This is a genomic window from Caballeronia ptereochthonis (genome assembly GCF_001545075.1).
Lineage (GTDB): Bacteria > Pseudomonadota > Gammaproteobacteria > Burkholderiales > Burkholderiaceae > Caballeronia > Caballeronia ptereochthonis.
On record NZ_FCOB02000024.1, the window covers coordinates 57,672 to 115,342 of the forward strand.

48 protein-coding genes, 2 tRNA genes and 2 pseudogenes (2 of these 52 cut by a window edge) are annotated in these 57,671 nt (G+C 65.4%); 27 read left to right on the plus strand and 25 right to left on the minus strand.

The annotated features are described in order from the left end of the window. The 4 genes from AWB83_RS24100 to AWB83_RS24115 all read left to right on the plus strand — a co-directional run. Positions 1–3,177, plus strand: the 3' portion of a protein-coding gene (locus AWB83_RS24100) for an alpha-2-macroglobulin family protein (RefSeq protein ID WP_087048130.1). The gene continues 2,862 nt to the left of window position 1, outside the view; only the last 3,177 of its 6,039 coding nucleotides appear in the window; the start codon falls outside the window, past its left edge; its stop codon occupies positions 3,175–3,177. A gap of 4 nt (positions 3,178–3,181) precedes the next feature. Beyond that, the gene (gene pbpC, locus AWB83_RS24105; protein WP_087048131.1) at positions 3,182–5,416 is read left to right on the plus strand and encodes a penicillin-binding protein 1C; all 2,235 of its coding nucleotides are present in this window, start codon (positions 3,182–3,184) and stop codon (positions 5,414–5,416) included. 244 nt (positions 5,417–5,660) lie between these two features. Beyond that, positions 5,661–6,242 (plus strand): ComEA family DNA-binding protein, encoded by a 582-nt coding sequence (locus AWB83_RS24110; RefSeq protein ID WP_087048132.1) that lies wholly within the window; start codon positions 5,661–5,663, stop codon positions 6,240–6,242. A gap of 71 nt (positions 6,243–6,313) precedes the next feature. After that, positions 6,314–6,856: a YidB family protein gene (locus tag AWB83_RS24115; RefSeq protein WP_374729135.1), complete on the plus strand. Its 543-nt coding sequence runs from the start codon at positions 6,314–6,316 to the stop codon at positions 6,854–6,856. A gap of 63 nt (positions 6,857–6,919) precedes the next feature. On the opposite strand, the pseudogene AWB83_RS24120 reads toward AWB83_RS24115, so the two are convergent. From AWB83_RS24120 to AWB83_RS24135, 4 genes and pseudogenes are all read right to left on the minus strand, one after another. After that, positions 6,920–8,292 (minus strand): annotated as a pseudogene (locus AWB83_RS24120) (HipA domain-containing protein). Continuing rightward, positions 8,282–8,662 (minus strand): helix-turn-helix domain-containing protein, encoded by a 381-nt coding sequence (locus AWB83_RS24125; RefSeq protein WP_208636801.1) that lies wholly within the window; start codon positions 8,660–8,662, stop codon positions 8,282–8,284. Before AWB83_RS24125 ends, AWB83_RS24120 begins: the two are co-directional and overlap by 11 nt. 156 nt (positions 8,663–8,818) lie before the next feature. Further along, positions 8,819–11,416 (minus strand): ATP-dependent chaperone ClpB, encoded by a 2,598-nt coding sequence (clpB, locus tag AWB83_RS24130; RefSeq protein ID WP_087048135.1) that lies wholly within the window; start codon positions 11,414–11,416, stop codon positions 8,819–8,821. Positions 11,417–11,567: 151 nt separating this feature from the next. Beyond that, positions 11,568–12,071, minus strand: coding sequence for an Rrf2 family transcriptional regulator (locus AWB83_RS24135; protein WP_087048136.1), 504 nt, complete (start codon positions 12,069–12,071; stop codon positions 11,568–11,570). 294 nt (positions 12,072–12,365) lie between these two features. On the opposite strand from AWB83_RS24135, the gene AWB83_RS24140 reads away from it, so the two are divergent. Beyond that, complete coding sequence (locus AWB83_RS24140; protein WP_087048137.1) at positions 12,366–12,908, plus strand: group III truncated hemoglobin; 543 nt, start codon at positions 12,366–12,368, stop codon at positions 12,906–12,908. Positions 12,909–12,914: 6 nt separating this feature from the next. On the opposite strand, the gene moaE is transcribed toward AWB83_RS24140, so the two are convergent. The 3 genes from moaE to AWB83_RS24155 are packed head-to-tail and all read right to left on the minus strand — an operon-like array spanning position 12,915 to position 14,911. Further along, positions 12,915–13,403: a molybdopterin synthase catalytic subunit MoaE gene (gene moaE / locus AWB83_RS24145; RefSeq protein ID WP_087048138.1), complete on the minus strand. Its 489-nt coding sequence runs from the start codon at positions 13,401–13,403 to the stop codon at positions 12,915–12,917. A 1-nt stretch (position 13,404) separates the two neighbouring features. Continuing rightward, a complete protein-coding gene (moaD, locus tag AWB83_RS24150; RefSeq protein ID WP_087048139.1) occupies positions 13,405–13,662 on the minus strand; it encodes a molybdopterin converting factor subunit 1 in 258 nt (85 codons plus the stop codon). 13 nt (positions 13,663–13,675) lie between these two features. Then, positions 13,676–14,911, minus strand: coding sequence for a molybdopterin molybdotransferase MoeA (locus AWB83_RS24155; RefSeq protein WP_341866741.1), 1,236 nt, complete (start codon positions 14,909–14,911; stop codon positions 13,676–13,678). Between the two features lie 206 nt (positions 14,912–15,117). Between AWB83_RS24155 and AWB83_RS24160 the strand changes: the two genes are divergently transcribed. From AWB83_RS24160 to AWB83_RS24185, 6 genes are all read left to right on the plus strand, one after another. Continuing rightward, the gene (locus tag AWB83_RS24160) at positions 15,118–15,663 is read left to right on the plus strand and encodes an NUDIX hydrolase (RefSeq protein WP_087048141.1); all 546 of its coding nucleotides are present in this window, start codon (positions 15,118–15,120) and stop codon (positions 15,661–15,663) included. Positions 15,664–15,681: 18 nt separating this feature from the next. Then, positions 15,682–16,413 carry a leucyl/phenylalanyl-tRNA--protein transferase gene (gene aat / locus AWB83_RS24165; protein WP_087048142.1) on the plus strand — a complete coding sequence of 244 codons (732 nt, stop codon included), beginning with the start codon at positions 15,682–15,684 and terminating at the stop codon, positions 16,411–16,413. Between the two features lie 108 nt (positions 16,414–16,521). Then, the gene (locus tag AWB83_RS24170) at positions 16,522–17,349 is read left to right on the plus strand and encodes an arginyltransferase (RefSeq protein WP_087048184.1); all 828 of its coding nucleotides are present in this window, start codon (positions 16,522–16,524) and stop codon (positions 17,347–17,349) included. 97 nt (positions 17,350–17,446) lie between these two features. After that, positions 17,447–18,478 carry a quinone-dependent dihydroorotate dehydrogenase gene (locus AWB83_RS24175; protein WP_087048143.1) on the plus strand — a complete coding sequence of 344 codons (1,032 nt, stop codon included), beginning with the start codon at positions 17,447–17,449 and terminating at the stop codon, positions 18,476–18,478. A gap of 94 nt (positions 18,479–18,572) precedes the next feature. Then, positions 18,573–19,373 carry a cystine ABC transporter substrate-binding protein gene (locus AWB83_RS24180; protein WP_087048185.1) on the plus strand — a complete coding sequence of 267 codons (801 nt, stop codon included), beginning with the start codon at positions 18,573–18,575 and terminating at the stop codon, positions 19,371–19,373. 149 nt (positions 19,374–19,522) lie between these two features. Continuing rightward, complete coding sequence (locus AWB83_RS24185; protein WP_087048144.1) at positions 19,523–20,182, plus strand: amino acid ABC transporter permease; 660 nt, start codon at positions 19,523–19,525, stop codon at positions 20,180–20,182. A 53-nt stretch (positions 20,183–20,235) separates the two neighbouring features. Here the strand turns inward: AWB83_RS24185 and AWB83_RS24190 are convergent, their stop codons facing one another. The 4 genes from AWB83_RS24190 to AWB83_RS24205 all read right to left on the minus strand — a co-directional run bounded on the left by AWB83_RS24190 (position 20,236) and on the right by AWB83_RS24205 (position 24,477). Next, positions 20,236–21,228, minus strand: coding sequence for a Gfo/Idh/MocA family protein (locus AWB83_RS24190; RefSeq protein WP_087048145.1), 993 nt, complete (start codon positions 21,226–21,228; stop codon positions 20,236–20,238). A gap of 144 nt (positions 21,229–21,372) precedes the next feature. Then, positions 21,373–22,125, minus strand: a complete 753-nt coding sequence (locus AWB83_RS24195; RefSeq protein ID WP_087048146.1) for a FadR/GntR family transcriptional regulator — start codon at positions 22,123–22,125, stop codon at positions 21,373–21,375. A 477-nt stretch (positions 22,126–22,602) separates the two neighbouring features. Further along, positions 22,603–23,754 carry a glycosyltransferase family 4 protein gene (locus tag AWB83_RS24200; RefSeq protein ID WP_087048147.1) on the minus strand — a complete coding sequence of 384 codons (1,152 nt, stop codon included), beginning with the start codon at positions 23,752–23,754 and terminating at the stop codon, positions 22,603–22,605. A 186-nt stretch (positions 23,755–23,940) separates the two neighbouring features. Further along, a complete protein-coding gene (locus AWB83_RS24205) occupies positions 23,941–24,477 on the minus strand; it encodes a GNAT family N-acetyltransferase (protein ID WP_244197863.1) in 537 nt (178 codons plus the stop codon). 374 nt (positions 24,478–24,851) lie between these two features. On the opposite strand from AWB83_RS24205, the gene AWB83_RS24210 reads away from it, so the two are divergent. From AWB83_RS24210 to AWB83_RS24225, 4 genes are all read left to right on the plus strand, one after another. Then, positions 24,852–25,895 carry a DUF1839 family protein gene (locus AWB83_RS24210; protein WP_087048148.1) on the plus strand — a complete coding sequence of 348 codons (1,044 nt, stop codon included), beginning with the start codon at positions 24,852–24,854 and terminating at the stop codon, positions 25,893–25,895. Positions 25,896–26,908: 1,013 nt separating this feature from the next. Continuing rightward, entirely contained in the window at positions 26,909–27,655 is a 747-nt protein-coding gene (locus AWB83_RS24215) for a Crp/Fnr family transcriptional regulator (protein WP_014191659.1), read from the plus strand. A gap of 31 nt (positions 27,656–27,686) precedes the next feature. After that, complete coding sequence (locus AWB83_RS24220; protein ID WP_087048149.1) at positions 27,687–29,108, plus strand: undecaprenyl-phosphate glucose phosphotransferase; 1,422 nt, start codon at positions 27,687–27,689, stop codon at positions 29,106–29,108. A 146-nt stretch (positions 29,109–29,254) separates the two neighbouring features. Continuing rightward, positions 29,255–29,815, plus strand: a complete 561-nt coding sequence (locus tag AWB83_RS24225; RefSeq protein WP_087048150.1) for a PadR family transcriptional regulator — start codon at positions 29,255–29,257, stop codon at positions 29,813–29,815. Between the two features lie 30 nt (positions 29,816–29,845). Here the strand turns inward: AWB83_RS24225 and rpiA are convergent, their stop codons facing one another. From rpiA to rnr, 6 genes are all read right to left on the minus strand, one after another. Further along, positions 29,846–30,535 (minus strand): ribose-5-phosphate isomerase RpiA, encoded by a 690-nt coding sequence (gene rpiA, locus AWB83_RS24230; RefSeq protein ID WP_087048151.1) that lies wholly within the window; start codon positions 30,533–30,535, stop codon positions 29,846–29,848. Positions 30,536–30,600: 65 nt separating this feature from the next. Then, on the minus strand, positions 30,601–30,996 hold the full coding sequence (locus tag AWB83_RS24235) for a SirB2 family protein (protein WP_087048152.1): 396 nt from the start codon (positions 30,994–30,996) through the stop codon (positions 30,601–30,603). A 13-nt stretch (positions 30,997–31,009) separates the two neighbouring features. Further along, complete coding sequence (locus AWB83_RS24240; protein ID WP_087048186.1) at positions 31,010–31,834, minus strand: N-acetylmuramoyl-L-alanine amidase; 825 nt, start codon at positions 31,832–31,834, stop codon at positions 31,010–31,012. Positions 31,835–31,839: 5 nt separating this feature from the next. Further along, the gene (locus AWB83_RS24245) at positions 31,840–32,790 is read right to left on the minus strand and encodes an HNH endonuclease (RefSeq protein ID WP_087048153.1); all 951 of its coding nucleotides are present in this window, start codon (positions 32,788–32,790) and stop codon (positions 31,840–31,842) included. A 39-nt stretch (positions 32,791–32,829) separates the two neighbouring features. Then, positions 32,830–33,573 carry a 23S rRNA (guanosine(2251)-2'-O)-methyltransferase RlmB gene (gene rlmB / locus AWB83_RS24250; protein ID WP_087048154.1) on the minus strand — a complete coding sequence of 248 codons (744 nt, stop codon included), beginning with the start codon at positions 33,571–33,573 and terminating at the stop codon, positions 32,830–32,832. Positions 33,574–33,676: 103 nt separating this feature from the next. Next, on the minus strand, positions 33,677–36,145 hold the full coding sequence (rnr, locus tag AWB83_RS24255) for a ribonuclease R (RefSeq protein WP_208636802.1): 2,469 nt from the start codon (positions 36,143–36,145) through the stop codon (positions 33,677–33,679). A gap of 234 nt (positions 36,146–36,379) precedes the next feature. Here rnr and AWB83_RS24260 point away from each other — a divergent pair. Beyond that, positions 36,380–36,466, plus strand: a tRNA-Leu gene (locus AWB83_RS24260). 137 nt (positions 36,467–36,603) lie between these two features. Then, a tRNA-Leu gene (locus AWB83_RS24265) sits at positions 36,604–36,690 on the plus strand. Positions 36,691–37,237: 547 nt separating this feature from the next. Here AWB83_RS24265 and AWB83_RS24270 read toward each other — a convergent pair. The 3 genes and pseudogenes from AWB83_RS24270 to AWB83_RS36540 all read right to left on the minus strand — a co-directional run. Continuing rightward, positions 37,238–37,553 (minus strand): annotated as a pseudogene (locus AWB83_RS24270) (GTP-binding protein); the annotation flags it as partial. Positions 37,554–37,615: 62 nt separating this feature from the next. Beyond that, positions 37,616–39,739 carry a TonB-dependent receptor gene (locus AWB83_RS24275; RefSeq protein WP_244197864.1) on the minus strand — a complete coding sequence of 708 codons (2,124 nt, stop codon included), beginning with the start codon at positions 39,737–39,739 and terminating at the stop codon, positions 37,616–37,618. Positions 39,740–40,037: 298 nt separating this feature from the next. Beyond that, positions 40,038–40,211: a hypothetical protein gene (locus tag AWB83_RS36540; protein WP_159463077.1), complete on the minus strand. Its 174-nt coding sequence runs from the start codon at positions 40,209–40,211 to the stop codon at positions 40,038–40,040. A 52-nt stretch (positions 40,212–40,263) separates the two neighbouring features. On the opposite strand from AWB83_RS36540, the gene AWB83_RS24280 reads away from it, so the two are divergent. Continuing rightward, positions 40,264–41,490 (plus strand): MFS transporter, encoded by a 1,227-nt coding sequence (locus tag AWB83_RS24280; RefSeq protein ID WP_087048157.1) that lies wholly within the window; start codon positions 40,264–40,266, stop codon positions 41,488–41,490. Between the two features lie 65 nt (positions 41,491–41,555). On the opposite strand, the gene AWB83_RS24285 is transcribed toward AWB83_RS24280, so the two are convergent. Then, positions 41,556–41,849: a hypothetical protein gene (locus AWB83_RS24285; protein ID WP_143750101.1), complete on the minus strand. Its 294-nt coding sequence runs from the start codon at positions 41,847–41,849 to the stop codon at positions 41,556–41,558. A 419-nt stretch (positions 41,850–42,268) separates the two neighbouring features. Here AWB83_RS24285 and AWB83_RS24290 point away from each other — a divergent pair, with 419 nt between their 5' ends. From AWB83_RS24290 to AWB83_RS24330, 9 genes are all read left to right on the plus strand, one after another. Beyond that, a complete protein-coding gene (locus tag AWB83_RS24290) occupies positions 42,269–44,773 on the plus strand; it encodes an acyl-CoA dehydrogenase (protein WP_087048159.1) in 2,505 nt (834 codons plus the stop codon). A 60-nt stretch (positions 44,774–44,833) separates the two neighbouring features. Next, positions 44,834–46,261 (plus strand): 3-oxoacyl-ACP reductase, encoded by a 1,428-nt coding sequence (locus tag AWB83_RS24295; protein WP_087048160.1) that lies wholly within the window; start codon positions 44,834–44,836, stop codon positions 46,259–46,261. 14 nt (positions 46,262–46,275) lie between these two features. Beyond that, positions 46,276–47,166 carry a MaoC family dehydratase gene (locus AWB83_RS24300; protein WP_087048161.1) on the plus strand — a complete coding sequence of 297 codons (891 nt, stop codon included), beginning with the start codon at positions 46,276–46,278 and terminating at the stop codon, positions 47,164–47,166. Next, a complete protein-coding gene (locus AWB83_RS24305; protein ID WP_087048162.1) occupies positions 47,163–48,482 on the plus strand; it encodes an acetyl-CoA C-acetyltransferase in 1,320 nt (439 codons plus the stop codon). Before AWB83_RS24300 ends, AWB83_RS24305 begins: the two co-directional genes overlap by 4 nt. 77 nt (positions 48,483–48,559) lie before the next feature. Beyond that, positions 48,560–50,302, plus strand: a complete 1,743-nt coding sequence (locus AWB83_RS24310; RefSeq protein ID WP_087048163.1) for an AMP-binding protein — start codon at positions 48,560–48,562, stop codon at positions 50,300–50,302. Positions 50,303–50,317: 15 nt separating this feature from the next. Then, the gene (locus tag AWB83_RS24315; protein ID WP_087048164.1) at positions 50,318–51,250 is read left to right on the plus strand and encodes a DUF1571 domain-containing protein; all 933 of its coding nucleotides are present in this window, start codon (positions 50,318–50,320) and stop codon (positions 51,248–51,250) included. A 193-nt stretch (positions 51,251–51,443) separates the two neighbouring features. Then, positions 51,444–51,686: a hypothetical protein gene (locus tag AWB83_RS24320; RefSeq protein WP_087048165.1), complete on the plus strand. Its 243-nt coding sequence runs from the start codon at positions 51,444–51,446 to the stop codon at positions 51,684–51,686. A gap of 85 nt (positions 51,687–51,771) precedes the next feature. After that, the gene (gene surE / locus AWB83_RS24325) at positions 51,772–52,560 is read left to right on the plus strand and encodes a 5'/3'-nucleotidase SurE (protein ID WP_087048166.1); all 789 of its coding nucleotides are present in this window, start codon (positions 51,772–51,774) and stop codon (positions 52,558–52,560) included. Positions 52,561–52,698: 138 nt separating this feature from the next. Then, positions 52,699–53,163, plus strand: a complete 465-nt coding sequence (locus AWB83_RS24330) for a DUF2147 domain-containing protein (RefSeq protein ID WP_087048167.1) — start codon at positions 52,699–52,701, stop codon at positions 53,161–53,163. Positions 53,164–53,263: 100 nt separating this feature from the next. On the opposite strand, the gene AWB83_RS24335 is transcribed toward AWB83_RS24330, so the two are convergent. The 4 genes from AWB83_RS24335 to odhB form a co-directional block, all read right to left on the minus strand. After that, positions 53,264–53,659, minus strand: a complete 396-nt coding sequence (locus AWB83_RS24335; protein ID WP_087048168.1) for a transposase — start codon at positions 53,657–53,659, stop codon at positions 53,264–53,266. Between the two features lie 144 nt (positions 53,660–53,803). After that, positions 53,804–54,901: a cell division protein ZapE gene (zapE, locus tag AWB83_RS24340; RefSeq protein WP_087048169.1), complete on the minus strand. Its 1,098-nt coding sequence runs from the start codon at positions 54,899–54,901 to the stop codon at positions 53,804–53,806. A gap of 91 nt (positions 54,902–54,992) precedes the next feature. Then, entirely contained in the window at positions 54,993–56,423 is a 1,431-nt protein-coding gene (gene lpdA, locus AWB83_RS24345) for a dihydrolipoyl dehydrogenase (RefSeq protein WP_087048170.1), read from the minus strand. A gap of 87 nt (positions 56,424–56,510) precedes the next feature. After that, positions 56,511–57,671: the 3' portion of a 2-oxoglutarate dehydrogenase complex dihydrolipoyllysine-residue succinyltransferase gene (gene odhB, locus AWB83_RS24350; protein ID WP_087048171.1), read on the minus strand. The gene runs 138 nt beyond the window's last position; 1,161 of the gene's 1,299 nt are visible here — the last part of the coding sequence; the start codon falls outside the window, past its right edge; its stop codon occupies positions 56,511–56,513.

The window sequence follows — 57,671 nt, forward strand, 5'->3', positions numbered from 1 at the left end:
CAGGCGCTCGCGCTCGATCTGCAAGGCAAGCCGCGCGCGGGTGTATCGGTGGAGATCAAGGCCGTCGCGCGCGTGATGTCGAGTTCGAGAAAGCGCATGGTCGGCGGCTTCTATGCGTACGACAACCACACCGAGGTCAAGGAGCTCGGCACGCTGTGCAGCGGCACGAGCGACGATCACGGCCTGCTGTCGTGCGACGCGAAAGTGAAGGAGCCGGGCAACGTCGATCTGATCGCGGTCGCCCGGGACGGCGACGGCCATGCGGCCAACGCGAGCACGTCCGTCTGGGTCACGCGCGAGGACGAACTGTGGTTCGGCGGCGAGAACACGGACCGTATCGACGTGCTCCCCGAAAAAACCAGTTACGAGCCCGGCGAGACCGCGCGCTTTCAGGTGCGCATGCCGTTCCGTTCGGCGACGGCGCTCGTCGCGGTCGAGCGCGAAGGCATCGTCGAGACGCGTGTCGTCGAACTGAACGGCAAGGACCCGACCGTCGAGCTGAAAGTCGAGGATGCGTGGGGGCCGAACGTCTACGTATCCGTGCTCGCGCTGCGCGGACGCATCCGCGAGGTGCCGTGGTACTCGTTCTTCACATGGGGATGGAAAGCGCCGGGCGAATGGGCGCGCGCGTTCTGGTATGAAGGCCGTCAGTATCAGGCGCCGACTCCGCTCGTCGACCTGTCGAAGCCCGCGTTCCGTTACGGGCTCGCTTCGATCAAGGTCGGCACGGCCTCGCACCGGCTCGCGGTGAGCGTGAGTCCGGACGCGAAATCGTACACGGTGCGAAGCCGCGCCCACGTGAAGGTGAAAGTCGCGCTGCCCGACGGCAAGCCCGCGCCCGTGGGAACGCAGATCGCTGTCGCGGCCGTCGATGAAGCCCTGCTCGAACTCAAGCCCAATCAGAGCTGGGACGTGCTCGACGCGATGCTGCAGCAGCGCGCCTACGGCGTCGAAACGGCGACCGCGCAGATGGAGATCATCGGGCGGCGCCACTTCGGGCGCAAGGCGGTGCCCGCGGGCGGCGGCGGCGGACACAGCGCGACGCGCGAACTGTTCGACACGCTTCTGCTGTGGAACCCGCGCGTCACGCTCGATGCGAAGGGCGAAGCCACGGTCGACGTGCCGTTGAACGACGCCCTCACGCGCTTCAGGATCGTCGCGGTCGCGGCGGTCGGCGCGGGGCAGTTCGGCGCCGGCAGCGCATCGATCCAGAGCACGCAGGACTTGCAGCTGATCTCGGGGTTGCCGCCGCTCGTGCGCGTCGGCGACGCGTTCCGCGCACAGTTCACGCTGCGCAACACGACTGCGCGGACGATGCGTGTCGTCGTCACGCCGCGCGCCGGATCGCTCGCGCTCGATGCGCGCACGGTGGCGCTCGCGCCGGAATCGTCGCAGGAAGTGGCGTGGGACGTGACGACGCCCGATGTGCTCGGCGCGGAATCTTCCGCGAGTCTCGCGTGGGAAGTCAGCGCGGCTGAACAGGCCGGACCTTCGGTTGCCAAGCCCGCCAGCGACGCTGTGAAGATCACGCAGCGCGTCGTCGCGGCGATTCCCGTCACGGTGCAGCAGGCGACCATCGCACAGGTCGACGGCATGCTCACGCTGCCCGTCGCGCCGCCCGCCGATGCGAGCAAGTCGAGCGACGGCGCCGTGCGCGGCGGCATCGCGGTGTCCTTGCAGCCGAAGCTCGCGGACGGCCTGCCCGGCGTGCGCCGCTGGTTCGAGCGTTATCCGTACGGTTGCCTCGAGCAGCAGACATCGCGCGCGCTCGGCCTGATGGACGCGGCGCGCTGGCAAGGCATGCTGGCGCGCATGCCGTCGTATCTCGACCGCGACGGCCTCGCCAGCTATTTCCCGCCCGCCGACGACGAGCGCCCGAGCGGCAGCCCCGCCCTCACCGCGTACCTGCTCGCCGTCACCGACGAAGCCGCGAAGCAGGACGGCCGCTTCGCCCTGCCCGACGATCTGCGCAATCAGATGGCCGCGGGCCTCGCGAATTTCGTCGACGGCAAGATCGAGCGCAAGTTCTGGGCGCCGCGCAACGATCTCGATTTCGAGAAGCTCGCCGCGATCGAAGCGCTGTCGCGCCATGGTCTCGCGCAGGCGCGCATGCTCGGCTCGATCACGATCGCGCCGGATCAGTGGCCGACGTCGGCGGTGCTCGACTATTACGCGATCCTGTCGCGCATCGACGGCATTCCGGATCGCGACGAGAAGCGCGCGCAGGCGGAGCAGATCATCCGTGCGCGCCTCACCTATCAGGGCACGCGTCTCACGTTCTCGACCGAGCGCGACGACGACCTTTGGTGGCTCATGACGGGCGCCGAGACCAACGCCGCGCGCACCGCGCTCGTCTTCGCCGATGCGCCCGGCTGGAAGGACGAGATGCCGCGCATCGTCGCGGGGCTGCTCGCGCTGCAGAAGAACGGCGCATGGCAGACCACGACCGCCAATCTGTGGGGCGCGCTCGCGGTCGGCCGTTTTTCGCGGCTCTTCGAGAGCATGCCGGTCACGGGTCATATGGCGATTCAATTGGACGCGTTCACGCACAGCGTGAACTGGAGCGCGGCCGCGACCGCTGCGCCCGCCTCGGCCACGCCCGCGACGAAGACCGCGAGCGCGCGCAGCGTCATGCTGCCGTGGACGACGGGCCCGCTCACGCTCACGCAGGACGGCACCGGCAAGCCGTGGGCGACGATCGAGAGCCTCGCGGCCGTCGCGCTGAAGGCGCCGTTCGCGGCGGGTTATCGCATCGCGAAGACCGTCACGCCGGTCGATCCGGCCGTGAAAGGCGTGCTCTCGCGCGGCGACATCGTGCGCGTGCATCTCGACATCGACGCGCAAAGCGACATGACCTGGGTCGTCGTGAACGATCCGATTCCCGCGGGCGCGACGATTCTCGGCTCCGGCCTCGGCCGCGATTCCGAAGCGGCGACCTCGGGCGAGAAGCAGGAGCGCGGCGCGTGGCCCGCGTTCGTCGAGCGCGGCTTCGATGGCTATCGTGCGTATTACGACTATCTGCCCAAAGGCAAGCTGCAGGTCGAATACACGATGCGGCTGAACAATCCGGGTACCTTCGGCCTGCCGCCGACGCGCGTCGAAGCGCTCTACGCGCCTGCGTCGTTCGGCGCGCTGCCGAACGCGCCGGTGATCGTCAAGCCGCTTGCCGCGAAGTGATGCCATGAAGCGCGCCGCCTGCCTCGTCATCGCGTGCGTGCTGCCGGCGGCGGCGCACGCGTTGCCGAGCTTCGACGAAGTTCGCACGAAGTGGCGCAGCTCCGACTGGGTGCTGCTTTCCCGCGACGGCGAACCGCTCGCCCGCACGCGCATCGACACGAGCGCGCGGCGCGGCGACTGGGTCGCGCTCGCGGACGTGTCGCCGGCGTTGCGCGAGGCGATCGTCGTGTCGGAGGACAAGCGCTTCCACGAGCACGCGGGCGTCGACTGGCGCGGCGCGGCCGCCGCCGCGTGGGGCAATCTGTGGAACACGCGCACGCGCGGCGCGTCCACGGTGACCATGCAGCTCACCGGTCTCATCGAGGAAGATGGCAAGCCAACCGGACGCCGTTCCATCGGGGAAAAAGCCCGGCAGACGGTCGGCGCGCTATGGCTCGAACGCAGCTGGCGCAAGGATCAGATTCTCGAGGCGTATCTGAATCTCGTGCCGTTTCGCGGCGAGATCGTCGGCTTGTCCGCGCTTTCGCAGACGCTGTTCGGCAAAGCCCCCTCCGGTCTCGATGAACGCGAGGCCGCGCTCGCCGCCGCGCTCGTGCGTGCGCCGAACGCGCCGTACGCAAAAGTCGCCGCGCGCACGTGCACGATCCTGCGCGACATGCAGGCGCTGCATGGTGCGCGCGACGTCGATCCGTGCGTCAACCTGACGAGCTACGTCCAGTTGATGCTCACGCGCACCGCTTCGGCGCCCGCCTTCGCTCAAGGCGACGACGCGCTCGCGCCGCACCTCGCGCGGCGCATTGCAAGCGAAGTACATCCGGCCGCGGGCGCGCGCGTGCGCGCAACGCTCGACGCGCGCCTGCAACGCTTCGCCCGCGATACGCTCGCGCGCACGCTCGCGGAGCTGAACGCGCCCGCGCATCCGCGCAACGTGCACGACGCGGCGGCCATTGTGATCGACAACCGCTCGGGCGACGTGCTCGCGTGGGTCGGCTCGGCGGGCGGGCTGTCGAACGCGCCGGAAGTCGATGCCGTGCTCGCCGCGCGTCAGGCCGGCTCGACGCTGAAGCCCTTTCTCTACGCGCAGGCGATCGACGAGAAGCGCGTGACTGCCGCCACGCTGCTCGACGACGCGCCGCTCGATCTCGCGACCGGCGGCGGCCTCTACATTCCGCAGAACTACGATCACGATTTCAAGGGGTGGGTGAGCGTGCGCACGGCGCTCGGCTCGTCGCTGAACGTGCCGGCCGTGCGCACGCTCGTGATGGTCACGCCGCACCGTTTCGCGAAAACGCTCGTCGCGCTCGGCCTGCCGCTCTCGCAAGCGGGCGATTACTACGGCTTCAGCCTCGCGCTCGGCAGCGCCGACGTCACGCTGGCGACGCTCGCCAATGCCTACCGGGCGCTCGCGAACGCCGGCATCGCGCGGCCCTTCTTCGATCTCGCCGACGCCCCGAAGGAAGTCCTGGTAGATCGTCGCCCGGCGCCGGCCGGCACGCGCGTGTTCAGCCCGGAGGCGAGCTTCATCGTCACCGACATCCTCGCGGACAACAACGCGCGCACCCGCACCTTCGGCTTCGACAACGTGCTCGCCACGCGCACCTTCGCCGCGGTGAAGACGGGCACCAGCAAGGACATGCGCGATAACTGGGCGGTCGGTTTCACCTCGCGATACACCGTGGGCGTGTGGGTCGGCAATGCCGACGGCGCACCGATGTGGGACGTTTCAGGCGTGACGGGCGCCGCGCCGGCATGGAACGCGCTCGTCAACTATCTGAATCGACGCTCGGACAGCCGTGCGCCGCAAGCGCCGGCGGGCGTCGTGCGCGCGAGCGTCACGTATCAGGACGACATCGAGCCGGCTCGCCACGAATGGTTCGTACGCGGCACGCAGATGAGCGCCATCGGACTCACGGCGAATGCGGCGCGGACCGTTCGGGGCGCCAGCTCCGATGCGCAGGCGGCCCGCATCGGCGCGCCGACGGACGGCACCATTTTCGCGCTCGACCCGGACATCCCACCCGCGCGCCAGCGCGTGTGGTTCGAGCGCGCGGACAGCGGCGCGCGCCTCGCGTGGCGGCTCGACGGCAAGCCGTACAGCCGCGATGCCCGCGCGGCCTGGCTTCCGTGGCCGGGGCGCCACGTGCTCGAACTCGTGGATGCACGCGGCGAAGTCGTCGACAAGGTCGGCTTCGAGGTGCGCGGCGCCTACGCCAAAGCCGCCTCGCACGGCGCCAGGTGATGGGCCGAAACGGCGCAAAGGCTTGCAGCGCGAAGCAGGGACAGACAAAAAAATGTGCAACGTCATCCGTCCGGCGTTTCACAACGTTAAAGATTGTGCGGAAGCGCGGCGCACGCGGTGGGGTCGTGCACAATGCGAGCCGTCATCGTTCGGGACGGGTTTTTGCCCTATCCTTAACGGCATCTTCCCAATTGGCCCGAACTTATCGATCCGTCATTCTTTCTCTCAAGCCTGGAGTGCCGTCATGCTGAAAAAGCTGCTGATGCTGTGCCTCGCGTTCATGCTGTCCGTCGGTGCGGCCTTCGCCGCGGTCGATGTCAATACCGCAGATCAAGCCGCGCTGGAATCGGTGAAGGGCCTCGGGCCCGTGAAGTCGAAGGCGATCGTCGACGAGCGCACGAAGAACGGCCCGTTCAAGGACGCCGACGATCTCGCGAACCGCGTCAAGGGTTTGGGCACCAAGTCCGTGACGAATCTGGAGCAGAACGGCCTGACGATCGGCGGCTCGTCGCTGCCGCCGACCGGCAAGACCACGAAGCCCGCGACCTCGGCCACGACCACGCAAGGCGGCAGCGCCGCGCCGAACTCGACGGTCAAATCCTCGACGGCCGCCACGGCGGCGACTTCGCCGGCGGTCACCACGGCGCAGCCACCGGCCGCGACGGCCGCATCGGGCACGAAGACTTCCAAGGCCTCGAAGAAGGAAAGCGCCGGGGCGACCACGGCGAGCGCATCGAGCCCGTCCGCGGCGAGCAATGCGAAGCCCGCCAAATCGAAGCGAAGCAAGAAAGACAAGGCCGCCAGCGCCGCGGCTGCCAGTCAGTGATTCTTCGGGCAAGCCGGACGAAGGGAAACTGCCTTCGCGTATGATCATCGCCGAACGGCCGCTCGCGGCCGATGCTCGCGTCACCATTTCCGGCTTCGGGCCGGACTCGGCGGCGCGAGCGAACCCACCCCGCAACCTCTCATAGTGAGACCGCCATGAGCCTACTCGATATCCTCGCCTCCACTCTCGGCAATTCCCCGCAGCAAGGCGGCCAGCCCGCTCAATCCGGCCAGGCCGCGCTGATCGCAGCGGCGCTCGAATTCGTCAACAGTCAGCCGGGCGGCATCATGGGCCTCCTTCAGCGCTTCCAGCAGCACGGCGCCGGCGATATCGTCCAGTCGTGGATCGGCACGGGTGAGAACAAGCCCATCAGCCCCGACACGCTCACCAACGTACTCGGCCAGGACAATGTCGGCGCGCTCGCGCAAAAAGCCGGCGTCTCGGGCGATCAACTCTCGGGCATGCTGGCGGCGGTGCTGCCGCACGTCATCGATCGCGCAACGCCGAATGGCGAAGTGCCGCCCGAAGGCCAGCTCGATCTGACCGGCGTGCTCGGCTCGCTCGGCGGCCTCGCTGGCCTGTTCGGCAAGAGCGAAGAACCGAAGCAGGGCTGAGCCCTCCTCCGCGGCATGACTTCGAAGGCCCCGCAGGCGATGCGCCGCGCGGGGCTTTTGCTTTTACGACGCGCCAAGCCTGCGCGTCATGTCCGCGATGATCGTGTGGCGAATCACGCGCAGACAGGTCATTTCGCCGCCCAGCGTCGCGGCCAGTTGCGGCCGCCCGGCGAGGAGCGCCGCGTTCTCCTGCTCGACGCGTGCATGGAGATCGGCGGCGGCGCGCACGATCGAGCCCGCCAGCGCATCCAGCAGCCGCTGCGCCGTCTTCGTCGCGATGCCGAGCACCTCGCCCGCGCGCAGCATGAGCGCCCGGTCGAAGTCCTCGTAGTATCGCGCGCCGAGAATGTCCCACGCGAACGACGCGCGCCTGGGCCAATCGGTCTTTTGATAGGAAGGCGTAGCGTACGCCGCGACGCTCAGCAGATCGTAGAACGGCGCGAGCTGAATGCCGTCGCGCGAAACGAGGAAGCTCAGGTTCTTCAGATGCGCGTCCGAGTTGCCGACGAGCACGTTGAACACGAGCCACGAAAACAGGCGCGTGCGCGCCGCCGCCTGATTGCGGCAACGCGCGGCGAGCGTCGCGAGCTGCTCGACGCTGCCCCGCTCGTACTTGAAGGTGCGCGCGAGATCGAGCAACTGGCAGGCATCGATGGTATGCAGGCGGCGCCACTGCCCCGCGCGCGCTTCGCGATCGAAGCGATCGACGAGATACACCGGCGACGGCACATAGCGCCGGTGCACATCGGGCACGCCGAGCCGGAGCTTGTCCGCGAGCTTCATCACGAACCATTCGTTGATGACCGAGTTCGGATAGTCATCGGTGTCCTGACGATTCGGCTTCAGGATATGCGTGGACGGCGTGCGGCCGCGGGCTCGTACAGCGCGTCGTCGCGCAACACGACGGCGAGCTTGTGCTGCGCGCCCGCGAGCGACATGCGCTTGATCGCGTCGTGCGTGAGCGGCACGCGTGGCAAGGCATCGATGCGGGCTTGCAGCGCTTCGTCCGGCAAGGGCCGCTCGGCCAGTTCGTGCGTGTCTCTCGCGCCGGGCTGACAGAGCGTGACCGAGCCCGCCGACTCCGCGCCGTAATGCGCGAGCAGCGCAAAGGCATCGGCTTCGTTGCGGATCGCGGCGTCGCGCGCCAGCAGCGTGCGCTGACCTTCTTCTGGCAGCAGATTGTCGAAGTACCATTGGACCGGGCGGCGCGTGCCGCCGTCGCGCAGCACATCGGCTTGCAGCGGGAGCGCGGGACTCAGCGGATAGCCGTCCGCGTTCTCGCGCCACGATGGGAGATAGGTGAACGACCAGATGTCGTCATCGGCGTTGAGCACGCCCACTTCGACATCGTTGATGCTCGCGATCAGGTTGCGCCGGCTTTCGGGCCGCGCGAGCACCTGCGGCGCAGCGTCCTGGTCTTCGCGTTCAGGACTCATCCGTTCCCTCCCGCGCGCGCCGGCGCTTCTCGCCGCGCTCGACACGCGCATAGCGCTTGATTTCCTCTCCGGCGAAAAGCTCGCCTGCTTCGTCCGGGACATCGACGGTCACGCGCACGCCCAGGCCTTCCAGCACCTGGAAGAGCTTGCCCCAGTGCACGCTTTCGGCGCCCTTCTCGACCTTGCCGAGAAAGCTTTCGCTGACGCCGATGCTGCCGGCAGCATCGTCCTGGCGCAGCCGCTGGGCCTTGCGGGCGGCACGCACCGCCACGCCGATATCGTGTGCGTTCCGGATGTCGATTTCCACGATAAAAATCCTTGCGATCGAACCGATTATAGCGAGAGCACGCAGCGTGCGGCGGTTATCCATTCGATCGACTGGATTTTTCAGATCCGGCGAGTTCAGACCTGAAAATCCTTGCAATCACCCGGATTTTTGGTGCTCACAGGCAAGAAAAAAGGCAACGAATCGCTTCGTTGCCTTTGGATCGAGTGGCCGCTCCGTTCGGAACGGCCAGACCGCGCTTCAATGCACCACGCGATCGAACACGAACTTCCCTTCGCGCACGTCGACCGGAATGACGTCCTTCGGCCCGAACCGTCCGCCGAGAATCAGCTTGGCGACCGGGTTCTCGATCTCCTGCTGGATCGCGCGCTTCAGCGGCCGCGCGCCGAAGACCGGATCGTAGCCGACCTTGGCGATCTGCTCGAGCGCCGCATCCGACACGTCGAGCTGCATGTCGAGCTTCGTCAGACGCTCCTGCAGACGCTGCAGTTGAATCTTCGCGATCGACTCGATGTTCGCGCGATCGAGCGCATGGAACACCACGACATCGTCGATACGGTTCAGGAATTCCGGCCGGAAATGCAGCTTCACTTCCTCCCAGACGGCGTCCTTCACCCTCTCCTGCGGCTCGCCGACCATGCCCTGGATGACTTGCGAACCGAGGTTCGAGGTCATCACGATGACCGTGTTCTTGAAGTCGACGGTGCGGCCCTGGCCATCGGTCATGCGGCCGTCGTCGAGCACTTGCAGCAGCACGTTGAACACGTCCGGGTGCGCCTTCTCGATTTCATCGAGCAGGATCACGCTGTAGGGCTTGCGGCGCACGGCTTCGGTCAGATAACCGCCTTCCTCGTAGCCGACGTATCCCGGCGGCGCGCCGATCAGACGCGCGACGCTGTGCTTCTCCATGAACTCGCTCATGTCGATGCGGATGAGGTGATCCTCCGAATCGAACAGGAACGCCGCCAGCGCCTTGCACAGTTCCGTCTTGCCGACGCCCGTAGGCCCCAGGAACAGGAACGAGCCATACGGACGGTTCGGATCCGACAGACCCGCGCGCGAGCGGCGAATCGCGTCCGCCACGGCGCCGATCGCCTCGTCCTGGCCGATCACGCGCTCATGGAGCTTGCTCTCGATCTGCAAGAGCTTCTCGCGCTCGCCCTGCATCATCCGCGACACGGGAATGCCCGTCGAGCGCGACACGACTTCCGCGATTTCCTCCGCGCCGACCTGCGTGCGCAGCAAGCGCGGACGCGTCGGGTTGTTCTGCTCCAGCGATTCGGCCTGCGTCACCTGCTTGAGGCGCGCTTCGAGCTCCGGCAGCTTGCCGTACTGCAACTCGGCGACCTTCTCGAGCTTGCCTTCGCGCTGGAGACGCGTGATGTCCGCGCGCACCTTTTCGATCTCTTCCTTCAGCTGCGCGCTGCCCTGCACCGCGGCCTTCTCGGCGGTCCAGATTTCTTCGAGGTCCGAATATTCGCGATTCAGACGCTCGATCTCTTCCTCGATCAGCTGCAGACGCTTTTGCGAGGCCTCGTCCTTCTCCTTCTTCACGGCTTCGCGCTCGATCTTCAGCTGAATGAGACGGCGATCCAGCTTGTCCATCTCTTCGGGCTTCGAATCGATTTCCATCTTGATGCGCGACGCGGCTTCATCGATCAGGTCGATGGCCTTGTCCGGCAGGAAGCGGTCCGTGATGTAGCGATGCGACAGTTCGGCCGCCGCGACGATCGCCGGATCGGTGATCTCGACGCCGTGGTGCAGCTCATACTTCTCCTGCAGGCCGCGCAGGATCGCGATGGTCGCTTCCACCGACGGCTCGTCGACCAGCACCTTCTGGAAGCGCCGCTCGAGCGCCGCATCCTTTTCGATGTATTTGCGATACTCGTCGAGCGTGGTCGCGCCGATGCAATGCAGCTCGCCGCGCGAAAGCGCCGGCTTCAGCATGTTGCCCGCGTCCATCGCGCCTTCGGCCTTGCCCGCGCCGACCATCGTGTGAATTTCGTCGATGAAGACGATCGTTTGCCCTTCATCCTTGGCGATGTCGTTGAGCACGGCCTTCAGGCGCTCCTCGAACTCGCCGCGATACTTCGCGCCCGCGAGCAGCGCCGCCATGTCGAGCGACAGCACGCGCTTGCCCTTGAGCGTCTCCGGCACTTCGCCGTTGACGATGCGCTGCGCGAGCCCTTCGACGATCGCCGTCTTGCCCACGCCCGGCTCGCCGATCAGCACCGGATTGTTCTTCGTGCGGCGCTGGAGAATCTGAATCGAGCGGCGGATTTCGTCGTCGCGGCCGATCACCGGATCGAGCTTGCCCGCGCGGGCGCGCTCGGTCAGATCGACGGTGTACTTCTTGAGCGCCTCGCGCTGGCTTTCGGCGTCCTGGCTGTTGATCTGCGCGCCGCCTCGCACGGCGTTGATCGCGGCTTCGAGCGCACGGCGCGTCAGGCCGTGCTGCCTGGCGATGCGGCCCGCCTCGCCACGGTCGTCGGCGACGGCGATCAGGAACATCTCGCTCGCGATGTACGTGTCGTTGAGCTTCTGCGCTTCCTTGTCGGCAGTATTGAGCAGGCCCGCCAGATCGCGGCTCACTTGAACATTGCCGTCCGTGCCCTGCACTTGCGGCAGACGATCGATCGCTTCGTTGAGGGCCGCCTGCAGCGCCTGGACCTGCACGCCCGCGTGCGAAAGCAGCGAGCGCGCGGAACCGTCCTGCTGCGCGAGAAGCGCCGCAAGCAGATGGACCGGCTCGATGTACTGGTTGTCGTGCCCGACCGCCAGGCTCTGCGCGTCGGAGAGCGCCTCCTGGAATTTGGTGGTGAGTTTGTCGATTCTCATTTTCTAAAGCTCCAATTCGGAATACGACCAAAATGAGGCGCTTTTTGCCGCTTTCAAGCATTGTTTCGCTCGTTCAGGGCGTTTTTTTGCTTTTCGACAACGACGGGCCCGCGGGCCCGACTCGGAAACCGGCCTCCGCGCTCAGGTTCGCTCAAGGTTCGTTCAGCCACGGCGCGCTGCCCGGAACGAAGCCGGTCACGGGAATCGGGACGCTGGTGATGCCCAGCAGCCGCGCGAGCTCGTTCGCCGGATTGGCGAGCTCCTCGACCGTGTGCTTGTCGAGCTCGGCGAGAAAGGCGTCGCGCGCCGCCGCCAGCACGCCTCTCAGCCGGCACTGCGGCTGAATCACGCAGCCCTGCTGACCGTCGGCCCGATCCCCGAAGCAGCCGACGATCGCGAAGTCTTTCTCCGTCTTGCGCACGATCTCGCCGATCGTCAGCGCGCGCGAGCGCTCGGCAAGCCGCAGCCCGCCGTTGCGGCCGCGCACGGTTTCGACCCAGCCGAGCTCGCCGAGCTGCTGCACGATCTTCATCAAGTGGTTCTTCGAGATGCCGTAGGCGTCGGAGATCTCCTGGATCGTCGACAGTCCGGAAGACCGCACGGACAGATACAGCAGAACCCGCAGCGCATAATCGGTGTAGTCGGTCAGTCGCATATTGTCGCGCGAAAAAGTTGAGGCGCCGCTACGCTTCGCGACGGCGAGGAACGCGGGAAAGGACTCGAAAGGACGCGGCGCCGGCCCGCGAAAGTCCGCGCGGCAGCAAGGGAGATGACCGTCGCCCGGCTGCGCGAGGGCTAATATCCGCAGGGGCGCTCGGGACGGACATCGCGTCGTCCGGGGCGGCGCCGCGTGAGTATCCGACATTCTGAGGCATGACACCGCTTTCCGTCAGCAATATGCTTCGCCGCGCGCTGCCCGGCCCGCTCCTTGCGTTAAAAATGCCTTGCCATGAATTCAGACCATCATCCCGCCGCGACCGCGCGCGACCGCGAACCCGACGAAGCGAACGTGCGCGCGCTCGTCGAGGCGTTCTATCGCCGCGTCGATGACGACCCGCTTCTCGGTCCGATCTTTTCCCGCGCGCTCGAGGGCCGCTGGGACGAGCATCTCGCCAAGATGACGACCTTCTGGTCGAGTCTCGTGCTCGGCACGAAGCAATACCGGGGGAACGTGCAGGAAGCGCATCGGCCGATCGACGATATCGAGCCGCGCCACTTCGCGCGCTGGCTTTCGCTCTTCCTGAACACCGTGGAAGCGCGCTACGAGCCGGCCGCCGCCGTGCAGTTCATGGAGCCGGCACTGCGTATCGCGCAGAGCCTGCAGCTCAGCAAGTTCGGCTGGGATTATCAGATTCCCGCCGAGCAGCAGGCGCTGCTCGCGGCGCTCAAGCGCCAGCGCACGGGCGACGCGCCCGTGCCGCGCTTTCCCGAGCGTCCGGCGGCGGAGCCGTTTCCGGCGAAATTCGTCGGGAAAGCGGTGGACGAGAAGTAGCGAAGATCAGGGCTTTGTGCCCCGCCAGCGCGCGAGCGCCGCATCGTCGGATTCGCGCGCGTCGACCCAGCGTTCGCCCGCTTCGGTCTTTTCCTTTTTCCAGAACGGCGCCTGCGTCTTCAGGTAATCCAACACGAAGGCGCACGATTCGAACGCCTCGGCGCGATGCATCGCCGTGGTCGCGACCAGCACGATCTGGTCGAGCGGCTGCAGCTTGCCCACGCGATGCACGATCAGCACGTCCGAGCCGCGCCAGCGCTCGCGCGCCTGGTCGGCGATCGCTTCCAGCGACTTTTCCGTCATGCCGGGGTAATGCTCGAGCTCCATCGTCTCGACGGCGCTGCCCTCGTTCAGGTCGCGCACCGTACCGACGAAGCACGCAACGGCGCCGACTTTCGGATTGTCGGCGCGCAACGCGGCCACTTCCGCGCTGATGTCGAAATCGGCTTCCTGCACGCGGATTTTGGCGCGCGTCGCCCCGGTTGGCGTCGACATGTCAGCCACCCGTGACCGGCGGAAAGAACGCGACCTCGCAGCCTTCGGTGATGCGCTGCGACGGGTCCGTCATCACGTGATTGCAGGCCATGCGCAGCGAGCGGCCCTCGGCGAGCGTCTCCGCCCACGCGCCGCCGCGCGTGCGTAGCCACGCGCGCACATCGCCGACGTTGACCACCGTGTCCGGCACGGCGACCGTTTCGTTCGCGACGCCCAGCGCCTCGCGCACGCTCGCAAAAAACCTCAGTTCGACTTTCATGTCCGGCGTGTCCTTACCACATCAGTTCTGAAAACGGGATGAAGCGCACGATCTCGCCCTCGCTTATCGTGTGATTCGGCGGGTTGTCGATGAGGCCGTCGCCCCATACGGTCGATGTCAGCACGGCGGAGCTCTGGTTCGGAAAGAGATCGAGGCCGCCCGATTCGTTCACGCGCGCGCGCAGGAATTCATTGCGCCGGTCGCCTTTTTTCTGGCTGAAGTCGGCGCGCATCGAATACTCGCGCGGCGCGACATTCTTCACGCCCGCGAGACGCAGCAGGAACGGCCGCACGAACAGCAGGAAGGTGCAGAAGCTCGACACCGGATTGCCCGGCAGGCCGATGAAAAACGCCTCGCCCGCTTCACCCGCACCGGCGCCGCGCCGCACCGCGCCGAACGCGAGCGGCTTGCCCGGTTTCATCGCGATCTGCCACATAGAAATGCGCCCTTCCGCCTCCACCGCCGGCTTTACGTGATCTTCCTCGCCGACCGAGACGCCACCGCACGTGAGGATGAGGTCGTGCTCGCTCGCGGCGCGCCGCAGGGTTTCGCGCGTGGCATCGAGCCGGTCCGGCACGATGCCGAGATCCGTCACTTCGCAGCCGAGCTTCGCGAGCAGCCCGCGCAGCGTGAAGTGGTTCGAGTTGTAGATCGCGCCGGGCGCAAGCGGCTCGCCGGGCATGCGCAATTCGTCGCCGGTGAAGAAAATCGCGACGCGCACCGGCCGCACCACATCCAGCTGCGCGCAGCCGACCGACGCCGCGAGCCCGAGCGCCTGCGGCGTCAGGCGCGTGCCCGCGGGCAGGATGACCGATCCGCTCCTGATATCCGCGCCCTGGCGCGTGATCCATTCGCCCGCCGCGGGCGCCTGCGCGAAGGCGACGCGCCCGTCGTCCGCGACCTGCGCCATCTCCTGCATCACCACCGTATCCGCGCCGGACGGCACCGTCGCGCCGGTGAAAATGCGCGCCGCCGTGCCGGCTGCGAGCGGCTCGGCCGCGTGGCCTGCCGGAACGCGCTGCAACACCCGCAGCGCCACGGGCGCGGTTTCGCTGGCGCCGGCGAGATCGGCGGCGCGGACCGCGTAGCCGTCCATCGCGCTGGTGTGCATCGGCGGGACGTCGAGGGGCGACGTCACGTCCGCCGCGAGCACGCGGTTCAACGCGTCGAGCGTGTCGACGCGTTCGCGCCCCTCCACCTGGCGCGCGGCGTCGAGCAAACGGTCGAGCGCCTCGGCGGTGGCGAGCATCGGGGGACGAGAAGAAGCGGTGGGCAGGGATGACATGGAGTTCGCTTTAGGGCGCGCGAGGCGCCCCGATCATGAAAGGGACACGGCAATCCAGTCAACTATTGTAGCGAGAAGGCAGGCGCGGCTGATACCCGAGCCACACCAGGCGCCTCAAAGCTGCCGCGGTGCGGTGATACACTCGCATCACACTTTCCACGTCCATTTCCATGAAATTCTGTTCCGTCTGCGGCCACGAGGTCGGCCTGAGCATTCCGCCCGGCGACAACCGCGAACGCTACGTCTGCGGCAACTGCGGCACCGTTCACTACCAGAATCCGCGCAACGTCGTGGGCACCGTGCCCGTGTGGGACGACAAGGTGCTCCTGTGCCGCCGCGCGATCGAGCCCCGCTACGGATACTGGACGCTGCCCGCCGGCTTCATGGAAATGGACGAGACGACGAGCGAAGGCGCCGCGCGCGAAACGCTCGAGGAAGCCGGCGCGCGCGTGGAGATCCAGAGCCTCTTCACGCTGCTCAACGTGCCGCACGTGCATCAAGTGCATCTCTTCTATCTGGCGCGGCTGCTCGATATCGAAGTGGATCCCGGCGAGGAAAGCCTGGAAGTGAAGCTTTTCGAGGAGAGCGAGATTCCGTGGGACGAGATCGCGTTCCCGACGGTCGGCCAGACGCTGCGCTTCTTCTTCGCCGACCGCGACGCCGGCAACTTCACGCTGCATACGGGCGACATCTTTCGCACGCTGCGCGACGGCTGAGCGCCGCTTCCCGAGAACATGGTTCCCTGGCTCGCCGACGACGATCCCTTCCCGCCCGTCGAGCGCGCGCTCGGTGCATCGAGCGGCGCGCCGGGGCTGCTCGCCGCGAGCGCGGACCTGCTGCCGTCGCGGCTCGTCGACGCCTACGGGCGCGGCATCTTTCCGTGGTATTCGGACGGCCAGCCGGTGCTGTGGTGGAGCCCCGACCCGCGCATGGTGCTTTATCCGGCCGAGTTCAAGGTATCGGATTCGCTGCGCAAGACCCTGAAGCGCGTGGTGCGCGACCCGGCCTGGGAAATCCGCGTCGACCACGACTTCCCCGCCGTGATGCGCGCCTGCGCCGACACGCCGCGCGACGGCCAGCGCGGCACGTGGATCACGGCGGATATCGTGGACGCCTACACGACGCTGCATCGCGCGGGCAATGCGCACAGCGTCGAGACGTGGCACGACGGCGTGCGTGTGGGCGGCCTTTACGGCGTGTCGTTCGGGCGCATGTTCTTCGGCGAATCGATGTTCGCGCACAGGACCGACGCGTCGAAAATCGCGCTCGCGGCACTCGTCGGACACTTGCGCCGCAACAAAATAGAGATGATAGACTGCCAACAGAACACGTCGCATCTGGCGTCGCTGGGAGGCCGCGAGATTGCCCGCCGCGCGTTCGTCGCGCATCTTCGGCGAGCGGCCGCGGAACCGGCGATCAGCTGGCGCTTCGACAAATCCGTCCTTCTCGACGTGCTGGCACGCTGAACGCCCGAGCGCCACGCCTTTAGCGACATTCGACACGCAGCCGCCGGGCGCGCCATGCTTCGCGCGCCGGCTGGCAACGACGAGACGACGCCTGCGAGAGCCGCCAACGTGACACATCCGAACGAGCTACCGCTGTCACCGCTTTCCGCGCTGCAATTCTATGCAACAGCGCCCTACCCTTGCAGTTATCTGGAAGGGCGCGTCGCACGCTCGCAGGTGGCCACGCCGAGCCATCTCATCAACTCCGACGTCTACACCGAACTCGTGAAGGCCGGCTTCCGGCGCTCGGGCGTGTTCACCTATCGCCCTTACTGCGACGGCTGCCGCGCCTGCGTGCCGGTGCGCGTGCCGGTCGCGCGCTTCGTGCCGAACCGCGTGCAGCGCCGCGTATGGAAGCAGCACGGCAATCTCGTGGCGAGCGTCGCGCCCCTGCATTACGACGAAGAGCATTACGCGCTCTACATGCGCTATCAGTCGGCGCGGCACGCGGGCGGCGGCATGGACCGCGACAGCCGCGACCAGTACGAGCAGTTCCTGCTGCAGAGCCGGATCAATTCGCGCCTCGTCGAGTTTCGCGAGCCGGGCAACCCGGCGCATCCGGACGAGCGCGGCGAGTTGCGCATGATCAGCATGATCGACATCCTGGGCGACGGGCTCTCGTCGGTGTACACGTTCTTCGAGCCGGATCTGCCGAAAACCAGCTACGGCACCTTCAATATCCTCTGGCAGATCGAGCAGGCGAAGAGCCTCGACCTGCCGCACGTGTATCTCGGCTACTGGATCCGCGAGAGCGCGAAGATGGCTTACAAGGCGAATTTCCGGCCGCTGGAAGGCCTGATCGACGGCCGCTGGTCGCTGCTCGATCCCGCGAGCACGCTGTCCGCCGGCACGCTGCCGATGCCGGGACGCATCCACGGCCCGGGCCAGCCGAGATAGTCCAGGAAACCATCGCGACGCGCCCCGTCCGGCCTGGCGTCCAATGCCGCTAAAATAGCGGTCTTAAAAAAATCCCGCCGCCACCGGCTTTCATTTCGTGTTCAGTTCCCTCTATCCGCTCGCGCGCTCGCATCTCTTCAAGATGGACGCGGAAGACGCTCATCACCTGACGCTGCGCATGCTGGGCGCGGCCGCCCGCACCGGGCTCGCCAGCATGCTCGCGACGCGCGGCCCCGATTCGCCCCGCACCGTCATGGGCATCACGTTCCGCAACCCGGTCGGGCTCGCGGCCGGTCTCGACAAGGACGGCGCGTGCATCGACGGGCTCGCCGCGCTCGGCTTCGGCTTCATCGAAGTCGGCACCGTGACGCCGCGGGCGCAGCCCGGCAACCCACGCCCGCGCATCTTCCGGCTGCCCGAGGCGGGCGCGCTCATCAACCGGATGGGGTTCAACAACCGCGGCGTCGATCAGTTCGTCGCCAACGTGCAGGCCGCGCGCTATCGCGGCGTGCTGGGCCTCAACATCGGCAAGAACGCCGATACGCCGATCGAGCGCGCCGCCGACGACTACCTCTACTGCCTGGAGCGCGTCTACCCGTTCGCGAGCTACGTGACGATCAACATCTCGTCGCCGAACACGAAGAATCTGCGGCAACTGCAGGGCGCGGGCGAGCTCGACTCCCTGCTCGGCGCCCTCAAGGACAAGCAGCAGCGCCTCTCCGACCTGCACGGCAAGCTCGTGCCGCTCGCGCTCAAGATCGCGCCCGATCTCGACGACGAGCAGATCAAGTCGATCGCGGGCACGCTGCTCGCGCACAAGATCGACGGCGTGATCGCCACGAACACGACGCTGTCGCGCACGGCCGTCACCGGCATGCAGCACGGCGACGAAGCCGGCGGCCTGTCGGGGCGTCCGGTGTTCGACGCGTCCAACGAAGTGATCCGCAAGCTGCGCGCGGAAGTCGGCACGGAAGTGCCGATCATCGGCGTGGGCGGGATTTTCTCGGGCGCGGACGCGCGCGCGAAGCTCGCGGCGGGCGCATCGCTGGTGCAGATTTACACCGGACTCATCTATCGCGGCCCGGCGCTCGTGCGCGAATGCGTCGACGCGCTCGCCCAAAGCATATAGAAATAAGCAAACGATATGACGCGACGATTGCAATTTCAATATGATCGCCGCACCTGCTGACGCATCGATCGTGAATCAAGAGGAGAACAACACGATGAAACTGTCCACGCTCAAGAAACTCGTCGCCGCCAGCCTGATCGGCGCGGCCTTCACCGCCGTCACCACCGCCGCGCACGCCGAGGACCTGCTCGATCAGGTCAAGCAGCGCGGCACGCTGCGCGTCGGCCTCGAAGGCACCTTCCCGCCGTTCAACTCGAAGAATCCGCAAGGCGAGCTGGTCGGCTACGACGTCGACATCGCCAAGGCCGTCGCCGCCAAGCTCGGCGTGAAGCCCGAATTCGTCACGACCGAATGGAGCGGCATCATCGCGGGCCTGCAGGCGGGCAAGTTCGACGTGATCGTCAACCAGGTCGGCATCACCGATGCGCGCAAGCAGACGCTCGATTTCTCGCCTGCGTACACGTACTCGAACGCGCAGCTGATCCAGCGCGCCGACGACAAGCGCGACTTCAAGACGCTCGAGGATCTGAAGGGCAAGAAGCTCGGCGTCGGCCTCGGCACGAACTACATGGACATGGCGAAGTCGGTGCCGGGCATCGACGTGAAGACGTATCCGGGCGCGCCCGAGTATCTGCGTGACCTCGCCGCCGGCCGGCTGGACGCCGCGCTGAACGACCGCCTGATGCTCGCGTATCTGCTGAAGAACTCGCAGTTGCCGCTGCGCACCGGCGCGAACGTCGGCGCGGGCAACCCGTCGGGCATTCCGTTCAAGAAGGGCAATCCGAAGTTCGCGAAGGCGATCGACGACGCGATGACCCAGCTGGAGCAGGACGGCACCTTCTCGAAGATCTCGGACAAGTGGTTCGGCATCGACGTGACGAAGCCGGCGAAGTAAGTCACCGCCAGGTCAGTGCCTTCAGGGCACGCGGGGCGGCATCGTGCGACGGTGCCGCCCTTCGCTTTTTCAGCGCCGGTTTATGATGTGCGCTTTGTGCGCGCCGCCCGATTCGCGCCGCGCGCCGGTTCTTTCACCGCTTTCCGTTCATGTCCACGACATCCCTGCTCGTTCAATCGGCGCCCGTGCTGGCGCAAGGCGCGCTACTGACGATCAAGTTCGCGCTCTATTCGATGTTCTTCGGCCTCATCGCGGCCGTCGTGCTGGCGTTGATGGGCATCAGCCAGAACCGCGCGCTCGTCGCGATCGGGCGATGTTACGTGAGCGTGATGCGCGGCACGCCGCTGCTCGTGCAGATCTTCGTCGTGTATTACGGTCTGCCGAGCCTCGGCATTTCGCTCGAGCCGACGCCCGCGGGCGTCATCGCGCTGTCGGCGAACGTCGCCGCCTATCTTTCGGAAAGCATGCGCGGCGCAATTCTGGGCGTGCACAGCGGGCAGTGGCTCGCCGCGTACAGCCTCGGGCTCTCGCGCATCCAGACGCTGCGCTACGTGATCGGGCCGCAGGCGCTGCGCATCGCGGTGCCGAGCCTGTCGAACAGTCTCATCAGCCTGATGAAGGACACCTCGCTCGTGTCGGTCATCACCGTGACGGAGCTTCTGCGCAGCGCGCAGGAAGTCATCGCGGCGACGTATCAGCCGCTACCGCTCTATCTCGCGGCCGCGTTCGTGTACTGGGTGCTGTGCAGCGTGCTCGAATTCGTGCAGCGGATCTTCGAGCGGCGTCTCGCGTTGCCCGGACGGCACTGAAAGCCGACGCCATCGCTCGGACGGAAAGGCCGCTGAATGCGGCCTTTCCTGTTTCAGTCGGTCTCGAAAGGAAAGCGCAGCCCGAGATCGCGCCGCGCGGCGTCGATGATCGCGATCATCCGCATCGACGTCGCGTGGCTCATCACGGGGCTCTCGGTCGCGCCGGCGCGCAGCAGTTCGCAGAAGTGCGCGGTCTCGTAGTTGAGGCCGCCGCCCGTGAAAGGCTCGTCGAGCTCCACCTTGCGGCCGTCCGTGTACGCGATGGTCGCGCGCAGCGGATTCCACCAGTTTTCGTGGATCGTCACCGTGCCGCCCGTGCCGCCGATCAGCGCGTCGCCGCGGCCCTGCAGGTCGAGCCCGCAGAACAGTTGCGCGATGCCGCGCTCGTGGCGCACGTTCAGGCTCGCGAACACGTCGACGCCGGTTGCGCCCAGGCGGCCGATGGTCTGCACGTCGAGCGCCTCCCCGAGCCAGTCCACCGCGAGAAACGCCTCGTAGATACCGATGTCGAGCAGCGCGCCGCCGCCCGCTTCCAGTGAAAACGACGGATGATCGGGCGGCACGTTCGCCACCGAGCAGCCCGCGCGCACGAGGCCCACTTCGCCGATGGGGTCGGCCTGCAAATGCTCGCGCAGGCGCCGGTAGAGCGGATAGAACGGCGGCTTCATCGCCTCCATGAACAGCAGTTTCGCCGAGCGCGCCGCGTCGATCATGCGCTGCAGCGCGCGCGCATTCACGGCGGCGGGCTTCTCGCACAGCACCGGCTTGCCCGCCGCAAAGGCGCGCAATGCGTATTCCGGATGGCTGTCCTGCATCGTCGCGATGTAGAGCGCGTCGATCTGCCCGAGCATCGCGTCGAAATCGCCGAAGACGCGCGCATCGAAAGCCACGGCTAACGCGCGCGCCGGTTCCTCCCGGCGCGACCAGACGCCGGCGAGCCGCGCGCCCGCGACGTGCGCGAGGCTATCCGCGAAGCGCCGCGCGATGCGACCCGCGCCGACGATGCCCCAGCGTATCGTCTCTCCGGTGATGTTCGTGTCGGTCAATCCTTCCCTCCCTGAGCAATGTTCTCGTGCGACGCATTGTGCCTGATTGCATCGCATGCCAATTCCGCGAGGCGCGGCAGACGACAAAAAGCCGGGACATGTCCCGGCTTTTTGCTGGCGGCGAGCGGCGAACCGAACGGCGCGTCACGCCCCCGCTGGCGCGTTCATGTTCGGCGCGGCGGGCGGGCTGCTCACGCGCTCGAACGAGAACGCACGGCCCACTTCCTCCGCGGCCAGATCGACGAGCGCGCGCGTCGCGGCTTCGGCGGCGGCGGGATCCTTCGCCTCGATCGCCTCGACGACGCTCTTCTGCGCGGCAAGCGTCGCCTCGCGCACGGACTCGATGCCGTCGACGATCGGGTTCACCGTCACGAGCGCGCCGCGCACGATGGCAGTCATCTGACGAAAGAACTGGTTGCCGCTGGCGGCAACGATGCGCGTGTGCAGCACCTCGTCGGCTGCCTGATATTCCGGCTCGCCCACCTTCAGACGCGAAAGCGCGTCGAACGCATCGCGGATGCCGGCGATCTCGTCGGGCGTCGCGCGCGCGGCGGCCAGCGCGGCCGCGCGGGGCTCGATCAGCATGCGGAATTCGATTACATCGCGCAGAAAGGTCTGGTCGGGTTTCGCGCGAAAGCGCCAGCTCACCACGTCCTCGTCGATGAGGCGCCAGTCGCTCATCGGACGAATGCGCGTGCCCGTTTTCGGCCGCACATCCAGCATGTGGCGGGCGAGCAGCATCGAGAGCGCTTCGCGCATGACGGTGCGGCTCACGTCGAACTCCTTCGAGAGGATGTCCTGCGGTGGCAGTATCGCGCCATATTTTTGCTCGACAATCCCGGAAACGAGTCCGTCCATGACCTTCGCCACCAGCGATCGCTCTTTGTTCTCATCCATCTCGCTTCTCCCCTTCTCGCCTGTTCGGTAGCCGTGTGTATGAGCGCATCGCTTTCGCTTCTCGGGCTGCGAAAGGCACGACGGATTCCCGACAGGTCCATTCGTCGTGCTTGATACGTTGCGTCTTCGTTGCTTCGAATGCCAGTTAGGAATTTCCTGACAGGGTAATCCCTCTGACCTCGACGCCAATGATTCGTTTTTTTGTTCTTATCCGTTTCACGCCCATCCGCTGCTGCGCTCGCGCCGCGCGCGCGCCGCCATTCGTCAGGGAAACTGAAGAATGGCGGCGTCGCAGCGCGGCGCGAGCGTTCATTTGCGGCCCATTGCGTTCGTCGGACCAGTCATGCACTCATTTGAGCAAGCATCCCGTATGCCTTCTGTGCGAACGCGAACGCTCGCCCGCTGGCACAGGGCTTTTGTATGATCCGAGCGTTCGAAGGAAACGCGCCGTGGCGCGCCGATTCGTCAGTCGTATGCTCAAACTGCGCCATCGGGGGCGCGCGTGCGGCGCGCGTCGAGCGTCATATGGCGATGCCGCATCGATGCGCGCTCCGCGAGCGTGTGCTGGTAAATCGCCATGTACTCGCCGCTGACCCTTTCCACCGAAAGCCGCTGCAGATTCTGCTGCGCGCGCGCCGCGTACAGGCCGCGCGCCTGGCCGTCGATGAGCAGCCAGTGCAGCCTGGCCGCCGCCTGCGCCGGGTCGCCCGCGGGCACGAGCACGCCCGCGGCGCCGTCGTCGAGCATTTCGGGAACGCCGCCCACACGCGTGGCGACGATCGCGCACCCGGCCTCGCGCGCCTCGGCGATCACGAGCGGCGAAGGATCCTGGCGCGACAGAAGCGCGAAGACGTCGGCGCTTGCAAAATAGGGCCGCGCGTCGGCGACGAAGCCCGTGAACTGCACCGCCGGTGCGATGCCCAGCTCCACCGCGAGCGCTTCCATCGAGCTGCGGTCGGGACCGTCGCCGACGAGATACAGGTGCGGCGCGGGCAGGAACTCGCGCTCGTGCGCGGACTGCTCGAGCACGAGCGCGAACGCATGCAGCAGATCCGCAATGCCCTTTCTCCGGTACATGCCCGCCACGCAGACGATGTTCGGATGCTTCAGGCGCAGCGGCCGCGCGGCAGGCCGCAACACGAGCCGTGGCGCGCCCACCGCGCCGTTGAGCACGATCGACATGCGTTCCGGCCCGATGCCGCGCGCCGCCAGATCCTCGGCGACGGCGCGGCTCACGGCGACCATGCGGTCGCCCGCGCGCACGAGCGACGCACTTTTCTGCAACTCTTGATGCACTGTCGTCACCAGCGCGAAGCGCCGCCGCATGCTGCCGAAGCGCGAGATGAGCGCGCCGGTCATCATGTGCGCGTGAACGATGTCGGGATCGAAGCGGTCGATGAGACGGTTGAAGCCCGCGATCATCGACGGCACGCGCCATGGCTGCCGCGACTGCTGCAGCGGAATGTGCGTGATGCCGTGGCGCCGCAGAAGCGGCTCGAAGCCGCCGCCGGACGATGCGACTACGACCTCCTGGCCCATGCGCGCCTGCACGCAGGCGAGATCGACCATCATGTTGACGGTGCCGTTGCCGATCGTCTGCGCGTGGTTGGCGAGATGGACTATTCGCATGAGAGTGCTGTCTGCACGTGCGCCGGCTCATGCCGGCGGCATTGATCGTATTGTTTCGAGGATGGGTTTCGAGGCGGCGCGCCGCGCTGATCGTTGTTCTTGCCTCGATGCTGCCGGATTGCCGCCTGCTTACGCTTCGGTACGGGCGCCCGATTGCGGCGCCCGTCATGACGGCGGCGGCGAAACCTATAGCAACTCGTAGGTGTTCGCGTAGGCGCCGGGACCGGTGAACTGAAGCCTGCTCGTAGCGGCCGTCTCGCGAGGCTGGCGGCTCTTGCGGGTCAGACCGATGTACGGCATGCCGTGTTCGAGGAACGGACCCTCGGTCTTGCGAAAGCCGAATGCTTCGTAAAAGCCGCGCAAGCTCACCGGCGCGGTCAGGCGCACGCCGCGTCCGGGCCAGCGCTCGGCGGTCACGGCAAGCACGCGCTCGATCAGCGCATGCGCCGTGCCGTCACCGCGGCGCAACGGGCTTGTCAGGATCTTGTCGACCACCACTTCCGGGTCTTCGGCATCGCCCTCGTGGATGCGGGCATAGGCGAGCACCGGCATCGACCGGCTCATGTCTTCGGTCGCGAAGATGTGCGTGCCGGTTTCATCGCGTCCATCCGGGTCGAGATGCACATGCGACTGTTCGACAACGAACACCGCACTGCGCGCGCGCAAAATCAAATAAAGCTCGCGCGCAGTGAGTTGTTCGAAATCCAGGATTTTCCAGTTCATTGATTATCTCCATGCTTTGCCGGTAATGACCGGCGTTGCGACGATTAAACGTTACGTCCCGACCCGCCGGGATTCAGTGCGCCATCGCACCGACCCAAACCTTGCACCCGCTTCAAATAGGGCTCACCACACGCAAAAGCGGCGTCCCGGGGAAAAAGACGCCTGCTCGACGAACCAACGTCACGCGGCTGCCATTAATTCGGGCAGCCGCGTGTGTTCGCGTGCGTCGATAGCACTCGCGTAGTTCGGCACCTTCATGGGAAAATCAGAATGCATACCGCCATCGAACGCGACAGAAACGCAGAAGAACAAACCGGCACGCTTCGCCGCGCACGCGGTATCGGACGCCGGCCTTCCCGGCCCGAGGTAACGGCATGAGCGCGTTCCATACGAGCGGTGTGACGGGTTCAGGCGCGGGTCGTTCCCGCGTCGTGTCCCTCGATCCCCTGCGCATGCGTGCGCGGCGTCATCATGCGCATGCACTGCATCGTGGCGAGCGCATCTGGCGCGAGGGCGTCGCGCCCGTCGATCTGTGGATCGAACTCCTGCACGGCAGCGGGCTCGAGCCGCGCGCGGCGCTTGCGTTCACCGTCACGCAGGATTTCGAGGACGACCAGTTCACGCTCGGCAAGCTGCCAGTCGAGGACATCGAGAAGCTCTATGGCCTGCAGGTGCAGGAGCTTGCCGTGTTCGACTCGCTCGAGGCGCGCGCGCTCGTGCAGACGCGGCGCGCGAACATCGTACTCGTCGAAGTGGATGCGTTCTTTCTGCCCGACATGGGCGCGGGTGCCTACCGCCGCGAACATGCGAGAACGACCATCGGCATCGACGTGATCGATCCGGATGCGCGGCGTCTCGGCTACTTTCATCACACGGGATATCACCTGCTGAACGGCGACGACTACGACGGCGTACTGCGTCCCGACGCCACGCACGATCAGGACAGGTCGGCGCAGCCGCTTTTTCCGCACGTGGAATTCGTCAAGCGCGCAAGAGATCCACTCTCGGGAACGCCGCTCGCGGAAGTCTCGGCGGATCTCCTGTGCGCGCACCTGCTGCGGCGCCCGGCGCACAACCCGATCACGCGCTGGCGCGAGGCCTTTCCCGAGCACGTCGAAACGATGATCGCGCGCGGCGAACCTTATGCACGCCTCTACGCGTTCAACGTGATGAGGCAACTGGGCGCGAACTTCGAACTGCTCGCGCATTACCTGCAATGGATGCGCGAGCAAGGCTTCGATATTCCCATGCAGGCGCATGCGGGCGCGCGCAGGATAGCCAGCGAAACGATGGTCATGCAGTGCCGCCTGGCGCGCGCCCTTTCACACGGGCGGCGCGAGCTCTGCGAGGCTTCGTTCGATGTCGTCGAGGATGCGTATGAGCGTGTGGTCCCGCCGCTCGCGAATATCGTCTATTGATCATTTCATATGCACAGCGATCGATTTGCGATTCGCTCGAGGAACCATGCACTTCTAAATACATATTTGAACCCTGATTTCAAGCCCTTTTTCAATCGCTTACGCCGCGCGCCATATATCGACGCATATGACCACGTGATGTCTTCGCGCCATTTGGCGCAAATACCAATTCGCGCGATTAATCGTTCCGCATGAGGTTGTCCTCGATGAAACATTTCGGCGCGCCCTTGCGCGGCTCGATTCCGCTTCTCGCATGGCATCAATCCTACGATTCGGGCGCAAACGTTTTGCGTTGAAATGCGATTCGTCAGGTCGATGTCCGCTTTGTACAAGCGTCATGTGAGCCGATCCTCGCCCAATGACTCGCCTTCAGAACCGGTTCGCTCGCGGCATCGCGCACCGACTTTTCAGTTCGTGCAATTCACGCAACGTTTCCACTTGACAAGGCATCGCATGGAACACTTTTCCGGATGCCCGCAAACCGTTATGGGGCAATGCTCCGCGGGGAATCAAGAGGCTCGCGGTTCGGCACGCGTTCGCCAAGCCACGAAGCCCATGGAACACGAATGAATCAATTTTCATTGTCCCTACGAAAGAAGGTGTCCTGTCTAAGGGATGTCGACCTGTGAGGCTTGTCGCACGGTGGTCAGAAAAGATCGAACCGCTGTTCGGGGGGATTGCGCTGATGAAACTCATTGGGGCGTGCACGTATTCTTAAGACCACCAATGTTCAAGACTGAAACAAAAACGGCACGCTGCAGTGCATCACGAATTTCACTTCAGCAATGAGGCCACGCCAGCATTGCGATTGCCCGCATTGGCACAGTCCTCGCTATTAAGGACACGCAACCCGGCCGGCGCCCAATAAGAAAATCAACCGATGCGACGACGGGCTGCTACGGGGCTGGTGTGAAGCGCTTTTTGATGCAGTCGCAAGCGACTCTTAAGAGAACCGTCACGCCAGTAAATAAAAATGTGAAGCGCAACGCGCGAAGTTACGAGAGAGAACAATCATGCTCACCCTCCAGTCCGATCTGCACGGCAATCATCTGCTTGGCGCACTTCCGGCCCACGAATGGCAAGCGCTCACGCCGCATCTCGAACTCGTCCAGCTCCGCACCGAACAATTGCTGTGCGATTCGGGCCAACGCATTCACCATGTCTATTTCCCGACGACGGCCATCATCTCGCTGCTGCACACGATGGAGGACGGCGGTTCGGTCGAGATCGCCGCGGTGGGCCGCGAAGGCATGACGGGCGTTCCCGTGCTCACGGGCGGCGAAACCATGCCGACACGCGTGCAGGTGCAATGCCCCGGCTTCGCCTATCGCATGAGTGCCCAGGCGCTGCGCGAGCAATTCGGCCGCTCGGACTTTCTGCGCCGCCTGATGCTGCTCTATATGCAGGCCCTGCTCACGCAGGTCGCGCAGACGGCCGCGTGCAACCGCCATCACTCGCTGAACAAGCAACTTTGCCGCTGGCTGCTGATCGAAATCGACCGTACCGCGTCGAACGAGCTGCAAGTCACGCAGCAACTGATCGCCGACATGCTGGGCGTGCGTCGCGAAGGCGTGACCGAAGCTGCGGGCAAGCTGCACGACGCGGGTCTCATTCATCACAGCCGCGGCTGCATCAAGGTGGTCGACCGCGAGGGCCTCGAAGCCCGCGCATGCGAGTGCTACGGCCTCGTCAAGCGGGAATTCGACCGCCTGCTCCCGCGTCTTCGTGCAACCGAGGCGGCATCGGCCTCCAGCGTTTGATGGTTTCATGATGCAAGCAAAAAATCACGATATGTTTGCGTGGTCAGCACGCTGTCTGGACGTGTTTCTCATCATCGCGGGCGGATTGATCGCGCATTCGGTGCGCTTCGCCACGCTCGATATCAGCGACATCGAAAGGTTGCTGATCGCGTTCAACTCGGTGCTCGCCCTGCTCCTCTTTCCCGCGTTCGGCGTGTACGACCCCTGGCGCGGCAAGTCGCTTCCCGTGATGCTGGCGCGCGTCGCGCTCGCGTGGATGACGGTGGTGGCCGCGGGCCTGCTCCTCGCGTTCACACTGCATCGCATGGATCTGGTGTCGCGGCTGTGGTTCGCGTATTCGACCGTCATCTCCGGCGCACTCATCATCGCCGTGAAATGCGTGGTGTATTCGGGCCTGCGGTTGATGCGCGGGCGCGGCCTCAATCAGCGCACTGTGGCGATCGTCGGCGCGCAGGGTTTCGCGCGCACGCTGCTTGCGCATCTGAGCAGCACGCCGGAGCAAGGCTTTACGCCCGTTTGCCTGCTCGACACGACCGGCGACGAAGAGCTGCACGCGAGCGGCGTCGGCAGCATGCCGGGACCCGCGACCGCGATCGGCAAGGGCGGCGCGCGCCTGCCGGTGCTGAACGACTTCGACGAGCTCGTCGAGAAGGTTCGCGCCGAGGAGATCAACGAAGTGTGGCTCGCGCTGCCGCTGTCGCAGGAACACACGATCTACCGCTTCGTGCATGCGCTGCGGCATGATTTCGTGAATCTGCGGCTGATTCCGGACACGCGGAGCATCTCGCTCTTCAATCATTCGATGACCGATGTCGCGGGGCTCGCGACCATCAACCTGACGACTTCGCCGGTCAGCACGTTGCAGATGTGGCCGAAGATGCTGTTCGACCGCCTGTTCGCGGCGACCGCCCTGCTCGCGCTCTCGCCGCTCCTGATTGCGATAGCAATCGCGGTGAAGACGACGTCGAAGGGTCCGGTGTTCTTCACGCAGAACCGCAAGGGCGCGGATGGCCGGCCGTTCCGCATCTACAAGTTCCGCTCGATGGCGGTGCACCAGGAGACGGGTGGCCACGTCACGCAGGCGACGCGCAACGATCCGCGCGTGACGAAGATCGGCGCCTTCCTGCGGCGCACGAGCCTCGACGAATTGCCGCAGTTCCTGAACGTGCTGTTCGGGCACATGTCGGTGGTCGGCCCGCGTCCGCATGCGCTCGAGCACGACGATCTCTACAAGGATCTCGTCTACGGGTACATGTTCCGCTACCGCATCAAGCCGGGCATCACGGGCTGGGCGCAGGTGAACGGTTATCGCGGCGCGACGGAGAAAGTCGAGAAGATGCAGAGCCGCGTGAAGTTCGACCTGTTCTACATCCACAACTGGTCGTTCTGGTTCGACATCAAGATCGTCGCGATGACGATGTTCAAGGGATTCATCGGACGCAACGCGTACTGATCGATCTTTCGGCAGACAGAGGCCCGGCCGTCCAGCGCCGGGCCTTTCATTTTGTTTTTTGCGCCGCGTGCGCGCCGCGCCGGGAAAAGCGATATCTTGATTCGATCTTCGATCGAAATCGGACAACGGCCCCGAGGAGCACGATCATGTTCGGCAGACGTCAGCAGCGATGGCCGCACCAGGACGCGGCCCTGCGCATCGTGCGCAGCGCGCAGAGCGAGCAGAAAAAACGCCGCCGCATATTCGATTCGGGCCACTTGCGGCTCGCGATACTCGAATCGATCGACGAGCGAACGCGCGACGGATTCGACGTCATCGCGGCGCTCGAGACGCGCTGCGGCGGCTTGTATAGCCCGAGCGCGGGCATCGTCTACCCGATGCTGTCGCTGCTCGAGGATCAGGGCTTCATCGCGGCGCACGAGCTTCGAGGCGAGCGCAAGCGATACACGATCACGCGCGCGGGCCAGTTGCACCTCGACGAGAATCAGCCGTTCCTGAACGCGATTCACGCGCGGTTCGGCGCGTCGCCGGCCGATGGCTCGGGAAGCGGGGAAAGATCGGGCGGAGCATCCGGATTGCGCGAGGCATTCGCCCGTCTGAAGCAGGCGCTCGTCCTGCCCGGGCGCGCGGGCCATCACGACGCCGCGCGACTGGAAAAGATGCAGGAGATTCTGACGCGCGCGGCGCGCGAGATCGAAGCGCTCTGAGCGTTCTGAAGGGGCGCGCCGCGCGTCGCCCTAGACGTAGTCGATGCGCTCGACGCCCGTATCCGTGCCGAGCAGGCAGAGATTCGCGCCGCGCGCGGCGAAGAGGCCGACCGTCACGACGCCCGGCCACGCGTTGATCTGCGCCTCCAGCGCGCGCGGATCGTCGATCGAGAGGCCCTTCACGTCGATGATCTCATTGCCGTTGTCGGTGATGAAAGGCAAGCCGTCCTTCGTCACGCGCACGATCGGCACGCCGCCGAGCGCGGCGAGCTTGCGGCCGATCGCGGTGCGCGCCATCGGCACGACTTCGACGGGCAGCGGGAACTTGCCCATCACGGGCACGCGCTTGCTTGCATCCGCGATGCACACGAACACGTCCGCCACCGACGCGACGATTTTCTCGCGCGTGAGCGCGCCGCCGCCGCCCTTGATCATCGCGCCGCTCGCGTCGATTTCGTCGGCGCCGTCGACGTACACCGGCAGCGATTCGATCTCGTTCAGGTCGAACACCTTGAAGCCGTGCGATTCGAGCCGCGCGGTGGTCGCGAGCGAACTCGATACCGCGCCGCGATAACGCGCCTTCGATTGGGCGAGTGCGTCGATGAAGCAATTGGCGGTCGATCCGGTGCCGACACCGATGATCGCGCCTTCGGGCACGTTCGCATTCACGTAGTCGGCGGCGGCCTGGCCGACCAGTTGCTTGAGTTCGTCTTGAGTCATGGGAGCGGTGCTGCGCGTGAGGGAAAACCGGAATTTTATCGGAGCGCGCGGAGTGCACGCGCCGATCATGCCATCGCGCGCAGGAAGCCGAGCGGATCGTGCGTGCGCGCGACCGACGCGATGAACGCGAATACGACGATCGCCAGCACGCCGTAGACGGCGCGCGCGCCCTTGGTGCGGCCGCGCTTGAGCGCCAGCGTGCCGAGCACGATATAGACGACGAGGCCCGCGATCTTCGCGCCGAGCCACGCGGCGTTCGCGGAAAAGCCGATGATCGCGACCAGCGCGATTGCGCTTGCGAGCAGGAGCGTGTCGATGATGTGCGGCAGGATTTTCGCCGGACGCGCGGCGAGCAGGCGCGAGTCGGTCAGCATCCAGATCCAGCGCAGCACGAATCCGGCGATGGAGAGGCCCGCGCAGGTCATGTGGGTCGCGCGCAGCGGCAGAAAGTAATCGCCCATCGTGGGCACCTTTTCAGTTGACGAAGTACTTGTCGAGCAAGGCCTGGGCGATGGCGTCGCTTTCCGCATCCGCGTTGCCGGCGTAGTCCGACGGGCGAAAGTGCATCTGGAACGCGCTGAACACGCGGCGCGTCCTGTCGTCGAGCACGCCGTCGGTCGCGACGTCGTAGCCGTAGCGCTTCAGTTTCTCTTGAAGCGCGCGCACGTCGGATGGCGTTTTCGGATCGCGGCCGGCGAGATGCGCGGCGACGGTCGCGTCGTCGGGCCATGCGCCCACGCCGGCATCGTACAGCGCGCGCCACGGAAATAGCGGCCCCGGATCGATCTTGCGCTGCGGCGCGATGTCGCTGTGGCCGACGACGCGCGTCGGCGGAATGCCGTAGCGCGCGACGATGTCGCGCGAGAGCTTGATGAGCGCGTCGATCTGCGCGGGCCGGTACGGTTGCCACGCGTCATTTCCGATGGGGCCGAGATTCACGTTCTCGATGCCGATCGAGGAGGCGTTCAGCTCCGTCGCGCCTTGCCAGTAGCTCTGGCCCGCGTGCCAGGCGCGCTTGTCCTCGGGGACGAGCTGGTAGACGACCGGCTCGCCTCGTTCGATGCGCGGGACGTCGGGGACGACGTAGTGCACGCTGACCTGATCGCCGGTCAGGACCGCGAGCGAACCGGCTTCGTCGATTTCCGTGTAGTGCATCACGAGGAAGCGGATGCGGGAGTCGGCATTTTTGGCGCGCAGGCTCGTGTCGGCCATGTAGGTGCCGCGGTCGATGGTCGTGGTGGTGCAGGCGGTGAGCGTGCAAGCCGATATCAACGCGGCGAAACCGATCGCTTTCTTCATGCTCATCACGATTGCTTTTCCCAGATCGATCGCACCAGCATCCAGTGAGTCTGAAGCGCTTCACTGCTCGGTCGTTGCTTCGCATCCTTCGGCAAGCGGAGCAAACGTCCCGCAAGCGAGGCGTACTCGCTGTCTTTCAATGCCGGCGCGATGGAGACTTCATGACTCGCAGGGTCGATTGCGATCAATGCGCGGTCGTAGAGCGTGTGCAGATCGGCGCGAAGCAGAAGTCCGTTCGGCACGACGTTCGTCTCCTTGCCCATGTAGCGGCAAATGTGCGCGGCTTCGAGGACTGCTTCGACGCGGCAGTCCGTAAGCGCGCAGCGGCGTTCATACGCTTCCAGCAATTTCTTGCGAAACGCGGGTTGCCCTTGTCGCATGACGATGGCGGCATCTATCCATCGACGCGCATCTTCAAGATTCGACGGATCGAATGCCGTCGCTGTTTCGATGGCCTGTTCGACCCGGTCGATGAGGGGAGCGTTGGCTGGTGATTGGTCGAATCCAGGACTGCGCAGCTCGAAATATCCTTCGTGCCATTCCGTCACAAACGCCAAGCCGAGAACTCGATACCGAGGTTGTGGCTTGGTCTTTACCTGACGCAGCACTCCAACTGGAACTCCATCGTCCCTGCAGGCCAGCAGCGCGCGATTCGTGAACTGACTGTCGCGCTTCGCGGGATCGAGTTGCTCTTGAAAATATCGATACGTCCAGGAACCGTCCGTATTCACGATGGGTTCGTGATCCGCATAAGGACCGTTGAGCGATTGACGCACGCTCACCGCATACTTGATTCCAGCCGGCTTATGAATGCCTTTGGCCTTATTAACGATGAAAGTCCCATCCGGCAAAGGGGCCGGCCAGAAAACTTCTTGACCTTCACGGTCGTGGAACCACTGCAAAGCGGCGCGGTGAGCAGGCGCCAGTCGTTCGAAAATCGTATTAAGCGATGCCATGAACAAGCTGCCGCATGTCTTTGTTTGAAATCAAGTCGCTTACTTCTTCACCTGCCGCTGCCGCACCGCCTCAAACAAACAAACCCCGCTCGCCACCGACACATTCAAACTCTCGACGGCCCCGGCCATCGGGATATTCATGATCTCATCGCAGGTTTCACGAGTCAGGCGACGCATCCCCTCACCCTCCGCCCCGACGACGATCGCCACCGGACCATCCAGCTTGGTCTCGTAAAGAGAAGCCGTCGCCTCCCCCGCCGTGCCGATCACCCATACGCCCGCATCCTTCAGCTCACGCAGCGCCCGCGCCAGATTCGTCACGGTGATATACGGCACGCTCTCCGCCGCGCCGCTCGCCACCTTTGCCGCAGTCGCATTCAACCCCGCCGAGCGGTCGCGCGGCGCGATCACCGCATGCGCACCCGCGGCATCCGCAACACGCAAGCACGCGCCCAGGTTGTGCGGATCGGTGACCCCGTCGAGCACCAGCAGCAAAGGCGTGCCCGAAATACCGTCGAGCAGCTCGGCCAGATTCTGCGCGAGCGGCAGATCGTGCGCGCGCGCGACCACGCCCTGATGCTGGATATTGCCCGCCAGCCCCCAGAGACGCGATTCGTCCGCCGCGATCAGCCGCACGCCCGCTTCCTTCGCGGAACGCAGAAAGTCCTGCATGCGCCGATCGTTGCGCGTGGGGTCGTACAGCACCTCCTCGATCGACGATGCATCCGCGCGCAAACGCGCGGTCACTGCATGAAATCCGTATAGAACCTTGAGACGTGACATGACTGATCCGAACCTTCGGTGAAAACTTCAAAAGCACGACGCGGTCCGAAGCACGAAGCATCGGACCGCGCGTAATGGCTGGCGGCTGACAGTGCGAGCCGCCCTATCGTTTCTTGCGCGCCGGCCGCCCCTGCGATGCCGTCTTCGATGCCGCGCCGCGTTTCCTCGCAGCGCCGCCGCGCGTGCTCGCCGCGAGCGTCGCGCCCTTCTTCGTGCCGCCGCGGGCGCGCGTGCTGGGAGCGTCGTCCTCGTTGCTGAACGAGCGAATGCGCGGACCCGCCGCGCCATTGCCGGCGCTCGCCGCATCGCTCGCGCCCGACGAAGGACGCGGCGACGGCGGCTTCACGGGCGTATCGCGCACGAGACGAAAATCGATCTTGCGCGCATCGAGATCGACGCGGCTCACCTGCACGCGCACGCGATCCGACATACGGTAGCGAATGCCCGTGCGCTCGCCGCGCAGCTCGTTCTTGATCTCGTCGTACTGGAAATAGTCGGAGCCGAGCTCGGTCACATGCACGAGCCCTTCGATGAACAGCGAATCCAGCTGCACGAAGATGCCGAACGACGTCACGCCGTTCACCATGCCGCCGTACTCCTCGCCGAGCTTGTCGCGCATGAAGTAGCACTTGAGCCAGGCTTCGACATCGCGCGAGGCTTCGTCGGCGCGCCGCTCGTTCGACGAGCAATGCAAACCCAGCTCTTCCCAGATCGCGACGCTGTTGCGCGAGCGTCCGCGCGCCGTATCGTCGGCCTTCTGCATTTCGCGCGCGGCCTTCGTCAGACCCGTGCTCAGCGAGACATCGTGACCGATGTCCGGCAGATACTTCTTGCCCTGCAGAATCGCGTAGATCGCGCGATGCGTGAGCAAGTCGGGGTAGCGTCGAATCGGGCTCGTGAAGTGCGCGTACGCCTCGTAAGCGAGCCCGAAATGGCCGATGTTGTCGGGGCTGTACACGGCCTGCTGCATCGAGCGCAGCACCATCGATTGCAGCATCTGCGCATCGGGCCGGTCGCGGATCTGCGCGATCAGCGCGGCGTAGTCGCTCGCGTGCGGCTTCTCGCCGCCGGTGAGCGTCAGGCCGACGCCGCGCAGGAACGCGCGCAGGTTCTCGAGCTTCTCTTCCGTCGGCCCCGCGTGCACGCGATACAGCCCCGGATGCTTGTTGCGCTTCAGGAAATCCGCCGCGCAGACGTTCGCGGCCAGCATGCATTCCTCGATCAGCCGATGCGCGTCGTTGCGATGACGCGGCACGATCTGCTCGATCTTGCCCTGCGAGTTCACGACGATATACGTCTCCGTCGTGTCGAAATCGATCGCGCCGCGTTTCTGGCGCGCGGCGTGCAGCGCCTTGTAGACGCCGTAGAGGTTCTGCAACTGCGGCAGGAGATCGGCGCGGCGCGCGGCTTCCGGTCCCTTCGTGTTGGTCAGCACGGCCGCGACTTCGGTATAGGTGAGCCGCGCCGCCGAATGCATCACGCCCGGATAGAACTGATACGCCTTGATCTCGCCGCGCGCCGTGATGACCATGTCGCACACGAGCACGCAGCGGTCGACGTCCGGGTTCAACGAGCAGAGCCCATTCGACAGCTTCTCCGGCAGCATCGGGATCACGCGCCGCGGGAAGTACACCGACGTGCTGCGGTCGAGCGCATCGACATCGAGCGGCTCGTTCGGGCGCACGTAATGCGACACGTCCGCGATCGCCACCAGCAGGCGGAAGCCCTGACCGCGACCGACCGCGATCGGCTCGCAATAGACGGCGTCGTCGAAGTCGCGCGCGTCCTCGCCGTCGATGGTGACGAGCGGCACGTCCCGCAAATCCACGCGATGACGGATATCGACCGGACGCACTTCGTCGGGCAGCTTCGCGGCCTGCGCGAGCGCGGCTTCGCTGAACTCATGCGGCACGCCGTATTTGCGCACGGCGATCTCGATCTCCATGCCGGGATCGTCGATATCGCCGATGACCTCGACCACGCGTCCGAGCGGCTGCGAATGGCGGCTCGGGAAGTCCGTCAGATCGACCGACACCACCTGCCCGACCTTCGCCTTCTTTGCGTTCTGCGTGATGAGAATGTCGTGCCCGATGCGCTTGTCTTCCGGCACGAGAAGCAGCGCGCCGTTCTCGTTGATGAGGCGCCCGATGATGCGCTTGTTCGCCCGCTCCGTCACTTCGACGATATGCCCTTCCGGCCGCCCGCGACGGTCGTAGCCGACGATGCGCGCGAGTACGCGATCGTTGTGCATGACCTTCTGCATTTCGCCGTTGGGCAGGAAGAGATCGTCCTGGCCGTCGTCGCGGATCAGGAAGCCGAAGCCGTCGCGATGGCCCTGCACGCGGCCCGCGACGAAATTGGACGGATGAGTCAGCTGGTAATGGCCGCGCTTGTCGAGGCGGATTTGCCCGTCGCGTTCCATGGCCGCCAGGCGCTTGAAAAATCCTTCACGCTCCTGGCGTTTGATCGACAGCGCTTCGGCGATGTCGTTCGCGGCATGCGGAGTCTCGCTCGTGCGCAGCACGCCGAGAATCTCTTCGCGGCTGGGAATCGGATAGGGATATTTGCTCAAGGGCTTGATCGTGTTGTTCTCGTTTGGGCTGGACTTTTTCCCGTACTGTGCGGCCATGCGGGCTTACATCGTTCGGATCATTCTAACACCCGTCCTTCAAGCGCCACGGGCGTTGCGGGCCGATTCGACGCGCCGCGCGCCGCGAGGAACGCGCAAATTCGAAACACTTGACAGGCCCGTTACGCTCGCTATAATGGCGTTCTTTGCTGCTGAACTCACGCAAAACGCACCCTTGCCCAGGTGGCGGAATTGGTAGACGCACTAGGTTCAGGTCCTAGCGGTGGCAACACCGTGGAGGTTCGAGTCCTCTCTTGGGCACCAGATGTCGGAAAAAGCCACCTTCGGGTGGCTTTTTCTTTTTATGCGGAGACCGTGTTTCTGGTTTCGACGGGTCGCAAGACTTTTCGGTTGACACGGCTTCCATTCCCGCTAGAATAGCGGGCTCGCTGTACCCCGTGGCCCAGGTGGCGGAATTGGTAGACGCACTAGGTTCAGGTCCTAGCGGTGGCAACACCGTGGAGGTTCGAGTCCTCTCCTGGGCACCACGAAGCAACTCGGCGCAGCACAGAGAAGTCCGGAAGACCCCGTAAATCTTGAATTTGCGGGGTTTTTTGTTTTTTGGCGTCCGACTCGCGCAACGAGGCGTCGCCCTGGAAAAGCCGACGTAACGTCCCTCGCGCGCAGATCAACGATCGCCGCGAATCGAAGCAGTACGGCCACCAGTCGCCGGGTGACGATCCGCTCGTCATCCTCGGGGGTATCCATGTCCTGCGCGAACCGGTCGTTGGAGGACTGATAGAGGAACACCTCGTCCGGGTGCTCGGCAATCAGCTTGCGGCATCCCGGATTGATGTGCCCGCTCGTCACAGCGACGCGACACACCCGCCACCGACGTCATCTGCCCCTGCCGTGGCGTGGATTGAACTGGAAGGGTAGCGGCAGGCCGTCCAGCGCGTCGACTACCGCGCGCCCGTTGAAGCCCGTCACGACGACCACTTCCTGCGCCCGGCCGCGAGCAGCGTACGAGCCGTCCGCCGCACCGCCGACTCGCCGCCGAGCGGCAGCAGCAGCTTGTGTCCGCCCTGTACCTGTAATCAGCAGATCCACTACCGTGCGATGGTCTTCCTCCCCGAGCGATTCGCCGCGCGACTGCAGGCTTTCCTGCGAGCCGTAGTCGCGCAGAAAATCGAAAGCATCGTTGCTCATTTCGACGAGCTTCTCATCGGTGCGGGAGAGCTGCGCGCCGCCCTTCGCGCACGAACGCCGCATCGATGTTCACCTCGCTCATGTCGTTGACGATCACCGCGACGCGCCGCCCTTCGCGGTTGTCGAGAATGTGATTGAGCAGCGTGGTCTTGCCCGCGCCGAGGAAGCCGGAAAGAACGGTGACCGGCAGTCGTGAGTCCATGAGTTGCTCCTTGTCTGTCAGACCACGCGTGCGCGGGACGATGCACGCGCAAATGCCTCACGTTAGAAGGTCGTGCGCAAGCCGACCATCACGCTGCGGCCGCCCTCGGGTGCGATATCGCGCACGACCGAACTCGCATAGCGGATGTCCTGGTTCGTCAGGTTGTCGCCGCGCACATAGGCGAGCCAGTTGGTCGTGCCGACGTGGAACTTGTAGGTGAGCATCAGGCCGAGCCTCGTATAACTGGCGGTCGGCAGATCGTCTTCGGGCACGCGATGCTGCGCCCACGCATGCTCCATTTCCGCACGCGCGCCGAAGGGCCCGTAGCCGTAGTCGACCGCGACTGTCGCGCGCAACGGCGAGATGCGCGGCAGCGGCTGACCGGTGTCCATGTTGCGGGCGTGCGTATAGTCGCCGACCAGCGAGACATCGACCTTGTGCGCGCCGTGCTCGTACACGCGCCACTTGCCATCGAGCTCGATGCCATAGAACTCCGCGCGCACGCCGCGATAGACCGCTTCATTCAGCGCACCGTCAGTGCCGGGAGGCACGACTTCGTCATCGTCGTTGACCAGGCGGCCGGTGTTGTACTCGGTCAGGTAGTTTCGAAAGCGGCTGTAGAACGCGCCGATGCTCCCCTTGTTCGGCCCGCTAGCGAAACGCAGCGACAGGTCGGCCGACACGGCCTTCTCCTTCTGCGCATCCGGATTGCCGATCAGGTATTGACCGGTCGCGTCGTGCGGTCCGTTGGCGAAGAGTTCGTAGAGCGCGGGCGCGCGCTCCGTATAAGCGATGTTGCCCGCCACCGACCACGCAGGCGTCAGCTTGTACAACGCCCCGAGCGAGGCGCTGACCGCGTTGAAGTCGCGATCGGCCGCGCTTGCAAACTTGTCGTTGCCGGCTGCCGTGGGATCCTGCTTCACGTGTTCATAGCGTGCGCCCGCGCTCAGCTTGAGCGCATCAGTGACATTCCACTCTTCCAGCCCGAACAGCGCGACGTTGGTCGTCTGCGTGGTCGGCACGAGCGCCTCGTCGCCGAGCGCGGAGAAAGTGTTCTGGCTGATCTGGACGCCGATCGCGCCTTCGAGCGGACCGATCTTGCGGTGCCGCGCTTCGAGACGCGCTTCATAGCCGTGGTTGCGGAAGGTCGTGCTCGTCTCGCCATTGTCGATTTCCCTGTGCTCGTAGTCCGTATAGCCGAAATCGAATTTCAACTGCGAGAAGGGCCCGCTCAGGTTGCGCACCTCGGATGCGAAGGCCACGTGATCCTGATGCATGCGCAGTCGCACATCGTCCTCAGCGACCGAACCGTAGTTCGCTTCGTAGCCGTTGTAAGACAGGCCCGCATAGCCATCGGCCCAGGTGTACGCGCCGCCGACCGCGCCGCCGTGCCAGCGGCCGTCGCTGTTCGGGATGCTGCCGTAGGCTTGGTCGGCGTCCGGGCCGTCGAGCGCGCGCTGGCGGTCCGAATGCGCGAAGCCAGGAATGCGCTCCTTGCTGGTCTCCCGGTCGAAGGCATCGACGTGAAAGGCGAATTGCCCGTTGCCGCCTTCCACCATTACTGCGCCGGCGCGCGCGTTGTTGGCGCCGCCGTAACTCGCGTCGACGGCGCCGTCCACGCCCTTGATCGGCTCGCGCGGAATGCGGTTGTCGATCGTATTGACCACCCCGCCGATCGCGTTGCCGCCGTACAGCAGCGCCGCCGGCCCGCGCACGATCTCGACGCGCTCGATGGTCAGCGGCTCCTGTGGCACGGCGTGATCATAGGAGAGCGACGATGCGTCCCATGCAGCCACGCCGTTCTGCAAAAGACGGATGCGGTCGCCGTCCATGCCGCGGATGATCGGGCGGCCGACCATCGGGCCATAGGTCGTCGTGGACACGCCGGGCAGGCCATTGAGCGTCTCGCCCAGTGAGTTCGTTTGTCTGCGCGTCAACTCGTCGCCGTACAGCGCGGTGGCGGGCGCAATGAGATCGGTGTCGCCCAGCGGATTCGCAGTCACGAAAACGGGAGCAAGTGCTCCGCCAGGCACTGGAGCGGAACCCGCGGTTGCATCTTGTTGCTGCGCCTGCGCCACGAGCGCAATCCAGGCCAATGAAAGCGGCGACAGCCGCAGGGCTCGTCGGGAGAAGCGTGTCAGGTCTTTTTTCACGGTCTTTGTTTGAGTATTTCGTGCTGGTGCCATCCGCGCCGCATGTGCAACAATATATCGTTGCACAATGAAGACGAGGGTTGCCTGGGTCCTCACCGAAGGACAGTTCGCCTTCAATTCGGAAATGCAATGTTATATCATTGCATTCATAGCGTAAAGAAACGCGTTTGACGGGTACCCGAAGTGGCAGGCCGTTGCTCATGACCCGGCTGCGGCGACTAGATCCGGGACTAGCGCGAACAAGTCGCCGGCGCGGCAATCCCCGCGCACTGTCGAACGGCCGTGGGATTCTCGCCTTCCAACCATTCATTTTCTATTCTATTTTCTTTCGTTAATAGTCTATTTTCAAACCATTGAATTGAAAATGAATCAATCTCGCATTCCTCAATTTATTTTCGTTAATCGCCGCTTCGAAGTAACCCGCCCGTTTAAGCAGCCGATTAACCGGCGGCGTACACTCGCTCGTGCGCACGGCCACACGCCCGCCGTGCTGCAGGCGGTTCATTTATTGCTGCCGCATGGCAACGCTCGCCAATCGAACTATTCAAACGGAGAATATGGCAATGAGTTGGACGCGCGAACAGAGGAACGTGACGATTGCCGCGTATTTAGGCTGGACACTCGACGCATTCGATTTCTTTCTGATGGTCTTCGTGTTGAAGGATATTGCCGCCGAATTCAATACGAAAATCCCGGAGGTCGCGTTCGCGATCACGCTTACGCTGGCGATGCGTCCGGTCGGCGCGCTGATCTTCGGGCGGCTCGCGGACAAGTTCGGCCGCCGTCCCACGCTGATGATCAACATCGCCTGCTACTCGCTGCTCGAACTGCTCTCCGGCCTTTCGCCGAATCTCGCGACGCTGCTGGTCCTGCGCGCCCTCTTCGGCATCGCGATGGGCGGCGAATGGGGCGTCGGTTCCGCGCTCACGATGGAAACCGTGCCGCCGTCGGCGCGCGGCTTCGTGTCGGGCCTTCTGCAGGCGGGTTATCCGAGCGGCTATCTGCTCGCGTCGATCGTCTTCGGCGTGCTGTATCAGTTCGTCGGCTGGCGCGGGATGTTCTTCGTCGGCGTCGCGCCCGCGCTGCTCGTGATGTACGTGCGCGCGCACGTGCCCGAGTCGCCCGCCTGGCGCGCGATGGAAAAGCGCAAGCGCCCCAGCCTCATCGCGACGCTCAAGCAGAACTGGACGCTTTCCCTGTATGCGATCGTGCTGATGACCGCGTTCAACTTCTTCTCGCATGGCACGCAGGACCTTTACCCGACGTTCCTGCGCGAGCAGCATCACTTCGATCCGCATACCGTGTCGCTCATCACCATCGTGCTGAATATCGGCGCGATCGTCGGCGGGCTGTTCTTCGGGTCGCTGTCGGAGAAGATCGGGCGACGCGTGGCGATTTTCATCGCGGCGTTGATCGCCTTGCCGGTTCTCTATCTCTGGGCGTTCTCGACAGGCCCGGTCATGCTCGCGATCGGCGCGTTCCTCATGCAGATTTCGGTGCAGGGCGCGTGGGGCGTGATTCCGGTGCATCTGAATGAAATTTCGCCCGACGAGATCCGCGCGACCTTCCCGGGGCTCGTCTATCAACTGGGCAACCTTCTCGCGGCAGTGAACGCGACCATGCAGGCGTCGCTCGCCACGTCGCACGACAACAACTACGGCATGGCGATGGCGATCGTCGCGGGCGTCGTCGCGGTGGTGATTGCGGCGTTGATTTTCTTCAGCCGCGAGCGCCGGGGAATCGATTTGACGCGTTCGGCACAGGAAGTCGGGGCGACGGGCTAACCGTCTCGTTACGTCGACAGGCCCCGCTCATGGCGGGCGCCTGCCGTCAGGCCGTTCTTGCGAAGCTAATGCAGGCCTTCGGGACGCAAGCGGATCAACGCCTGCTGCGATACACCAAGTTCATATGCGATGGCTGTAGCCGGAACATCGCACGAGAAAAAGAACGACGCCAGATGCCGGCCGAACGGAGTGAGGCGGCCGTTGGCATATCGATACGGCGTCAGCCTTCCTTTTCGATACGACTCCCGGATACTCTCCAACAGTCGCTGGTCCAGCGGCACATGCAGAAATTGCACCCTCCCATCGGCACGGACCAGCAAATACAACACGTAACCCAACAGAGTCGTCCAGTCGGTCAAACCGCTCTCGATCGGTACGGGGCCAATGTTTAGCTTAGCTAAGCGATCAAAATACTCCAAGATTAAATATGCTCCTGTGACCAAGGTGGTCACAAAAGCGGGAACCGTGATCTGCTGCGGCCTCAATAATTCTTGCCGGAATCGGAGTCCACAGCTTCCTTTCGATCTTCGCCTGGTCCGTTCGGTCTCCTGCTCGAAAACTGTCCCCGGGGACTAGCGCGATGGTCGATACGCGGCAGTCGAATGGCGGATCAACTGCGCGAACCTATATTTGAACCAAATAAGATAAGTACTGAAAGTAGAAGCGTCTTAATTTTGTTGAAATTAGTGGATGTCCTCGAGAGTCCGGAGGTTCGATTCAGCGTGACCGGCATGTGTCATGCTCAGGAAAGGGCATCATCGCCCCGCCGGAGCCCCTGATGCCCGCCCTCTACGTCATCGCACTCCTTCTTCTCGCCGGCGCGCTTGCGTTCCTGCAGGCGCCTGCCCTCGCCTGGCTCACCGGGCTCGCGATCTGGGTGGCCGTCGGGCCGATCATCGGCGTAACGGGCGCCGTCGGCGTGACGCTCCTCGCCATCGTCCTCGTGATTCCGGCGCTCGTGCTCGCCGCCAAGCCCCTGCGCCGTGCGCTGATCAGCCGCCGTGTGCTCGCCGTGCTCCGCAGGATCCTTCCGGAGATGTCCTCGACGGAGCGCGACGCCATCGAAGCCGGCACGGTCTGGTGGGACGCCGAGCTGTTCTCCGGCCGCCCGCGCTGGGACACGCTTCTTTCACATGGCGCGCCGAAGCTGACGCCGGAGGAACAAAGCTTCATCGACAACGAATGCGCGCGCCTGTGCGAACTGTCGAACGACTGGGACACGACCGCCATCTGGCAGGACCTCTCTCCGCAAGCGTGGGCCTACATCAGGGAGCAAGGCTTTCTCGGCATGATCATTCCGAAGCAGTACGGCGGAAAGGCGTTCTCCGCGTATGCGCACTCGCAGGTCATCATGAAGCTCGCGACGCATTCGTCGGCGGCCGCCGTCTCGGTGATGGTGCCGAACTCGCTCGGTCCCGCCGAATTGCTGCTGCACTACGGCACCGAGGAACAGAAGAATCACTATCTGCCGCGTCTCGCGCGCGGCGACGAAATCCCCTGCTTCGCGCTGACGAGCCCTTACGCCGGATCGGATGCGGCCGCGATTCCCGACGTCGGCATCGTCTGCCGCGGCATGCACGAGGGCCGCGAGACGCTCGGCTTTCGCGTCACGTGGAAGAAGCGCTACATCACGCTCGGGCCGATCGCGACCGTGCTCGGCCTCGCCTTTCGCGCGCTCGATCCCGAACGCCTGCTCGGCGACGACGAAGCGCCCGGCATCACCTGCGCGCTCATTCCGACGGATCACCCCGGCGTGCATATCGGGCGGCGGCACTGGCCGCTCAACGCGGTGTTCCAGAATGGCCCGAACTGGGGCGAGGACGTCTTCATCCCGATCGACTGGGTGATCGGCGGACGCGCGCAGGTCGGCAACGGCTGGCGCATGCTGATGGAGTGCCTGGCCGCCGGACGCGCGATCTCGCTGCCTTCGTCGAACGTCGGCATGGCCAAGCTCGCGGTGCGCGGCACGAGCGCGTATGCCGCCGCGCGCCGCCAGTTCCACACGTCGATCGGGCGCTTCGAAGGCATTCAGGAGGCGCTCGGGCGCATGGGCGGCAATCTGTACGTGATGGACGCGGCGCGCCGCCTGTCCGCGCAGGCCGTGGATCTGGGCGAGAAGCCTTCGGTCATCTCGGCGATCGCGAAGTACCACATCACCGAGCGCGCGCGGCAGGTGATCAACGACGGCATGGACGTCGTCGCGGGCAAGGGCATCTGCATGGGGCCGTCGAACTTTCTGGCGCGCGCGTATCAGCAGATGCCGATCTCGATCACGGTCGAAGGCGCGAACATCCTCACGCGCTGCCTGATCATCTTCGGACAGGGCGCGATCCGCTGCCATCCGTACGTGCTGAAGGAAATGGCCGCGACGCGCGAGCAGGATCCCGCCCGCGCGCTGCGCGATTTCGACGACGCCTTCTTCGGTCACGCAGGCTTTCTCGCGGCCAGCGCGATGCGCAGTCTCGTATACGCGTTCGGCGGCGGCGCCCTCGCGCGCCAGCCCGCGCGCGCCGATGCCCGGCTCGCTCCGTATTACCGCGCCGCCACGCGCCTCTCGAGCGCGTTCGCGCTGTTCGCCGACGTCTCGATGCTCGCGCTCGGCAGCGAGCTGAAGCGCCGCGAGCGCCTCTCGGCGCGGCTGGGCGACATCCTCTCGCAGTTGTATCTGCTGTCCGCGACGCTCAAGCGCTTCGAGGACGACGGCCGTCCGGAAAGCGATCTGCCGCTCGTGCGCTGGGGCGCCGAGGACGCGCTGTACCGCGCGTGCGCCGCATTCGACGGCCTGCTCGCGAACTACCCGAATCGCGCGGCGGCGGCGTTCCTGCGCGCCGTCGCGTTTCCGTTCGGCCTGCCGCACGCGCCGGGCGCCGATGCGCTCGGCAACGACATCGCCATGCTGATGCAAACGCCCGGCGACGCGCGCGAGCGGCTCGTCGCGGGCTCGCATGTTTCCGCTTTCGAAGACGATCCGATCGCTCGCGGCGAAAAGCTGCTCGCGCTCACGCCCGCGGTCGCCGCACTGGAAGCGCGCCTGCGCGGCGCCGTCAAGGCCGGCCAGACCGCGCCGCTTCCGCAAAGCCCGGACGAGATCGAAACGTGGGCACGGGCAGCGGCGGCGCGCGGTCTGATCGATGAAAACGAGCAGGCGCTCCTTGCAGCGTGGGCAACCCATGCGCGCGAAGCGGTGAAAGTCGATGATTTTTCCGCAGACTTCGGTATCCTCGAAGCATTGCAAAAGCGCAGCGAGGCGCTCGAGCGGCCATTGCCCGAAGCCATCGCCTGAGGCACGCCCGCCGCATCATTCGAGACGACGCCACGCGCGCCCGACGACCGATCGCAATCGATGAAAGACCGCTATCTCGACTTCGTCAATTCGCCTTTTGGCATGAGCATCGCCCGCTCGCTCGGGCTCCCGCGTCCCGAGGTGCTGCGCCGCCAGCGCGCGGATCAGGCCGAGTTCGGCGGGATGGCCGCCATCGGCGCGGGGCCGGCGCCCGCGCTCTTCGACGACCTGATGGGTGTGCTCTGCGCGATCGGCATGACGAGCATCGCGCACGAAAGCGCGTCCGGCTGGCTGACCGTCGCCGCCCGTCATGGCGCGATGAGCGGCCGCTTCGAGCCGCGCACGCGCGACGCGCTCGCCACCGACCGCGTTCAGGCGCTGATCTTCGATGCGACGGGCATCGAGGAAGGCCACCAGTTGCACGCCCTCTATGCGTTCTTTCACGACGCGCTGCGCTCGCTCGGCAAGAACGGGCGCATCGTCGTGCTCGGGCGGCCGCCCGCCTCGCGCGCCGGCGTGCCGGCCGCCACCGCGCAGCATGCGCTCGAAGGCATGGTCCGCTCGCTCGGCAAGGAAGCGCGCAACGGCATCACGTCGAATCTGCTGCGCGTGGCCGAAGGCGCGGATTTCGAGTCCGCGCTGCGCTTTTTTCTCTCGCCGCGCTCGGCGTATGTATCGGGCCAGGTCGTGACGATCGACGCACCCTCCGTCGCCCCGGAAAGCTGGGCGAAGCCGCTCGCGGGCAAGCGCGCGCTCGTGACGGGCGCGGCGCGCGGCATCGGCGCCTCGATCGCGACGGTGCTCGCCGGGCACGGCGCGATCGTCACCGGGCTCGACGTGGCCGCATCGCGCGACGCGCTCGATCAGACCATGCTCTCGATCGAGGACGCCTCGCCTTCGGGCGGCGCGCACGCGGCGCTCGTCGCGGACATCGCCGCGCCCGAGGCGCCTGCGGAAATCGCCGCGGCGCTCGGTCAGGCGGGCGGCATCGATATCGTCGTGCACAATGCGGGCATCACGCGCGACAAGACCATCGCGCGCATGACCGGGGAGATGTGGGACAGCGTGATCGACATCAATCTTCTTGCGCAGGAGCGCATCGATGAAATCCTCCTCGGGCAGGACGTGCTGCGCGCGGGCGGGCGCATCGTCGCGGTTTCGTCGATTAGCGGCATCGCGGGCAATCGCGGCCAGACCAACTACGCGACGTCGAAGGCCGGCGTGATCGGCCGCGTGCATGCGATGGCGCCGCTCTTGCGCGGGCGCGGCATCACGATCAACGCGGTCGCGCCCGGCTTCATCGAAACCCACATGACCGCGCGCATGCCCTTCGGCGTGCGCGAGGCGGGCAGAAGGCTCAATTCGATGGGCCAAGGCGGCCTGCCCGTCGATGTGGCCGAGACCGTCGCGTGGCTCGCGAGCCCCGGCAGCGCGGGAATCACGGGCAACGTGGTGCGCGTCTGCGGCCAGAGCCTGGTCGGCGCGTGAGGAGGCGCATCCGCATGCACGCCCCGACCATGCCGCGCGCCCGCACCGTCGTCATCGATACCCTCCCGCCGCCCGCAAGGCTCTACGGACGCGCGCTGCCCGGGCTCTTCAGGCGGGCGCGCTCGCAGGAACTGCCGGCGCTGCGCCTCGTGCGTCCCGATGTCAAGCTCGACGCGGAGCATATCGGCCGCTATGCGCGCGTGTGCGGCTTCATTCCCGAGCACGGCGTGCCGCTCACGTTCCCGCACGTGCTCGCGTTCCCGCTGCATCTGATGATGCTCACCGATCCCTCGTTTCCGTGGTCCGCGCTCGGCGTCGTGCATCTCGCCAACAGCGTGCGGCTGCGCCGGCCGCTCGCGGCGGGCCAGGGCCTGCGCATCGAGGTGGAATGCGGGCCGCTCGTGCCGCACCAGAAGGGTCAGGCGTTCACGCTGCATACGCGCATCTACCGGCGCGGCGAAGCCGTGTGGGACGGCGACAGCGTCTACCTGAAGCGCGGCGTGCGCAGCGAGAGCGCCGCGCCTTCGTCCGATGATGCGCGCGTGCCGCTCCTCGCCCGCGAGGCGCGCTGGCAGCTTCCTCCCCAGCTCGGACGCGACTACGCGAAGGCATCGGGCGACTTCAATCCGATTCATCTACATACGCTCACCGCGAAGGCGTTCGGGTTTCCGCGCGCGATCGCGCACGGCATGTGGACGCTCGCGCGCACGCTGGCGGCGCTGCATCCGTCGAAGGCGCTCGCCGCCGGACACGCGCACGGCGATTTCAAATTGCCGCTCTACCTGCCCGGCGATGCGACGCTGTGGAGCGCCGCGCCCTCGCCCACCGCGCGCGATTTCGAAGTGCGCGATCTCGCGGGCGACCGTCCGCATCTGCGCGGCCATTTCGAATGGGAGCTGCCATGAGCGAAGCGCGGCCTGAGGTTCGGCGCGAGGTTCGGCGCGTCGCGGTCATCGGCAGCAACCGCATTCCGTTCGCGCGCTCGAACACGGCTTACGCAAGCGCGTCGAACCAGGACATGCTGAGCTTCACGCTGCAAGGTCTCGTCGATCGCTTCGACCTGCACGGCATGCGGCTCGGCGAAGTGGCGGCGGGCGCCGTCGTCAAGCATTCGCGCGACTTCAACCTGACGCGCGAAGCGGCGCTCTCGACCACGCTTGCGAAGGAAACACCCGCCTACGACGTGCAGCAGGCCTGCGGCACCGGGCTCGAAACCGTGATCCTGGTGGCGAACAAGATCGCGCTCGGGCAGATCGACGTGGGCATCGCGGGCGGCGTCGATACGACGTCGGACGCGCCCATCGCCGTGAACGAGCGCCTGCGCAAGATCCTGCTCGAGGCGAATCGCGGACGCTCGGCGGGAGCCCGCGTCGGCGCGCTCGCGAAGCTGCGGCCCGGCATGTTCTTCAAGCCGCTCCTGCCGCGCAACGCGGAGCCGCGCACGGGCCTCTCGATGGGCGAGCACTGCGAACTGATGGCCAAGCGCTGGAAGATCTCGCGCGAGGCGCAGGATGCGCTTGCGCAGGACAGTCATCGCAAGCTGGCGGCGGCATACGGGCGCGGTTTTTTCAACGATCTGATGACGCCGTACAAGGGACTCGCGCGCGACAACACGCTGCGTCCCGATGTTTCGCTCGATCAGCTGTCGCAACTGAAACCCGTGTTCGACCGCGACGCCGGCACGCTCACCGCGGGCAATTCGACGCCGCTCACCGACGGCGCATCGGCCGTGCTGCTTGCATCCGAGCAATGGGCCGCCGCGCGCGGCCTGCCGGTGCTGGCTTATCTGACATTCTCCGCGACCGCCGCCGTCGATTTCTTCGACAAGCGCGAGGGCCTGCTGATGGCGCCCGCCTACGCCGTGCCTTCGATGCTCGCGCGCGCCGGACTCACGTTGCAGGACTTCGATTTCTACGAGATCCACGAAGCGTTCGCGGCGCAAGTGCTGTGCACGCTCGCCGCGTGGGAAGACGACGAATATTGCCGCACGGCGCTGGGCCTGAGCGCGCCGCCCGGTTGGATCGATCGCGCGCGCCTGAACGTCAACGGCGGCTCGCTAGCGACGGGCCATCCGTTCGCGGCGACCGGCGGGCGCATCATCGGCACGCTCGCGAAGATGCTCGCGAAAGCGCCCGCGCGTGGCGACGGAAAACCGCTGCGCGGATTGATCTCGATCTGCGCGGCGGGCGGTCAGGGCGTCGTCGCGATTCTGGAGCGGTAAGCAGTAGAAGAAGCACCCGCAGGAAAACGATAAGGCGCGCCTGTCGACGAAGACGAGTCGCGCCACGGAGACACCACATGAGCCCGGGACACGCCGCCCCGCGCGGGGCCTTGGAGCCGCACGCGACGGACGGCATTTGGTACGCGTCGTATCCGCCCGGTGTCGGGCGTGAAATCGACCCTTCGCGCTATCGCTCGCTTGCGCATTTCTTCGATGAATGCGTCGAGCGGTTCCGGGATCGCGTCGCCTTCGTGAGCCTCGGCTCGGAACTGAGCTTCGCGGCGCTCGGCGAGAAGGCGCATGCTTTCGCGTCGTATCTGCAAGGCTTGGGCGTGAAGCCCGGCGATCGCGTCGCGCTGATGATGCCCAATACCCTGCCCTATCCCGTCACGCTGTTCGGCGCGCTGATGGCGGGCGCGATCGTCGTGAACGTCAATCCGCTCTATACGGTGCGAGAACTCGGTCACCAGCTGAAGGACAGCGGCGCGCACACCATCGTCGTGTTCGAGAACTTCGCGAAGACGGTGCAGGACGCGCAGCCGGGCTCGCGCATCCGGAACGTCATCGTGACCGGCCTCGGCGATCTGCTCGGCAGCGGGCTCAATGTCAAGGGCCGGGCCCTCGACCTGTTCCTGCGCCACGTGAAGAAGCAGGTGCCCGCCTATTCCCTGCCGGATGCGATCCGCCTGCCGCAAGCGCTCGCGCGCGGCGCGCGCCGCACATTCGAGCCGGTGCGAGTCGGGCACGGCGATATCGCGTTCATTCAATACACCGGCGGCACCACCGGCACCGCGAAGGGCGCGATGCTCACGCATCGCAATGTCATCGCCAATCTGCTGCAGGCGCTCGCGTGGGCGCGCAGTGCGCTCGTGGACGAGAAGGAGACCGTCGTCACGCCGCTGCCGCTTTACCACATCTATTCGCTGACGGTGAACGCGCTCGCCTTTCTCGGCATCGGCGCCCGCAATGTGCTGATCGTCAACCCGCGGGACATCGACGCGCTCATGCGCGCCCTGCGTCACGAAAACTTCACGGCGATCACCGCGCTCAACACGCTCTACAGCGCGTTGCTGGACAACGACGAATTCCGCCGGCGCGACTTCTCCGCGCTCAAGCTCGCGATGGCGGGCGGCATGGCGACGCAGCGCGCCGTCGCGGAGCGCTTTCGGGCGCTGACGGGCCAGACGCTCATCGAAGGCTACGGGCTCACCGAATGCTCGCCGCTCGTCTGCGCGACGCCGCTCGATGCGCACGGCGCTCACGCGTTCGATGGAACGATCGGCCTGCCCGTGCCGTCCACGCTCGTGCGCCTGCGCCGCGATGACGGTTCGTGGGCGAATATCGGCGAGCCGGGTGAGCTCTGCGTGCAGGGCCCGCAAGTGATGAAAGGCTACTGGAACCGCCCTGAAGACACGACGCAAGCCGTGGACGCAAACGGCTGGCTCGCCACCGGCGACATTGGCGTAATGGATGCGCGCGGCTTCATCCGGCTCATCGACCGCAAGAAGGACATGATGATCGTGTCGGGCTTCAACGTGTATCCGAACGAGATCGAGGACGTGCTCGCGGCACACCCGAAAGTGCGCGCGGTCGCGGTCGTGGGCGTGCCCGACCCGGTGACGGGCGAGCGCGTGAAAGCGTTCGTCGTGAAGCGCGACGACACGCTTTCGATGGAAGAACTGCTGAGGTTCGCCCGTTTACACCTGACCGGGTACAAGGTGCCCGCTTCCGTCGAATTCCGCGACTCGCTGCCGCAGACGACGATCGGCAAGGTGCTGCGGCGCGAATTGCGCGACGCCGAGCCAAAATCGCAGGATTAGCCCTCGGAGATGCCCATGCCGCGTGCGCGATGGCGCCGCCGCGCTTCGGATTTGCGATTCGCTTGCGCCCACCTGACTGCTTGCGCCGTGCTTGGCGGCTTCCTTGGACCAGTCCTTGCGCATGCCCAGACGTCCGCCGGCGAATGGGTGACGGCGGCGGCGCAGGCGCCGGACATCGCGCGCGTCGGTACGCTCGGCGTCGAGCAGCAGGCGCAGTGGCTCGCGAAATCCACCGCGAGCGGCGCGCTGGCGAAGCTCGACGACGCGCAGCTCGTCGCCCTCTTCCGCGCGCTCGACCCGGACGCCCTGCGGCGCTACCTGCAGGAAGGCTTGCGCGACTACACATCCTACGAGTTCACGATGTGGCGGCGCGAGCGCATCAGGGGCAAGTGGCCGAAGCGCGCGGATCACATGCTCGTGCGCATCACGCGCGAGCCGCTGCGCATCTACGCGAAATGGCTCCCCGACGGCGCGCATGCGGGCCAGGAAGTCATCTACGACGATTCCAAGCGCCCCGACGAGCTCTACGGTCATCTCGGCGGCTTTCTCGGTGTCGTGCCGATGTGGACATCGGTGAACGGCGCGCTCGCCCGCGCGCAATCGAATCATTCGATCCGCGAGCTCGGCATCGAGGCGATCACGCAGCGCTTCATCGACGAGGGCCGCAGGTTCGCGGAAGCGGGTATCACGAAGCCAGCAAATATCGAAGTGAAAACCGTACACGGATTGCGCGTCGTCGCATTCACGTATGAAACGCCTGCGGGACAACCTGAGTTCTACGCGAAAAAGGAGATCCTCGGTCTCGATCTGGAACGGCCGCTCCTGCGCACGCTCGAATCGTTCGACAACGAAGGCCATGTCTTCGAAAGCGTGGTGTTCGAGCACATCCAGCTCAAACGCTTCGACGATCTGACATTCGACCCCCGCAACCCCGACTATCGCTTCTGAGCGAAGCAGCAATGAAGCGCCTGCTGATGACGTGACACCTCGTGCAACAACTGGTCGCACGGCGGTGCCGCGAGTTTTAAGTTTCGCCTAAGAGTCGGCCGATAACCTGCTGGCACTCCATCGACATCAAGATCTGCGCGCTGGCCCACGCCAGTGCGCCGCGTATCGACATGCAAACCTGAGGAATTCGTCCATGAACCTCGTCCGTCCGGTTTCGGCTCCCGTGCGAGCCATCAAAAGGCTTCTCAGCCATCACGAAATCGCCACGCTGCTCCTGTTGATGCATGCCCCCATCGATGTCATGGCGGCCACGCCGGACGTCGCCTCGCTGCAGGAATACGGCTATGTCGAGATCGTGTCGCCGGACGCGGGCGGCCCGAAGGTGCGCCTGACCGCGGACGGCAACGCGGTGCTGCGCGGCCTGGGCGTCAGGTGAGCTTCGGCGTTGCGAGACGCCCGTATACGCGAACTCTGCAATAATCGGTCGATCTCTTTCACCATCGACCAAGGAGTGATTCGCGATGTCCGACATCGAACCCATCGTGCAACGTGTGCTGATCACCAACGACGACGGCATCGACGCGCCCGGCCTGGCCGTGCTCGAAGCGGTCGCGGCCGAACTCGCGCACGAAGTCTGGGTGATCGCGCCCGAGCACGATCAGAGCGGCACGTCGCATTCCATCAGCCTGCATTCGCCGTTGCGCGTGTCGCGCCAGGGCGAGCGGCGTTTCGGCGTGCAGGGCACGCCCGGCGATTGCGTCGTGATGGCCGCGCGCCACATCATGAAGGACGCGCCGCCCACCCTCGTGCTGTCCGGCATCAACCGCGGCGCGAATCTCGGCGTCGAGACGATGTTTTCGGGCACCGTCGGCGCGGCGATGACCGGCCTCCTGCTCGGTCTGCCGTCCATCGCGCTCAGCCAGACCTTCAGGGACCGCGACAACGTGCGCTGGGACACGGCGCGCGCGCTCGCGCCGGGCGTGATCCGTCAGCTGCTTTCCATTTCCCACGACGCGCCCACCTGCCTCAACGTCAACTTCCCCGATTGCGACGCCTCCGCCGCCGGTCCGCTCACCGTGACACGGCAAGGCGTCGGGCTCGTGGAAGGCATCGACGTGCTTGCGGAGGTCGATCCGCGCGGCATCGACTATTACTGGCTGCGCTTCCAGCGCGGCCCGCGTCCGAATTCGCCCGACAGCGAAACGGCGGTGATCGCGTCCGGCCGGATCTCGGTGACGCCGCTGCATTTCGATCGCACCGACGAGCGCACGTTCGCCACGCTCGAGGCGGGTCTCAAGCGCGGCGCCTGAAGACGGCGCGCGCCGCTAGAACGTTTCCTCCCAAACGCGGCAATCGGTTTCTCGTATGCTGAGGCCCCCGGCGCCGGCGCACGCGCACGCCGGGCGAACCGATCACGCATCACGAGCAGGATCACACAAGGAGACGACATGACCCGTTTCATCGGCCCGCGCGGTGCGCGACTCGTGCTCGGCGCGCTTGGCGCCTTGCTCGCGGCGAGCGCGTTTGCGCAGACGGCTACGCCCGTCGGCACCTGGCAGACCATCGACGATCGGACCGGCAAGCCGAAAGCGATCATCCAGATCGCCGACGACGGCAGCGGCCAGTTGTCCGGCAAGGTGATTCGCGGCGTCGGCGAGTTCGATCATCCCGAGCGGCGCTGCACGGCCTGCACGGACGAGCGCAAAGATCAGCTGATCAAGGGCATGACCATCATCACCGGGATGCGGCAGGACGGCGATGCCTGGGACGGCGGCGAGATTCTCGACCCCGACAACGGCAAGCTCTACAAGTGCAAGATGAAGCTCGAGGACGGCGGCCAGAAGCTCGTGGTGCGCGGGTATATCGGCGTGTCGCTTCTCGGGCGCTCGCAGACCTGGGTGCGCCAGCAGTAACGCGTAAAGCGACAACGCGACGCGCCCCGAAACGACAAAGCCGGCCGAAGACATGTGTCTTCGGCCGGCTTCGTTCGTGGCAAGTTCGCTGCCGATCGGCTCAGGCTGCGCGGCGTTGCGCAATGCCCTCCGCGTGTGCATCGGCAGCGGGCAAGTCCGTGTTCTCGAGCGTGAGCTCCGCCGGCACGCGCATGCGCGAAGTCATCAGCGCGTAGAGCGACTCTCCCCCCGGACCGAACAACTGGGTCATCACCCGCAACAGCACGCCCGATTCGTGCCAGACCTTGAAGCGCCGATGGCAAGTCTGATACGACGGATATTTGCGCGGCAACGTGGACCACGACGCGCCGCTATACATCACCCAGAGCACACCGTTGAGCACGGCACGGGTATTCGCGAGCGGCCTGCCGCGCAATTCCGAACGCGGGCGCAGTTCGGGAAGCAGAGGTGCGACCATCTGCCATTCTTCGTCGGACATATCGCGGTAGGGCTTCACGGTAAATTCTCCAATTGCGCTGACTGATAACCGGCATCGACGATACCGAGTACCGGAAAGCCGGCAAATCAGAGAGGTCCGAATCTTGAAAAAGCCCAAAAAGCCTTATGCCGATTGGCTAACCGCCGAATTTTGATTCTCGTATTAGGTCAGCGAAATATCCGCGACGCGGCGCGGCGCTTCGAGATACTCCTTCGACTGCATCTCGACGATGCGCGACACCGTGCGCGCGAACTCGTTGGCCATCGGTCCTTCGACGTACAGTTCTTCCGCGGGCACGGCCGCCGACATCAGCAGCTTCACCTTGTGGTCGTAGAACACGTCGATGAGCCAGGTGAAGCGGCGCGCCTCCGACGCCATGCGCGGCGTCATTTGCGGCACGTCGGAGAGGATCACCGCGTGGAAACGGTTCGCGAGTTCGAGATAGTCGTTCTGCGAGCGCGGGCCGCCGCACAAGGTCGCGAAATCGAACCACACGACGCCGTCCGCGCGACGCAGCGCCTTGATCTCGCGCTTCTCGATATGCAGGATCGGGCTTTCGTCGGGCACGGCGGCGAGCTTCGCGAAATCCGCGCGGAGTGCCTTGTCGGCCGCGGCGCCGAGCGGCGTGTGATACGCCTGCACCTGAGACAGCGTGCGCTTGCGGTAATCGGTGCCGGCATCGACGTTGAGGACGTCCAGATGCTGCTTGATAAGCTCGATGGCCGGCAGCAGACGATCTCGATGCAGCCCTTCCGGATACAGCGTGTCGGGCTCGTAATTGGACGTCATCACGAACTGCACGCCGTTGTTGAACAGCCGGTCCAGGAGACGATAGAGGATCATCGCGTCGGCGATGTCGGAGACGTGAAACTCGTCGAAGCAGATCAGCCTGTAGCGCTTGGCGATACGCCTGGCGAGTTCGTCGAGCGGATCGGCCTGCCCTTTCAGCTCTTCCAGCTCGCGATGCACCTCGCGCATGAACTCGTGAAAATGCAGCCGCGTCTTGCGCTGCACGGGCACGACCGCATAGAAGCTGTCCATCAGGAAGCTCTTGCCGCGTCCGACTCCGCCCCACATGTAGACGCCGCGCGGCAGGTCCGGATGCACGAGAAACTTCTTGAGCGCGTTGGAGCGGCGCGACTTGTACGCGACCCACTCCTCGAAGCAGCGCTGCAGGCGCGCGACCGCCGCGAGCTGCGCCTCGTCCGATTGATAACCCCGCGTGCGCAGTTCGTTTTCGTAGTATTCGGTGACGTTCATGATGCCGCGTCTGGTGTGCTTGAAAGTGACGAAGGCGAGCGGTTCGACCCGCTCGCCTTCGTTGGGATGCCTTGCTGCCCGAAGCCGAGCGTTACATATTCAAAGCGCGCTTGTCGACTGCGAGCGCCGCTTCGCGCATCACTTCCGACAGCGACGGATGCGGATGGCAGATCCTGCCGATGTCTTCCGACGCAGCCTTGAACTCCATCGCGACAACCGCTTCCGCGATCAGATCCGACGCATCCGCCGAAATCACGTGCACGCCGAGAATCTCGTCGGTCTTCGCGTCCGCGATCATCTTGACGAAGCCCTCTGCCTTGCCGATGCCGAGTGCGCGGCCATTGGCCATCATCGGGAACTGGCCGGTCTTGTACTCGCGGCCTTCGGCCTTGAGCTGCTGCTCGGTCTTGCCGACCCACGCGATTTCCGGCTCCGTGTAGATGACCCACGGAATGCAGTTGTAGTCGATGTGCGGCTTCTGACCGTCGATGATCTCCGCCACCGCCACGCCTTCGTCTTCCGCCTTGTGCGCGAGCATCGGGCCGCGCACGACGTCGCCGATCGCGTACACGTTCGGCACCTTGGTCGCGCAGTGATCATCGACGGGGATGAAGCCGCGCTCGTCGGCCGCGAGGCCGATTGCGTCGAGACCGAGGTTGTCGGTATTCGGCACGCGGCCGATCGACACGATCAGGCGGTCCGCATCCAGCGTCTGCGCGTTGCCGGCGTTATCCGTATAAGCGATCGACACACCGTTGTCGGTCGTCTTCACTTCGCCGATCCGCACGCCGAGGTGAATGTCGAGACCCTGCTTCTTGAACTGCTTCGCGGCTTCCTTCGCGAGCGCTTCGTCGGCGGCGCCCAGGAATTGCGGCAGCGCTTCGAGCACCGTCACGTCCGCGCCCAGACGGCGCCACACCGAGCCGAGCTCCAGGCCGATCACGCCCGCGCCGATCACGGCGAGCTTCTTCGGCACCGAGTCGAACGACAGCGCGCCTTCGTTGTCGGCGATGAGCTTGTTGTCGACCGGAATGTTCGGCAGATGACGCGCCTTCGAGCCCGTCGCGATGATTACGTTCTTCGCCGTGACGACTTCCGTCTCGCCTTCGCCCGACACTTCGATCTGCACGCCGGCGTCGTTCCTGCCGGTGAACTTGCCGTGGCCCTTGAGCCACGTGATCTTGTTCTTGCGGAACAGGAACTCGATGCCCTTCGTCATCTTCTCGACGATGCCGTCCTTGCGGGCGAGCATCTTCGACACATCGAGCTTCACATCCGACACGCTGATGCCGTGATCGCCGAGATGCTTCGCGGCGTTCTCGAACTCTTCCGACGACGCGAGCAGCGCCTTCGACGGAATGCAGCCCATGTTCAGGCACGTGCCGCCGAGCTTCAACGCGCCCGCCGGGTTCTTCCACTTCTCGATACACGCAACCGTCTTGCCGAGCTGCGCTGCGCGAATCGCCGCGATATAGCCCCCAGGGCCCGCGCCGATCACGACGACATCAAATTCCTTGGACATGACTTTCCTTTTGTCAGACTCCGCTCATGCGGAGACGCCTTGAACGGTGCGCGCGAGCCTATCGCTCGCACCAAGGCAACATGCTTTTTACAGGTCCAGCAGCAGACGGGCCGGATCTTCCAGCGCGTCCTTCATCGCGACCAGCGACAGCACGGCTTCGCGGCCGTCGATGATGCGGTGGTCGTACGACAGCGCGAGGTAGTTCATCGGACGGATCACGATCTGGCCGTTCTCGACGACCGGACGCTCCTTGGTCGCGTGCACGCCGAGAATCGCGGACTGCGGCGGGTTGATGATCGGCGTCGACAACATGGAACCGAACACGCCGCCGTTCGAGATGGAGAACGTGCCGCCGGTCATTTCCTCGATCGACAGCTTGCCGTCCTTCGCCTTCTGGCCGAATTCGGCGATCTTCTTCTCGATGTCGGCGAGGCTCATCTGATCCGCGTTGCGCAGGATGGGCACCACCAGACCGCGCGGCGAGCCGACCGCGATACCGATGTCGAAGTAGCCGTGATAGACGATGTCGTTACCGTCGATCGACGCGTTCACGAGCGGGAATTTCTTCAGCGCGTGCACCGCGGCCTTCACGAAGAACGACATGAAGCCGAGCTTCACGCCGTGTTCCTTCTCGAAGCGGTCCTTGTACTTGTTGCGCAGATCCATGACCGGCGCCATGTTGACTTCGTTGAACGTCGTCAGGATGGCGTTGGTTTGCTGCGATTCGAGCAGACGCTCGGCAATGCGCGCGCGCAGACGCGACATCGGCACGCGCTGCTCCGGGCGATCCCGCAGCCACTGATCGGCCGACGCGGGCGCCGCGACTTGCGGCAGCGAGGGCTTCGCGGCGCGCGCGGGAGCCGCGGCCGGAGCCGGCGCCGCAGTCTTCGCAGCCGGTGCGGATGCCGAAGCGGCGAGCGCGTCGCCCTTCGTGATACGGCCGTCGCGGCCCGAGCCTGCGACCTGATCGGCCGAAACGCCCTTCTCGGCCAGGATTTTCGTCGCGGCGGGTGATGCAGCGCCGCCCGTTGCAGCGGCGGCCTGCGCGGCAGCCGGCGCAGCAGCGGCAGCCGATTCAGCGACCGGCGCGGGCTTCACTTCGGCGTCGCCGGCAGCGGCGGCGGCGGGCGCTTCGCCTGCCTTCGCTTCGGTGTCGATCTTCGCGATGATTTCGTCAGCGGTGACGATATCGCCGTCGTGCTTGATCACTTGCGCCAGCACGCCTGCGGACGGCGCGGGCACTTCGAG

What these genes read in the sequence shown, in the direction of transcription:
- AWB83_RS36540 (WP_159463077.1), bottom strand. Translation starts at nt 40,211, where the DNA reads ATGAACCGCCTGCAGCACGGCGGGCGTGTGGCCGTGCGCACGAGCGAG.
- AWB83_RS24160 (WP_087048141.1), top strand. Translation starts at nt 15,118, where the DNA reads ATGAAATTCTGTTCCGTCTGCGGCCACGAGGTCGGCCTGAGCATTCCG.
- AWB83_RS24215 (WP_014191659.1), top strand. Translation starts at nt 26,909, where the DNA reads ATGCTCACCCTCCAGTCCGATCTGCACGGCAATCATCTGCTTGGCGCA.
- surE (WP_087048166.1), top strand. Translation starts at nt 51,772, where the DNA reads ATGTCCGACATCGAACCCATCGTGCAACGTGTGCTGATCACCAACGAC.
- AWB83_RS24245 (WP_087048153.1), bottom strand. Translation starts at nt 32,790, where the DNA reads ATGGCATCGCTTAATACGATTTTCGAACGACTGGCGCCTGCTCACCGC.
- AWB83_RS24275 (WP_244197864.1), bottom strand. Translation starts at nt 39,739, where the DNA reads ATGGCACCAGCACGAAATACTCAAACAAAGACCGTGAAAAAAGACCTG.
- AWB83_RS24220 (WP_087048149.1), top strand. Translation starts at nt 27,687, where the DNA reads ATGTTTGCGTGGTCAGCACGCTGTCTGGACGTGTTTCTCATCATCGCG.
- AWB83_RS24240 (WP_087048186.1), bottom strand. Translation starts at nt 31,834, where the DNA reads ATGAAGAAAGCGATCGGTTTCGCCGCGTTGATATCGGCTTGCACGCTC.
- zapE (WP_087048169.1), bottom strand. Translation starts at nt 54,901, where the DNA reads ATGAACGTCACCGAATACTACGAAAACGAACTGCGCACGCGGGGTTAT.
- AWB83_RS24180 (WP_087048185.1), top strand. Translation starts at nt 18,573, where the DNA reads ATGAAACTGTCCACGCTCAAGAAACTCGTCGCCGCCAGCCTGATCGGC.
- AWB83_RS24110 (WP_087048132.1), top strand. Translation starts at nt 5,661, where the DNA reads ATGCTGAAAAAGCTGCTGATGCTGTGCCTCGCGTTCATGCTGTCCGTC.
- aat (WP_087048142.1), top strand. Translation starts at nt 15,682, where the DNA reads ATGGTTCCCTGGCTCGCCGACGACGATCCCTTCCCGCCCGTCGAGCGC.
- AWB83_RS24305 (WP_087048162.1), top strand. Translation starts at nt 47,163, where the DNA reads ATGAGCGAAGCGCGGCCTGAGGTTCGGCGCGAGGTTCGGCGCGTCGCG.
- AWB83_RS24315 (WP_087048164.1), top strand. Translation starts at nt 50,318, where the DNA reads ATGCCGCGTGCGCGATGGCGCCGCCGCGCTTCGGATTTGCGATTCGCT.
- AWB83_RS24300 (WP_087048161.1), top strand. Translation starts at nt 46,276, where the DNA reads ATGCACGCCCCGACCATGCCGCGCGCCCGCACCGTCGTCATCGATACC.
- AWB83_RS24200 (WP_087048147.1), bottom strand. Translation starts at nt 23,754, where the DNA reads ATGCGAATAGTCCATCTCGCCAACCACGCGCAGACGATCGGCAACGGC.
- AWB83_RS24295 (WP_087048160.1), top strand. Translation starts at nt 44,834, where the DNA reads ATGAAAGACCGCTATCTCGACTTCGTCAATTCGCCTTTTGGCATGAGC.
- AWB83_RS24235 (WP_087048152.1), bottom strand. Translation starts at nt 30,996, where the DNA reads ATGGGCGATTACTTTCTGCCGCTGCGCGCGACCCACATGACCTGCGCG.
- AWB83_RS24225 (WP_087048150.1), top strand. Translation starts at nt 29,255, where the DNA reads ATGTTCGGCAGACGTCAGCAGCGATGGCCGCACCAGGACGCGGCCCTG.
- AWB83_RS24310 (WP_087048163.1), top strand. Translation starts at nt 48,560, where the DNA reads ATGAGCCCGGGACACGCCGCCCCGCGCGGGGCCTTGGAGCCGCACGCG.
- AWB83_RS24205 (WP_244197863.1), bottom strand. Translation starts at nt 24,477, where the DNA reads ATGAACTGGAAAATCCTGGATTTCGAACAACTCACTGCGCGCGAGCTT.
- AWB83_RS24115 (WP_374729135.1), top strand. Translation starts at nt 6,314, where the DNA reads ATGCTCGCGTCACCATTTCCGGCTTCGGGCCGGACTCGGCGGCGCGAG.
- AWB83_RS24280 (WP_087048157.1), top strand. Translation starts at nt 40,264, where the DNA reads ATGGCAATGAGTTGGACGCGCGAACAGAGGAACGTGACGATTGCCGCG.
- AWB83_RS24125 (WP_208636801.1), bottom strand. Translation starts at nt 8,662, where the DNA reads ATGGATAACCGCCGCACGCTGCGTGCTCTCGCTATAATCGGTTCGATC.
- pbpC (WP_087048131.1), top strand. Translation starts at nt 3,182, where the DNA reads ATGAAGCGCGCCGCCTGCCTCGTCATCGCGTGCGTGCTGCCGGCGGCG.
- rlmB (WP_087048154.1), bottom strand. Translation starts at nt 33,573, where the DNA reads ATGTCACGTCTCAAGGTTCTATACGGATTTCATGCAGTGACCGCGCGT.
- moaD (WP_087048139.1), bottom strand. Translation starts at nt 13,662, where the DNA reads ATGAAAGTCGAACTGAGGTTTTTTGCGAGCGTGCGCGAGGCGCTGGGC.
- AWB83_RS24330 (WP_087048167.1), top strand. Translation starts at nt 52,699, where the DNA reads ATGACCCGTTTCATCGGCCCGCGCGGTGCGCGACTCGTGCTCGGCGCG.
- AWB83_RS24210 (WP_087048148.1), top strand. Translation starts at nt 24,852, where the DNA reads ATGAGCGCGTTCCATACGAGCGGTGTGACGGGTTCAGGCGCGGGTCGT.
- AWB83_RS24140 (WP_087048137.1), top strand. Translation starts at nt 12,366, where the DNA reads ATGAATTCAGACCATCATCCCGCCGCGACCGCGCGCGACCGCGAACCC.
- AWB83_RS24195 (WP_087048146.1), bottom strand. Translation starts at nt 22,125, where the DNA reads ATGGATGAGAACAAAGAGCGATCGCTGGTGGCGAAGGTCATGGACGGA.
- clpB (WP_087048135.1), bottom strand. Translation starts at nt 11,416, where the DNA reads ATGAGAATCGACAAACTCACCACCAAATTCCAGGAGGCGCTCTCCGAC.
- AWB83_RS24185 (WP_087048144.1), top strand. Translation starts at nt 19,523, where the DNA reads ATGTCCACGACATCCCTGCTCGTTCAATCGGCGCCCGTGCTGGCGCAA.
- AWB83_RS24155 (WP_341866741.1), bottom strand. Translation starts at nt 14,911, where the DNA reads ATGCTCGCCACCGCCGAGGCGCTCGACCGTTTGCTCGACGCCGCGCGC.
- lpdA (WP_087048170.1), bottom strand. Translation starts at nt 56,423, where the DNA reads ATGTCCAAGGAATTTGATGTCGTCGTGATCGGCGCGGGCCCTGGGGGC.
- AWB83_RS24320 (WP_087048165.1), top strand. Translation starts at nt 51,444, where the DNA reads ATGAACCTCGTCCGTCCGGTTTCGGCTCCCGTGCGAGCCATCAAAAGG.
- moaE (WP_087048138.1), bottom strand. Translation starts at nt 13,403, where the DNA reads ATGTCGACGCCAACCGGGGCGACGCGCGCCAAAATCCGCGTGCAGGAA.
- AWB83_RS24290 (WP_087048159.1), top strand. Translation starts at nt 42,269, where the DNA reads ATGCCCGCCCTCTACGTCATCGCACTCCTTCTTCTCGCCGGCGCGCTT.
- rpiA (WP_087048151.1), bottom strand. Translation starts at nt 30,535, where the DNA reads ATGACTCAAGACGAACTCAAGCAACTGGTCGGCCAGGCCGCCGCCGAC.
- AWB83_RS24135 (WP_087048136.1), bottom strand. Translation starts at nt 12,071, where the DNA reads ATGCGACTGACCGACTACACCGATTATGCGCTGCGGGTTCTGCTGTAT.